Here is a 53829-nt window from a genome sequence, read left to right as displayed (position 1 = left end):
ACATGGATGGCAAGCAAATATGAAACTGAAAAGCGGCGTTACAGCCTGTTTACTGCTGCTGACCGGCTGTCAGGCTGGCGGGCCCGTAACCCCGGAAGATACCGGCGCAATGCCTTACGGAAAATGGGGCTTTGCCTTTTTTACTCCCAGAGCATTGCCTGCTGATGTGAGCTATGTCGCGATGATTGATGCAAAACAGGTGCTCTATACCTGGCACACGCTGGACAGTGTGCAGGAAAACCCTGAAAGCGTAAATGTCTGGAGTAAACGAGTAGGAAGATATACGCAGTTCAATAAAGCGCGCCATCCGCCGGTAGAAATCCTGTTCTGCTGGGATTCGATAATCGATATGAAAACCTATGAAACGCATATCGTGTTCCCGGAAGCGATGCGTCAGAAGATGCTGACGCCCGCCGGTACTGACAGGTTCGGCAACACAGCCTGGTACGATACGGTGTTGTTTGGTCTGGCACCACAGGGGAAGGTACGTATCTGGCTACAGAACAATGCGGGTGACAACCTGCCGGTTGAGCCAGAGAAGATCACCACACTGTCCGGCGAAGCGCTGGATGTCTGCAAAGGCATCTCTGCGCATAAGCAAGGATATAAATATACCCAAACTACCGAAGAATTTATCAAAGGCAAAGCCTACCCCTATGGCACCTGGTAAGCCCGGCACGGTTGTTACAGAAGATAAGCAGGGAAAGACGTCACTGCACTACATGGATGGCAAGCAAATATGAAACTGAAAAGCGGCGTTACAGCCTGTTTACTGCTGCTGACCGGCTGTCAGGCTGGCGGGCCCGTAACCCCGGAAGATACCGGCGCAATGCCTTACGGAAAATGGGGCTTTGCCTTTTTTACTCCCAGAGCATTGCCTGCTGATGTGACCTATGTCGCGATGATTGATGCGAAACAGGTGCTCTATACCTGGCACACGCTGGACAGCGTGCAGGAAAACCCTGAAAGCGTAAATGTCTGGAGTAAACGAGTAGGAAGATATACGCAGTTCAACAAAGCGCGCCATCCGCCGGAAGAAATTCTGTTCTGCTGGGATTCGACGATTGATAGAAAAACTTACGAAACGCATATCATTTTCCCGGAAGCGATGCGTCAGAAGATGCTGACGCCCGCCGGTACTGACAGGTTCGGCAATACAACCTGGTACGATACGGTGCTGTTTGGCCTGGCACCACAGGGGAAGGTACGTATCTGGCTACAGAACAATGCGGGTGACAACCTGCCGGTTGAGCCAGAGAAGATCACGACGCTGTCCGGCGAAGCGCTGGATGTCTGCAAAAGTATCCCTGCGCGCATTGATTTTTCCTACAGCATTCCGGACGGATATGACGCTTTTATCAAAGAATTCATCAAAGGCAAAACCTACCCCTATGGCGACTGGTAAGCCCGGCGCGATATTTTAGCCAGCGATAAAGCAGAGGTAACGGCGGAAGGCGATATTTATTTATCCGGATGCTGCCCGCAGCGAAAACAGACAGCATCCGGTAGCCTGGAGGGAACGTACAGGCCAGATATCACATCCGGCCTGTTACGTGTTACTCCATGCCTAACTCTTTCAGCTTGCGTGTCAGGGTATTGCGTCCCCAGCCCAGCAGCCTGGCCGCTTCCTGCTTGTGCCCCTGGGTATGACGCAGGGCGGTTGTCAACAGCGTGCGTTCCATTTCCGGCTGCGCTTCTGAAAGCAAATTTTGATGACCGGAACGCAGCGCCCGATCGGCCCATTGCGCCAGCAGAGTCGCCCAGCTATCGGGCAGTGACTGCGTGGGGCTTTCCGGCGTACCGGATTCAAACAGCTCAGCCGGAAGATCCTGAATCAGCACTTCCTGACCGGCAGCCATCACCGTCAGCCAGCGACAGGTGTTTTCCAGCTGACGCACATTGCCGGACCAGTGCAGACGTGTCAGCGCCGCTTCGGTTTCCGGGTGCAAAATTTTCGCTTCGACGCCCAGTTCACGGGCCGCAACCTGCAGGAAGTAACGCGCCAGACGCGGAATATCTTCGCGTCGTTCCCGGAGCGGAGGAAGATGAACACGTATCACATTCAGACGATGGAACAGGTCCTCACGAAATTTCCCTTCCTGCACCCGCATTTCCAGGTTCTGGTGCGTTGCGGCGATAATACGCACGTCTACTTTCACCGGCGCATAACCGCCGACGCGATAGAATTGTCCATCAGCAAGCACACGCAGCAGGCGCGTTTGCACATCCAGCGGCATATCACCGATTTCGTCAAGGAACAGGGTGCCGCCATCGGCTTGCTCAAAGCGCCCCTGACGAATCTGATTGGCACCGGTAAATGCCCCTTTCTCATGGCCAAACAGCTCAGACTCGATCAGGTCTTTCGGGATCGCCGCCATATTCAGGGCAATAAAGGGCGCTTTTGCCCGCGGACTGTGGCGATGCAACGCATGAGCCACCAGCTCTTTCCCGGTCCCTGACTCGCCGTTAATCAGCACGCTGATGGAGGAGCGCGACAAACGGCCAATGATACGGAAGACATCCTGCATCGCTGGCGCTTCACCGATGATGTCGGTGGTGGGGCCGCTGACCGGCTGATTACGCGGCTGCTGCTGTTCCTGATAATGGCTGATGGCGCGTTCTACCAGCGCCACCGCTTCATCGATATCAAATGGCTTCGGCAGATAATCAAACGCGCCTTGCTGATAAGCGCTGACCGCCGCATCCAGATCGGAGTGTGCGGTCATGATAATCACCGGTAACATGGGATGGCGTTGCTTAATCTGCTTTAACAGCGCGAGGCCATCCATGCCCGGCATACGAATATCTGACAATAATACGTCCGGGGTTTTGGTGGCCAGCGCATCCAGCACCTCGTTACCGCTGTCAAAGGTGGCGCAGCTTAAACCGGCTCCAGTGAGCGCACGTTCAAGCACCCAGCGGATGGAGCTATCGTCATCGACGATCCAGACTATCCCTCGTTGCATAGAAACCTCACTGGCGAATAGGAAGATAAACCGAGAATTCGGTATGGCCAGGCCAACTGTTAAACTCTATTTTTCCTGAATGCTGATCGATCAAACTGCGGGCAATCGACAAACCGAGGCCGGTACCGCCTTCGCGCCCGCTAACCATGGGATAGAACAGCGTATCCTGTAACTGCGCCGGAATACCGGGACCATCATCTTCAATATCGATGCGTGCCACCAGGCGGTAGCGCACGCCGTGCAGCGTTAACTGAAAGGCCGTACGGGTGCGTAAAATAATGGTGCCGCCTTCTTCGCCCAGCGCCTGTAGCGCATTGCGCACCACGTTCAGCAACACCTGCTCAATTTGATCCGGGTCATGGGGCAGTTCCGGCAGGCTGGGATCGTAATCCCGTACCAGCGACACATTGTCCGGCAACTCCATCGACACCAGATTTACCACCCGTTCAGCCACCTGATGAATGCTTTGTGTCACATGCATTCCCGGCTGCTGGGGGCCGAGCAAGCGGTCGACCAGGTTTCGCAACCGGTCCGCCTGCTCAATAATCACTTTGGTATATTCATTCAGGGACGGGTCAGGCAAGGCGCGGGAAAGCAGCTGCGCCGCGCCGCGTAAACCGCCGAGCGGATTTTTGATTTCATGTGCCAGACCGCGTACCAAATCACGTGCGGCAACCTGCTGCGCGTGCTGAATCTGTTCCTGACTGAGGCGACGCTGATTATCCATCGGTGCCATCTCCAGCAGAATTAAGCCATCGGGCAGACGCTGTGCCGTGGTCGACATAATATGCGCCCGGCCATCCACCACCAGGGTTACTTCGCTGTCGGTAAAGCCCTGGCCAGCCGCAAGACTCTCGCGCATTACCTCAATATTCAGCGAAAAGTAGCCGATGAGCTCAGGCAGCGGCGAGCCGAATAATTTACGTGAACTTTGCGCCAGTAATTGCTGTGCGGCCGGATTAGCGTAATGAATCACCAGCTCGTCATCGACCAGCAAAATACTGTTAATCAGAGAATTGAGAATCTGCCCAGCATCGGGCAGTGTGCCAGTTGCCATACAGCGTTCCTCTGCACCAATTTGGTGCATTATAGTCTTTGAGCCTGCGGCTCGTCATATGACCGGTGAATTCGTGGAGAAAAAAGCCCATCCGAAGATGGGCTGAAAGTTTCCACGGCAACAAAAAACGTCAAACCAGATTAAACGCTGTAATAAAGCTCAAACTCTACCGGGTGCGGCGTCATACGAACGCGGTCATTTTCAGACTTACGCAGTTCAATATAGGCGTCGATAGCATCGTCAGTGAACACACCGCCACGGGTCAGGAACTCGCGGTCTTCGTTCAGGGCGTTCAGTGCTTCTTCCAGTGAGCCTGCCACTTTTGGAATCTCAGCTTCTTCTTCCGGCGGCAGGTCATACAGGTTTTTGTCCATCGCATCGCCCGGGTGGATCTTGTTGATGATGCCATCCAGGCCAGCCATCAGCAGTGCGGTGAAGGCCAGGTACGGGTTAGCAGCCGGATCCGGGAAGCGCGCTTCGATACGACGTGCTTTCGGGCTGGCAACTACCGGGATACGGATAGAGGCGGAACGGTTACGGGCAGAGTAAGCCAGCATAACCGGTGCTTCATAACCCGGAACCAGACGTTTGTAAGAGTTAGTTGTCGGGTTCGCCAGGGCGTTGATTGCTTTAGCGTGCTTGATGACACCGCCAATGTAGAACAGGGCAGTTTCAGACAGGCCGCCGTATTTGTCGCCAGCGAACAGGTTAGTGCCGCCTTTTGACAGTGACATGTGGCAGTGCATACCGGAACCGTTATCGCCAAACATTGGCTTCGGCATGAAGGTCGCAGTTTTGCCGTAGGCGTGCGCAACGTTGTGCACGACATATTTGTAAATCTGAATTTCGTCCGCTTTTTTGGTCATGGTGTTGAAGCGGGTAGCCACTTCGTTCTGACCTGCGGTCGCAACTTCATGGTGGTGAGCTTCAACTACCAGGCCCATCTGCTCCATGGTCAGACACATGGCAGAACGGATGTCCTGTGAAGAGTCAACCGGCGGTACCGGGAAGTAACCCCCTTTCAGACCCGGACGGTGACCTTTGTTGCCACCTTCGTACTCTTTACCGGTGTTCCAGGCCGCTTCGATATCATCGATAGCGACGTGAGAACCGGACGTTGAAGAGCCAAAACGGATGTCATCGAACAGGAAGAATTCCGGCTCAGGTCCAAACAGAACGGTGTCCGCGATGCCGGAAGCGCGCAGGAAATCTTCTGCACGTTTAGCGATGGAACGCGGATCGCGATCGTAGCCCTGCATGGTGCCCGGCTCGAGGATGTCACAGCGGATGATCAGGGTCGGATCTTCGAAGAAGGGATCCATTACTGCGGTAGTCGCATCCGGCATCAGCACCATGTCTGACTCGTTAATGCCTTTCCAGCCGCCGATGGAAGAGCCATCGAACATTTTGCCTTCTTCGAAGAAGTCAGCGTTAACCTGGTGCGCAGGAATAGTAACGTGCTGTTCTTTACCTTTGGTATCGGTAAAACGCAGGTCAACAAACTTAACTTCATGCTCGTTCATCATCGAGAGAACGTGTTCAGCAGACATACTCAACTCTCCTGGATATATCATTGTTGTCGTGGTTAGAGAACTTAGTTAGCTGGAATGCGTAACGAGGCGCATACACTTTCTGAACAAAGATCTCGACAAGCTGTTTCAACCGTTGTGTAACTGTCGTTTTCGCTTGTGATGAATAAAGCGAATTCTGTGCCAACTTTTTCAGAGCGGCTAAAATGGCGCTTTCAGACGTGCTGGCGTCCTGCAACAGCTGCACCACCATGGATACAGTGCACTAAAATGGTGCCAATGGCGAACTGTTGAGCACTTTTTTGGTGCAAATTTATCCTGCTGTGCACTTTTTGCACTATAAAGGAGGCTAAAAAGGTGAGATGCGATAAACTTTCAGTGAAAACTGTGATCGTGTTCAGTCTTTCGCTTAATCCGTGTACAATAGCGCGCTATTTCTAATGCCTGAGGCAAAGCTGTGATCGAAAATTTGCGTAACATCGCCATTATCGCGCACGTTGACCATGGTAAGACCACCCTGGTTGACAAACTGCTGCAACAATCTGGTACCTTCGGCGAACGCGCCGAAGCGACCGAGCGCGTAATGGACTCCAACGATTTGGAGAAAGAGCGTGGAATTACCATCCTCGCAAAAAATACCGCCATCAAATGGAACGACTACCGTATCAACATCGTAGATACCCCGGGACATGCTGACTTCGGTGGTGAGGTTGAGCGTGTAATGTCCATGGTGGATTCGGTTCTGCTGGTTGTCGATGCGATGGACGGCCCGATGCCGCAAACGCGTTTCGTGACCAAGAAAGCTTTCGCCCATGGCCTGAAGCCCATTGTGGTAATCAACAAGGTTGACCGTCCGGGCGCGCGTCCTGACTGGGTTGTCGATCAGGTGTTTGACCTGTTTGTTAACCTCGACGCTACCGATGAGCAGCTCGACTTTCCGATTATCTATGCGTCTGCGCTGCAGGGTATCGCGGGTAATGACCATTCAGATATGGCCGAAGACATGACGCCGCTGTATGAAGCGATCGTTAAGCACGTGCCGGCTCCGAACGTTGACCTGGATGGCCCGCTGCAGATGCAGATCTCTCAGCTGGACTACAACAACTATCTGGGTGTAATCGGCATTGGCCGCATCAAGCGCGGCAAAATCAAGCCGAACCAGCAGGTGACCATCGTCGACAGCGAAGGGAAAACCCGTAACGGTAAAGTCGGTAAAGTGCTGGGCCATCTGGGCCTGGAGCGTATCGATACTGAGCTGGCAGAAGCGGGCGACATCGTCGCGATTACCGGTCTGGGCGAACTGAACATCTCCGATACCATTTGCGATACGCAAAATGTTGAAGCGCTGCCTGCGCTGAGCGTGGATGAGCCGACTGTAACCATGTTCTTTAACGTCAACACCTCACCGTTCTGCGGTAAAGAAGGTAAGTACGTAACTTCACGTCAGATCCTTGAGCGTCTGCGTAAAGAGCTGGTGCACAACGTGGCGCTGCGCGTTGAAGAGACCGAAGACGCGGATGCGTTCCGTGTGTCAGGCCGTGGTGAACTGCACTTGTCTGTGCTGATCGAAAACATGCGTCGTGAAGGTTTCGAGCTGGCCGTGTCCCGTCCGAAAGTTATCTTCCGTGAAGTGGATGGCCGTAAACAAGAGCCGTTTGAAAACGTGACGCTGGATATCGAAGAACAGCATCAGGGCGCGGTCATGCAGGCGATGGGCGAACGTAAAGCCGACATGAAAAACATGGATCCGGATGGTAAAGGCCGCGTACGTCTCGACTACGTGATCCCAAGCCGTGGTCTGATCGGCTTCCGTAACGAGTTCATGACCATGACCTCTGGTACGGGTCTGCTTTATTCCACCTTCAGCCACTACGACGACGTGCGTCCGGGCGAAGTGGGCCAGCGTCAGAACGGCGTACTGATCTCTAACGGTCAGGGTAAAGCGGTAGCCTTTGCGCTGTTTGGTCTGCAGGATCGCGGTAAGCTGTTCCTGGGTCATGGTGCGGAAGTGTATGAAGGCCAGATCATCGGTATTCACAGCCGTTCTAACGACCTGACGGTTAACTGTCTGACCGGTAAAAAACTCACCAACATGCGTGCTTCCGGTACTGACGAAGCCACCACCCTGGTTCCGCCGATCAAGATGACCCTTGAGCAGGCGATTGAGTTTATTGATGATGATGAACTGGTTGAAGTTACGCCGACTTCCGTGCGTATCCGTAAACGTCATCTGACCGAGAACGATCGTAAGCGTGCTTCACGCGGCAGCAAAGAAGCTTAATTCTTCTGTTTCCGTGATGCAAAAGCCCCGCTCTGGCGGGGCTTTTTTATGCCTGTCACTTTCCCGCTGAGCAGCGGATCACTCTCCATTATCCCCGTTGCGCTGACTGACACTGGCTGTGCCGTTTCTCCTTAACGTCACAATTCTGCTGCATATTCCAGTTTCCATTTTTCTCCCCCGACCCGCCTGTTCAGCGTCTTGTTTTGCCGCTAGAGTGAATGATCCAGGGAACAGAAGGAGTAGGTCATGCTGTATATTTTTGATTTAGGCAATGTCATTGTTGATATCGATTTTAACCGCGTGTTGGGAGTCTGGAGCGACCTGAGCCGCATGCCGCTGGCGCAGTTGAAAAGCCGGTTCCGGATGGATGAGGCCTTTGAACAACATGAGCGTGGCGAGATCAGTGATGAAGAGTTTGCCGCCTTGCTCTGTGGGCAGCTGGATGTGGCGCTGAGCTATGAACAGTTTACGGCGGGCTGGCAGGCGCTCTTTGTCGGGGTGCGCAACGATACGCTGTCCCTGATAAAACAACTGCGCGCGCAGGGACATCGGGTGGTGATTCTCTCCAATACCAACCAACTCCACTGCACCTTCTGGCCCACGCAATACCCGGAAATCCAGCAGGCGGTTGATAAAATCTATCTCTCGCAGGAACTGGGCATGCGCAAGCCGGAGGCGCGTATCTATCAGCACGTACTGCAGGAGGAGGGGTTCAGTGCCGATCAGGCTGTGTTCTTCGATGATAATCAGGCCAATGTCGAAGCCGCGCGAGCGCTGGGAATTGAAAGCGTCCTGGTAACTGACAACAAAACGGTTCCGGGCTGGTTTGCCGGTCACCTCTGATTTATGCGCTTACGACACCTGCGCCACTCAGCACATGCCTTCTTGCGCTGGCTCAGACTGCTGTGGCATCGCATTAATGACGATGGTATGACGACGCAGGCGGGCAATCTCGCCTTTGTGTCGTTACTGGCGCTGGTGCCGTTGGTGGCAGTGGTTTTCTCGTTATTTGCCGCCTTCCCGGTCTTTTCTGAAATCAGCGTACAGCTGAAAAACTTTATTTTTAATAACTTCATGCCCGCGGCCGGCAATATCCTGCAGCGCTATCTCGAACAGTTTGTCGCCAACGTCAATAAAATGACGGCGGTCGGCGCGGTAGGGTTAATCGTAACGGCGCTGCTGCTGATGCACAGCGTGGATACGGCACTGAATGAAATCTGGCGTAGCCATAAAAAGCGGCCGCTGGTTTACTCTTTTGCCGTCTACTGGATGATTTTGACCCTCGGGCCGCTGCTGGCCGGGGCGAGCCTGGCGATCAGTTCTTATCTGCTCTCGCTGCGCTGGGTGAACGAATCGGGTGTGACCAGCCTGATCGACCAGGTCCTGCGTGTTTTTCCGTTGCTGCTGTCATGGCTGGCGTTCTGGTTGCTTTACAGCATTGTTCCCACGCGCCGCGTGCCGCCACGAGATGCCCTGGTGGGGGCGCTGGTGGCCGGACTGCTGTTTGAAGCAGGAAAAAAAGCGTTCGCGCTCTATGTTACGATGTTTCCCTCTTATCAGTTAATTTACGGCGTGCTGGCAGTCATCCCGATTCTGTTTCTGTGGGTCTACTGGACCTGGTGTATCGTCTTGTTGGGCGCCGAAATCACTGTAACCCTGGATGACTATCGTCAGTTAAAACAGCAGGAACAAGAAAAAGAACGAGAGGAAACATGATTGCTTTGATTCAACGCGTGTTGAACGCCAGCGTTACTGTCGACAATAGCGTAACGGGCGAAATTGGGGCCGGTCTGCTGATTCTGTTGGGGGTCGAGCGGGGCGATGACGAAAAACGTGCCGAACGGCTGGCAGAACGGGTGCTGGGATACCGCATCTTCAGCGATGAAAATGGCAAGATGAATCTCAACGTCCAGCAGGCGGGCGGCAGTGTACTGGTGGTTTCGCAATTTACCCTGGCCGCCGATACGCAGAAAGGGATGCGCCCGTCCTTTTCAGGCGGCGCCGAGCCCGCAGAGGCGGAGCGCCTTTATCACTATTTCAGTGACTGCTGCCGTAAGCAGGGTATTATCACGGCAAATGGCCGTTTCGCCGCCGATATGAAAGTGGCGCTGGTCAATGATGGTCCGGTCACCTTTTGGTTGCAGGTGTGAGGTTATCAGCCGAGCGGCAAGGGATCAGCCACGCAAGCTCCGAACGGGAGAAACACTATATGTATCACCTTCGTGTACCGCAAACGGCAGAGGAGCTGGAGATTTACTACCAGTTTCGCTGGGAGATGTTACGCAAACCGCTGCGTCAGCCGCCGGGTTCTGAACGTGACGCCTGGGATGCGCTGGCGCACCATCAGATGGTGGTGGACGAACAGGGCAATCCGGTTGCCATCGGGCGCCTGTATATCAATGCTGACAACGAGGCGGCAATTCGTTTCCTTGCCGTGCACCCTTCTGTACAGGGCAAAGGTCTGGGCACGCTGGTGGCGATGACGCTGGAGTCCGTGGCCCGCCAGGAAGGGGCCAAACGAGTAACCTGCAGCGCACGTGAGGATGCGGTGGAGTTCTTTGCCAAACTGGGGTACGTCAATCAGGGCGAAATTACTGCGCCGCAATCTGCACCGGTACGCCATTATCTGATGATCAAACCGGTGGTGACGCTGGATGATATATTGCATCGTGCTGACTGGTGCGGACAGTTGCAGCAAGCCTGGTATGATCATATCCCCCTGAGCGAAAAAATGGGGGTGCGCATTCTGCAATATACCGGGCAGAAATTTATTACCACGATGCCGGAAACCGGTAATCAGAACCCTCACCATACCCTTTTTGCCGGTAGCCTGTTCTCGCTGGCCACGCTTACCGGCTGGGGTCTGATCTGGCTGCTGCTGCGGGAGCGCCATCTGGGTGGTACTATTATTCTGGCAGATGCCCATATTCGTTACAGTAAACCGATCAGCGGACGGCCCGGCGCTATTGCCGATCTCGGTTCGCTGAGTGGCGATCTTGATCGTCTGGCGCGCGGTCGTAAGGCGCGCGTGCAGCTGAAAGTGGAGCTGTACGGGAATGAAGAGTGCGGTGCGGTGTTTGATGGCGTATACATCGTGTTGCCCGCCGACCCTGACGAGCCGCTGGAAGAGGGCGGCTCAGGCGCCAGAATCGACTGAGCCACGCAGGGGAGAGGCTGACAAGCGTCAGCCTCTTGTTACTCTACCTCTCCGGCGCGCAGGCGTTGCTGCAACGACTGCGTCTCGGTGATGACCTCAAGGGTCGCGTTCACGGTCGGGCGCAGCGGTGAGGCCGCAGAGAGCGCGCCCTGCAATTGCAGTTGCAAATTGCTGTCACCGCTCAGCGGTAATGTCGGCCATCCCCAGTTATGCAGGATATTCACCGGCACGGCCTGGCCCTTGAGATTAAGCGTGAGCGGACGCTCAGGCTGCTGACCCACAGTTGCGGAGCCTTCCAGCAGCCCCTGAGCGCTGAAAGCGCTCAGTTCGGTCACGTGAATTTGCTGCTCGTCTGCGTTCAGCGCCAGCGACGGATGACGCAAATCGGTGCGGTTAAAGGTGGCGGCGGCAGCGTTAAAACTCGCCTGCCCGGCCCAGATGCCCCACTGATGCTGGCGGGCCAGCAACAGGTTTCTGCCGTTGCCATCCAGCGCCGTCATCTGGAACGGGAAAGCCGGGTTGATATCAATAATCAGGTTGCGATTGGCGCTCAGCTTCTTCACCAGCACGCTATCCAGCCAGTCGGGTAGTGGCGCCAGCCAGCGATCGCGCCAGGTCTGCGGCAGCGTATACTCCAGCCCGGCGACAGCCAGATCGTCCAGTGTCAGACGTTTATCGGCGCGCGTCCAGCTGCCGGAAGCACGCAGTACCCCCTCCGCCCAGCGTGAACTGAACTGCTGTAAATCAACGCCTTGTGGCGAGAAGCTGGCGTTGAGAATAGGATCGATCAGTTCAAAGCTGCCGTTAATAAAGTTGCTGGCATTCATCGCCAGGGTGCCATCTTCACTCTGCCAGTCATTGGCGCGCCAGGTAATATTTTTCAGCGTCAGATCGAGGTCAGTCACCGCCCAGTCGGGCCCCTGCAGACGGGCATTGGTCATATCCAGCCGCGAAATTTCAATCGAAGGCAGATCGCGCAGCGGTTGTAAAAACGCGCCCAGGCTCTGAGCTGTCTGCAGCCGGATATCATTCAGGCGCAGATTGCTGATTTTCCAGTTGCCGCCCGCATCGCGCTCACCGTTACCGGTCAGAGATCCGCGTGCCAGGTCGGCACCCACATTGGAGAGCACCAGGCGGTTATGATCCACGCTGCCCTGAATCAGCACATTGGTGCCGGGTACGCCATTCAGGGTCAGGCGGCTGGCGCTCATCTGGAACTGGCTGTTGCTGCCCAGCATATCGTTCATTACCGGCTTCCATGGCATCAGGCCGCCATACACCTGCTCCGCCTGTAACGGCAGACGGCTGCGCGGACTATCGATACGTACATTGCTGAGCTGCAGGCGATTCGCCTGCAGCGGCAAGCCCTTATCTGCCTTCAGGTTAGCAAGACTCACCATGCCGTCACGCAGCTCAATGCTGCCAAAATGCAGCGGATCGCTGAACTGTCTCAGCGTCAGGCCGAGATCGAGACGCTTAGCCAGCGCCACGGCGGGCTGACCATCGTAACCAAAGCTGAAATCGCTGAGCAGTACGTGGGAGGGAGAGGAGAAGTTATGCTCAATCTTACTGACAGAGAGATGCCATGCGGTTTTATCGCTCACCCAGCGGCTGAGCCAGCCTGCACCCCATTGGGTTTGCAACAGCACATAGATAACCACCAGGCAGAGCAGTATCAGTAGCAGTAAGGTAAGGAGAACTCTTCCAATAAATTTCATCTCATCCATCCCGATTAAGCCGGTCTGAGGTTGTTATGCCTGAATTACCGTTATAGCTCAACAGCCTGGATGTAAAGTCGGATAAATAGAGGGCAGGAAGGCAAGGCAGGCCGGAGCCTGCCGGTAAAATCATTTTTCCTGAGGGAAAATCAGATTCAGGAGGATAGCGGTAATACCACCTGCGGCAATGCCGGAGGAAAGCAGTGTTTTCAGCCACTCCGGCGCAAACTGCAGGATCAGCGGTTGCTGCGAAACCCCCAGTCCGACCGCCAGCGACAGGGCGATAATCATGATGGCGCGGCGGTTCAGGGCTTCCCGTGACACAATGCGTACGCCCGAGGCGGCAATGGTGCCGAACATTACAATGGTCGCGCCGCCCAGCACCGGTTCCGGAATATGCTGCACAAAACCGCTCACCGCCGGGAACAGTCCCAGCAGGATCAGCAACAGGGCAACCACAAAACCGACATAACGACTGGCCACGCCGGTAAGTTGAATCACGCCATTATTTTGTCCGAAGCAGGAGTTAGGAAAGGTATTAAACAGGGCGGATACAAAGGAGTTGAGCCCGTTGGCCAGCACGCCTCCTTTCAGGCGCTTCATATAAAGCGGCCCGCGTACGGGTTGCTCAGACACATCGGAGGTTGCTGTAATATCGCCAATGGTTTCCAGTGAGGTCACCATAAAAACCAGCATCAACGGGATAAGCAGATTCCAGTCGAAGCCGAGTCCGTAATAGAGCGGCGTAGGGATCGCCACCAGCGGCGCGCTCTCTGTGGCGCTGCTTTCAGGCAGCATGTCGAGCAGCCAGGCCAGCAGATAGCCAGCGGCCATGGCGATAACCAGCGATGCAACGCGCAACCAGGGATTGCGCTGGCGGTTCAGCAGGATAATTACCGCCAGTACCATACCGGCCAGCAGTAAATTTTTCGGGGCGCCGAAGCTGTGATCGTTGAGCGCGGCAAAGCCGCCGCCGATAGAGGTCAATCCCACCTGAATCAGCGACAGGCCAATAATCATCACCACGATGCCGGAGACCAGCGGCGTAATAATGCGGCGGGCAAGATGCAGCACGCGTGACAGCACCATTTCGGTACAGGAGGCGACCATCAGCGTACCGAACAGCGCTGCCATCATGGCAGGCACATCCGCGCCGCCATTCTTCAGCGCCAGCCCGCCCATAATCAGCGGCGTCACAAAGTTAAAGCTGGTGCCCTGAATCGAGAGCAGCCCTGAACCCACCGGTCCCCAGGTTTTGATTTGTAACAGCGAGGCGACGCCGGAAGCGAACAGCGACATGCTGATAATATGCTGCGTATCCCGGGCGGGCAGACCCAGCGCCTGACAGATCAGCAGGGCCGGGGTAATCACCGCCACGAACATCGCCAGCAGATGCTGGCAGGCGGCAAACAGGGTCTGCGGTAGCGGTGGGCGATCGTCAAGGCGATAAATCAGTTCACTTTTCGTCTGGGCGGGGGTGCCGGAGGCAGCGACATGCTGGGGATTGACGGACATTTTCTCTGTTCCCGAAAAACAAAGTGGCGATTTTAATCATCTGCCGGGCAAAAGCAAACGTTTGCTAAGCCAGGCGTAAAAGAAGTCATCAGACGTTGGTGTAGCGCTCGGTTTCCGGCAGCCAGCGCTCAATCAGCGCTTCAGCCTGTTCCGGATAGTGCTGATGAATATGGCGGGCTACGCGCTGCACTTCAGGAACCATGGCCTGATCGCGCAACAGGTCAGCCACCTTAAACTCCGCATTGCCGGTCTGACGCGTACCCAGCAGCTCGCCGGGGCCGCGGATTTCTAAATCGTGCTGGGCGATAACGAAGCCATCATTGCTGTCGCGTAGCACCTGCAGACGTCTCTGCGCTGTTTTGCTGAGCGGCGCTTTGTAGAGCAGTACACAATGCGATGCAACCGCGCCGCGGCCAACGCGGCCACGCAGCTGATGCAGCTGCGCCAGCCCCAGTCGCTCCGGATTCTCAATAATCATCAGGCTGGCGTTGGGCACGTCAACGCCGACTTCAATCACAGTGGTCGCCACCAGCAGCTGCAACTGATTCAGCTTGAAGGCCTGCATCACTTGCTGTTTCTCGGCGGGCTTCATGCGCCCATGTACCAGACCGATATTCAGGTCGGGCAGCAGATTCTTCAACTCCTCCCAGGTCGCTTCCGCAGCCTGGGCTTCCAGCAGCTCCGACTCCTCAATCAGCGTACAGACCCAGTAAGCCTGACGTCCTTCCTGACAGGCATGCTGAACGCGGGTGATAATCTCGCTGCGGCGGCTGTCGGGAATGGCCACGGTAGTGACTGGCGTACGGCCTGGCGGCAGTTCATCAATGGTTGAGGTGTCGAGATCGGCATAGGCGGTCATGGCCAGTGTACGCGGGATGGGGGTCGCCGTCATGATCAGCTGGTGAGGATGAAATCCCTGTTCTTCCCCTTTCTCCCACAGGGCCAGGCGCTGATGCACGCCAAAACGGTGCTGCTCATCAATAATCACCAGGGCGAGGCCGTTAAACTGCACCTGCTCCTGAAACAGCGCATGGGTGCCGACAACCATAGCGACCTGACCGCTGGCGATCGCCTCCTGTTGCGCCTGACGCGCTTTCCCTTTCTGCTTGCCTGCCAGCCAGCCCACCTCAAGCCCCAGCGGCGCAAACCACTGGCGGAAGTTATTCGCGTGCTGCTCTGCCAGCAGTTCAGTCGGGGCCATCAGCGCGACCTGTTTGCCATAAGCAATGACGTTCAGGGCTGCCAGCGCCGCCACCAGCGTTTTGCCTGAGCCAACGTCGCCCTGTACCAGACGCATCATGGGGAAGTCATTCGCCAGGTCGCGTTCGATTTCTGCCACGACGCGGCGCTGCGCATTAGTGGGAGAAAAGGGCAGCGCCGCCAGCAGTTTATCGCTCAGCGTATGGCAGGAGGGCATGGACAAGGCATGATAGCGCTGCGCGCCAGCGCGGACCGCCAGCATGCTGAGGTTATGCGCCAGCAGCTCCTCCAGAATCAGACGTCGCTGGGCCGGATGCTGCCCACTCTCCAGTTCGCTGAGTTTCAGGTCCGGCGGTGGTCGGTGCAGAATACGTAACGCCTCCGGCAGACTGATTAGCCCACGGCTCAGCTCAGGCGGCAGCAACTCGGCGATCGGACAGTTTTCCAGCAGGGTCAGCGCCTGGTCAGTGAGGTTGCGCAGCGTAGCCTGACGTATCCCTTCCGTGGTGGGGTAGACCGGCGTCAGCGTCTCCTGCAGCTCAACGCCGCCATGCTCGCCCTGCAAGCGATATTCCGGATGGATCATCTCTGCCCCGCGCTGGCCGCGTTTGATTTCACCGTAAGCGGTGACGCGTCGGCCTGGCGCCAGGCTGTTTTTCATACCGGCGTTAAAGTTGAAAAAGCGCATGGTGAGCAGGCCGCTGCCATCGCTAATCTGACAAACCATCATACGGCGACGGCCAAAAGTCACGTCGGTATGCAGCACCTCGCCTTCGACGGTGGCCCAGATGCCCGGCAGCAGATCGTTAATCGCATAAAGGTGGGTGCGGTCTTCGTAGCGCAGCGGCAGATGCAGCAGCAGATCCTGGAGGGTATACAGGCCAAGTTTGGCGAGCCTGGCGGCCTGACTGGCGCCGACGCCGGTCAGAGTGCTGAGCGGAATGGCATCCAGCAGGCGGCCTTTCATTTTTTGCCCGTTGCTTGCATGGTCGCCCACCAGCTGGGGTCGGCTTCAACTTCCCCCTGCGCATTGATATGCGGATAGGGAAGACCTTTCTGCCGCGCTACGCGCGCCAGTACCGGATAGCCGCCTTCAAACAGCAAACGCTGCTGTTCATTCTCATCCAGCAGGCTGTGATCGCGCTGATACATACCAGCATTTTGCCGCTGGCGTTGCGCTTCATACAGAATGAGCGCCGATGCCACCGAGACGTTCAGTGACTGCACCATGCCCACCATAGGAATAATAATATCTTGATCGGCCAGCGCCAGCGCCTCTTCGGTGATACCGGTTTTCTCTTGTCCCATCAGGATACAGGTAGGCTGGGTATAGTCGATTTCGCGGAAATCAACGGCCTTCGCGGAGAGATGAGTCGCCAGTACCTGCATCTTTTGTCCCTTGAGATGGCCAACGGCCTCGCCAATGGTGCGATGGGTGGTAACTTTGACCCAGCTATTACTGCCTGCGGAAGAGGAAACCACGGTGCGCATGCGCTGGCTGGGCCAGACGGCATGCACCTCATGAATACCCACGGCATCGGCGGTACGAATCACGGCAGAGACGTTGTGCGGCTTATGCACCTGTTCCATGCACACCGTGAGATCGTGCTGGCGCAGGGCCAGCATCTCGCGTATACGAGCAAAACGTTGAGCGTTCATGCACTAATTACGGTTTCGGTGAACTTTAATCACATCCGGCATTACACGTATTTTGCGCATAATGTTCGCCAGATGGACGCGATCGTGAGCGGTTAAGCGGATAAAAGCGCTGTATACGCGGCCATCACGCTCTTCCGTATTAAGGCTCTGAATATTGGAGCCGGCAGTATTGATCGCTGCGGTCAGGTTAGCCAGTGCGCCCTGGTGGTTAAACATATCCACTTTGATTTCGGCGACAAATTCCTGATCGGTCACTTTATCCCATTCAACCGGCATAAATTTCTCCGGCTCTTTCTGGTAACCACGAATATTACGACAGGATTCGTGATGCACCACCAGGCCTTTGCCCGGACTGACATGCGCCACGATCGGGTCACCAGGAATAGGACGGCAGCACTTGGCAAAAGTAATGAGTACGCCATCTGCGCCCTTGATCGGCAGCTTGCTGCGTTTGTTGCTGGTCAGCTTCGCGGTACCCGACTGGAGCAGATTTTTAGCGATTACCACGCTCATGGCGTTGCCAAGCCCGATCTCCGCCAGCAGATCATCCAGGCTGGCGAGCTTCATACGCTCCAGCTCCTGCTGAATGTTCTCCGGCGGAATTTCTGCCAGTTTGCGACTGCCGCCCAGTGCATGGCTGAGCAGGCGGCGACCCAGGTTAACCGAATCTTCCCGCTTCAGGTTTTTCAGCAGCTGACGAATCTTGGCGCGCGCTTTTGAGCTGACCACAAAGTTGAGCCAGGCGGCATTAGGACGGGCGCCTGGCGCAGTAATAATTTCCACCGTCTGACCGCTGGCCAGCGGTTGCGAAAGCGGGTAGGGCTGACGATCGACGCGCGCGCCCACGCAGGCATGCCCAATGTCGGTATGCACGGCATAAGCGAAGTCAACGGGCGTCGCACCGGCGGGCAGTTCAACAATACGGCCTTCCGGAGTGAAAACGTAAATCTCATCAGGGAAAAGATCGGATTTTACGCTCTCGATAAATTCAAAGGAGTTGCCTGCGCTCTGCTGCAGCTCCAGCAGGCTCTGCAGCCAGCGTTGAGCACGGATCTGGGCGGTGGTGCCGCTTTCACCGGCCTGTTTATAGGCCCAGTGCGCCGCAACCCCCATTTCAGCCATCTGATCCATATCTTCGGTACGGATCTGTACTTCTACCGGCACGCCGTGCGGGCCGATCATCGAAGTATGCAGCGACTGATAGCCGTTGGCCTTCGGGATAGCGATATAATCTTTGACGCGTCCGGGACGCGGCTTATACAGGCTGTGCATCTGACCGAGCACGCGATAACAGGTATCCACATCCTTCACAATCACGCGAAAGGCATAAATGTCCATGATCGAGTGAAATCGCTGCTCTTTCAGCGTCATTTTACGGTAGATAGAGTAGAGATGTTTCTCACGTCCACTGACGCGACAGCCGATGCCCGCTTCCTGCAGCCGGCCATCGATTTCCGCAAGGATCTTCTGAATCATCTCCTTACGGTTGCCGCGTGCCGCCTTCACCACCTCTTTGATGACACGATAGCGATTCGGATACAGCGCTTCGAAACCCAGCTCTTCCAGCTCAGTTTTCAGGTGATGAATACCCAGGCGATGAGCCAGCGGGCTATAAATTTCCAGGGTTTCCAGCGCAATGCGGCGACGCTTGTCCGGGCGCAGGGCGCCCAGCGTGCGCATATTATGGGTGCGGTCCGCCAGCTTGATCAGAATGACGCGGATATCCTGCACCATCGCCATGATCATCTTGCGGAAGTTTTCGGCCTGCGCCTCTTTCTTGTCGCGGAATTTCAGCTTGTCGAGCTTGGAAACGCCTTCCACCAGTTCGGCAACGCTTTTGCCGAACAGCTGTTCCATATCCTGGTAGGTTGCAGCGGTGTCTTCAATGACGTCGTGCAGCAGCGCGGCCATGAGGGTTTCATGATCCAGCTTCATCTCCGCCAGAATGCAGGCGACTGCAACCGGATGGGTGATATAAGGCTCGCCGCTGGAGCGTGTCTGTCCCTCGTGAGCATCACGCGCGACAAGGTAAGCTTGCTTGAGGCGCTTAATCTGGTCCTCAGGCAAGTATTTTTCAATCAGCTGATTGAGACTTTCGAACAGATACAAGGTTAACCTGCAAGGTACGATTAACGACGACCTTCAGCGATAGCGGTGACAGCTTGTAATTCAGCGGCTTCCTGCTCTTGCTGCTCCTGACGATCACGCACATCCAGAATCTGATTAGTGATCAAACCTTCTTCGATTTCGCGCAGGGCGATAACGGTAGGCTTGTCGTTCTCTTCCGGTACCAGCGGATCTTTACCGCCAACCTGCATCTGACGTGCACGACGTGCAGCGACCAACACCAGGTCAAAACGGTTACCAATTTTTTCTACTGCGTCCTGAACGGTTACGCGGGCCATAGGTGTGCTACTCCACAGATGAAGAAATGACTGGGCATCATACTGAAACTGAATTCAGACTGCCAATAGTTTGCTGATTAAAGCATCATGTCGGGCTTTCTGGCGGTCCATCCGCAAACGTTCCGCACGAATGATGGTTTTCAGATCCGACAGCGCCAGGTCGAAATCATCATTCACAATTAAATAATCATACTCGGCGTAGTGACTCATTTCCGCAACAGCCTGCGCCATCCGGCGGGCAATCACCTCTTCGCTGTCCTGACCGCGGCCACGCAGGCGACGATCCAGTTCATCTTTCGAGGGCGGCAGCACAAAGATGCTGCGAGCTGCGGGCATTCTGGCGCGAATCTGCTGCGCGCCTTGCCAGTCGATATCCAGGAAAACGTCTACGCCTGTAGAGAGTATCTGCTCAATCGCTTTGCGTGACGTCCCGTAATAGTTGCCGAAGACTTCCGCATGTTCCAGGAAAGCGTCCTCAGCGATCATCGACTCAAACTCCGCTTTTGACACGAAAAAGTAATGTTCGCCATGGACTTCACCAGGGCGTATGCCGCGGGTGGTGTGAGAAACAGACACCTGCGTATCGTACAGCGGCTGTGTCTTTAACAGTGCCTGAATCAGGCTGGATTTACCCGCGCCGCTGGGGGCGGAAACAATATAAAGCGTGCCTTGAACCATGATTATCTTGAATTGAATAAAGAGCGGAGTCGATTTCCTGCACATTATACACGGCTTATCCCCGCCACGCAGCGCCGCTGCGTCATTTCTTTTCAGAGTCGTTTTCCAGACTGAAACAGAAACCTGCAATTTGCACGTTCTTCCTGCGCATTAGCTTCCATTTTGTCGCGCTTGCCCTGGCGGTGAAACCTGTGGCGTTTTTCAATAACCACAAACCAGCAGGGAGCGAAACAATGAAGGGATGGCAAAGCGTGCTGATGGCGGCGGGCATAATTTTTCTTTGCGATGTCACGGCAGCCTGCCCCGCATGGACACCGGCGCGAGCCGGGAAAGAGATCGCGCTGCTGAAACAGCAGTTGCGTCACTGGGATGACGCTTACTACAGCCAGGGGAAAAGTCTGGTCACTGACGCCGATTACGACAGCCTGCAGCAACGGCTTATCGGGTGGCAGCGCTGCTTCCAGCCGGATGTGCGCGACTACAGCGCCCGTCTGCCTGATCAGGGCGATCGTCTGCATCCGGTTGCGCATACCGGGGTAAAAAAGCTGGCGGATAAGCTGGCTGTGGCTTACTGGATGCAGGGCAAGACCTCGCTTTGGGTACAGCCAAAAGTTGACGGTCTGGCCGTGACGCTGGTTTATCGTCACGGCCGGCTGGTGTCGCTGATCAGCCGGGGCGATGGCCTACGGGGTGAGGAATGGATTGAGAAAGCGCATGCGATCCCGGCGATTCCGCCCCGCATCGACACCGAACTACCCGACGTGGTTTTACAGGGTGAGCTTTTTCTGTTGATGAACGATCATCAACAGGCGGCGCAGGGCGGTAAAAATGCCCGGGCGCAGGTGGCGGGGGCCATGATGAGTAAAGGCAACAGCCCGCTATTGTCCCGGCTGGGGATTTTTATCTGGGCCTGGCCTGACGGACCGCAAGCCATGACTGACCGGCTGGAGCAACTGGGGCGCTGGGGTTTTACGCTGGCGAAACAATGGAGCCGGGAATGCAGGATGAAGAGGATGTCGCCCGCTGGCGCGACCACTGGTTTCATACGGCTCTGCCTTTTACTACCGACGGTGTGGTGATTCATCAGGCTCAGCGTCCTGCGGGAAAAAACTGGTTGCCCGGTCAGGGAGAATGGGCGGCCGCCTGGAAATACCAGCCGCTGGTGGTCAGCAGTGAAGTAGTATCAGTAGATTTTGCGGTTGGACGCACCGGGAAAATATCTGTGGTGCTTAATCTGCTGCCGGTTCAACTGGACGATAAAACGGTAAAACGTGTCAGCATCGGTTCGGTTCGTCGCTGGCAGCAGCTGGATATTTTACCCGGCGATCAGGTCGCCCTCAGCCTGGCCGGGCAGGGGATTCCGCGGCTGGAACGGGTGATCTGGCGGGTCGCTGAACGTCACTATCCGCACCCACCAGATGGCAAAAGCCGGCATGCGTTAAGTTGCCTTTTCGCGACCCCTGAATGTCGTGAGCAATTTCTTGCGCGCCTGAGCTGGCTGAGCCAGAAAAATGTGCTGGATATTGCTGGCGTACAACGCAGCACCTGGCAACGGCTGCTTGCTACCGGTGAGCTTACCCATCTGTTTTCATGGCTGACGCTGCGTCCGGAGCAGATCGCCGCGGCGTCAGGCATCTCTGCGGCACGCGCCCGGCAACTCTGGCACAGATTCAATCTGACGCGCCAGCAGCCGCTACGTCGCTGGCTCAGTGCGCTGGGGCTGCCGCTGCCGCAAGCGGCACTTAACGCGCTGGCAGACGATCGCTGGGAGAGCTTATTGTCGCGCCAGGCGGCCGACTGGCAGCAACTGCCCGGGGTCGGCACCGTCCTGGCGGGAAAAATTGTCAGCTATCTGCATGACGCGCAGATACAGCAACTGATCGCTTTTCTGCAGCAACAGGGAATTCCACACATGCCGTCACTGCTCGGGGTGGGGGTAGTTGAAAACCGGCAGGCCGAGGCGGAAGCGCAGCGCAATCAGACGCGCAAGAAAACCGAACAGCAGTGTCACAATGATGACAAGGCCCGGGGACATAGACGTTTTCAGCAACAGGATATACATCCATCCTGAGGCGAAAGCGATGCCTGCATAAAGTTCTTTTTGAAACACCAGCGGAATACGATTACAGAACATATCGCGTAATACGCCGCCAAAAACGCCGGTAATCACCGCGCTGATGGCGGCAATAACGGCAGCATGTCCGCTATCCAGCGCCACCTGGGCTCCGATAATAGAAAACACCACCAGCCCCAGCGCATCAAGCACCAGAAACACCTTGCGCAGATGTGTCATCAGCGGCGCCAGAAAGGTGGTGATAACCGCGGCGGCGGCCACGATCATGATGTATTCAGGGTGCTTTACCCAGCCGAGTGGGTAGTGGCCGAGCAAAATATCGCGTACCGAACCACCACCGATCGCGGTGACCGAGGCGATAATAATCACCCCAAATAGATCCATTTTGCGTCGTCCGGCCGCCAGCGCGCCGGTCATGGCTTCCGCCGTGATGCCAATAATATAGAGAACGGTTAATAACATAGGTAACTCCACAACGTTGGCGGCAAGGCTAAAGATTAACGCCCGCTGCCGCTATTAAGTTTTTCTAAGCCAGGCGATCTGACACAAGAAAAACTAATCCGTTGCCGTGCGCGAGGCGTGGCGACTGCGCTTATGATGACGTGATGTCGCAAGCAATGCATAAATTATTTCAATATCGTGTCCGGACGGTGGTGGGTTTAACGGCTGGTCAGAAGATGAGTTGAGGGAGAGAAGAAGGACAGCGCGGCCTAAAACGGGAGGGGGAGAGACAGCGACAACAGGCTGAATAAATTCGGGGCTGTGTCAGCAGCGTGCCTGCAGGCAAAACGCTAAAAAGAAAAAAGCGTGCTGTTTTGCAGCACGCGAACGCATCCTTTCAGATGCCCAGAGCCCACCATACAGACTTGTTATATTTATCCGTTCCTGGCATGAATTTGAGTCATGCTCTTTATGCTGAAGCGATATTCGGGCTGAAACCACGGACGCCCGTAATAGCAGTAGATTAACATTCTGATCGAAATCATCGCCAGATAACCCCAGAGCGCACATAAAACCGATGGCGTCAGCCAGACGGTAAACAGCGTTACGCCGAGGCCGGTCACTACGGATATAATCTCAGTAAAGGCGATTTTTGTATATTCTTTTTCGCGCTGCAATATTGCGCGGTAGTGCTGGCCTTGCGGGATAATAATAAAGATCACCGACAGCATTTCCAGCATGATAGCCAGTTCCGGCTGGTTCATCAGGTGGCTAAAAATATCGCTGCCGATAAAAATAACCGAGAAAATAACCAGGCCGATAAAAACATTACCCCAGTAAAGTACAGAAAGCTCTCTGTCAGAAAGTTTTCCGCTACGAATAAGGCTGTTAGAAAATCCGCGGTCGGACAGCGTATCGATCACCAACAACAGGACGATGGCGATCGCCAGTAAATGTAACTCTTTAGCTTCAAGTATTTGAGCCAGAAGGGATAATTGTAAAACGCCTATTCCAACGATTTTAATGGACGATAATGCTGACCACTTCGCGGCGGTAAAACTCTTATCTCGTATCGCCATAGTATGCTCGTTATGGTACGTGTACCAGTGCAAAAAGTAAGGGTACATGAAGCAAGCAAACACTCGCACTCATGCAGAAAGTCATTAATGCAACTTTTCCTGCCTTAACCCTGAAATACCGGGCCAGGACTGCCAGGTTATTATGCTTTCAATTAAATGATGCTCAGCAAGAAAATAAATATCCCTGGAGTAACGGTTGGCATTTATCTTATCGGTATCACCTGCAGTCAGGAGGAAACCCACAAGATCGTCCATGAATCCTGTGGTAGTGATATATTTTCCAGTCAATATACGTCTGGCAATCTCAACAAACTGTTTTTCAGAAAGCAATGGATAAGCTGAACGTTCCAATTTCATCTTTCCCGCTGGCATTGTTATAGACATTGCTGTGTCAGTCAGGTTATACCCTGTTTTTTTTAAATAAACACCATGAGAAAACTCCGATAATTTTTTATCATAAAGAAATGGTTTCAGAATTTTCATGCTTATACGTCAGTGCGGGTTTAATGATTTCTTAATTAGTTAATTATTATCAAACATTGTTCTCCGGCCTGGCGCGCAGGAAAATAAACAACCGCCTGATCGATCAAGCGCTACGCGGACCTGGTGCGTTTTCTGAGCCAGGAGTTTCCTGAGCGCTATGCTTTAGCAACGCTGTCGGCTAAACCAGCCTGGGCAGAAGATGAGAAAAAAACAGATTAGTTGTGCTGAGCAAAAAAATAATCTGTCTTGCTGCCGAAGCCAGCAATAAATAGAGTCAGCGTCCGGCCAGCGCGTGATTTTACCGTGTTAACAGGCGACAGAGGTTATTGAGATCACGTTTTACCCAGGCAATGTCCCGTTCAAATTTCTCATCAGACATCAACGACTGGCGATAAACCGTTATCATTACTTCCGCCCCTTGTTCATTGGCGATAACGCGCATCGGCACGTAAATATCTTTGCCAGTGCCAGTATTAACCCAGTGATCCATGACGCCATAGGGGTTGTGTGGTGTAAAACGGATCTTCACCGTGCCGGTGGGTCCTTTCGCTTTCCAGTAATTGCCTTCCGGCTCCAGCGGTCCGTGACTTAAACCGGAGGCCCATTTTGGAAAATACTCCGGCTTCCAGATAGTTTCATACAGATCCAGCCAGTTGCGGGGAATGGTCAGGCTGAGGGTGCGGGATGACAACATGTAACCTCCTGAGACGAAAAGATGATTAAAACATGCCAGTTCTGGACGGCAAACTGCCTGTGCCCGGAAGTGTGTAACAAGTGGCGTTTACCTGTATTGTGTTGCAGCACATCCGGGCCGGAGCGTCAGAGAAACTGTCCCCGTCCCTCAATGGGCCATCTTTCTCCGCTGCCATCTTCCCGTCGCAGTACAAAGGTGTCGGATTGCGCCATCACCGCACAGCTGTGATTGGGGAAGATGCGTAACAGGCTGCCTGGCTGCGGTGCAGCATGTGGCGGGTAAGCAATAAAGCCATGCTCCTCAGACAACTTACTCACTTCGTAACATTGCCCTTGTTCGTCCACTGCGATACCAAAACCGTTGGCACTGGTGCCGTGCGGCCCTTTGTCTGAACTGAGCATTTTCGAGCCAGCATCAATAATCGCGTAATGTGTATTAACCGCCACTACCCGGGTCATCACCGTAAGGGCCAGGTTATCCGCTGCGCTCAGGCCGAGCCGACAGGCCGTCAGGTCTAACAGCGCATAGTTTCCCGGGCGGATCTCAGTAATGCTGCTGGCAATGGGCGCTGCAAGCACGGTAGGTGTTGCGCCAACGGAAAGCGGGCAGGGCGTAAACCCGGCCGCAATCAGACGCGCCTGCAGGCTTTTCATTAAATGCGCTTCTTCTGCGGCAATGACGCTGATGGCCTCTGGATGACCTGCGCCATAAGCGTGACCGGCATGGGCAAGCAAACCGGCAAAATGTAGCCCATGGTCGGTTATCTCCTGTGCCAGCTGAATCGCCGCATCAGAATAGGGATCAACACCAATACGATGCAGCCCAACGTCCACTTTAATCGCGACAGCAATATTTGTTTCCGGCCGGGTGCGTGCTGCTTCCGCAATGGCCTCGACGCCCGCATGGCTGTCTGCAATCAGTGTAAGGCGGGCCTGATGCGTAGCAGCGACCTGCAACAGGTCAGACAGGGTTTCCGCTTTGATCACCGGATAAGCCAGTAACAGATCGCGCTCGCCGCCCCGAATAAAAGCGATAGCTTCGCTGGGTTTGGATACGGTAATCCCCCGTGCGCCCAGCTCACGCTGCTGTCGGGCAATCATCACGCTTTTATGGGTTTTCACGTGTGGGCGCAGAGTGACGTTAGCTGCCTGCGCTTTGTGCTGCATCTGTATCAGATTACGTCTCAGCCGCAGCGCATCAATTTCAATATAAGGCGTTAAACGATCATCATAAAACGGGCGCTGCAACCCGGCGGCAAAGCTCTGTTCCATCTTATTACTCACTGTCGACGGCAGGAAAACATGTGTTTTCATCTTAATCGAAAGTGAGGGCAGTTATCTGATGTGGCGTCAGAATAAGGAAAAGTCAGAGGCAATCAGGGGAGGGTCGTTACGGTGCGCCTGTACGACTAACGCTGGTCAATGGGTGCGATCAGCAAAAAAAAGCAGGCCGCGGGGCCTGCTCAGGAATTCAGACGTAAAGGGAGGTTTCACCCGGCGGACGGGTTTTAAAGCGGCGATGCAGCCAGAGATATTGCTCCGGCGCACGCAGAATTTCGGTTTCGATCACCTTGTTCATATAGGCTGCCGCAGCGGACTCATCGTCATAGGGATAACCTTCCAGTTCCGGCTCGATAATCAACTGGTAGCCATCTTTGTTACGGTTACGAATCAGCACAATGGTTAGCATGGCGGGCTTAGCCAGTCTCGACAGCACATAGGTGCCATTGGTGGTAGCAGCCTTATCAACGGCAAACAGCGGGGCGAAGATACTGCCTTTTGGGCCGTAATCCTGATCCGGGGCGAACCAGACCGCTTCGCCCTGCTTCAGAGCATGAACCATACCGCGCAGGTCTTTGCGGTCGATCATCGCTTTATTGGAGCGCATACGCCCTTTGGTTTGCGCCCATTCCATGGCGCGATTGTTGTGGGGACGATACATCGCCATCATCGGCTGACACAGGCCGGTGATACGACCGCCCAGCTCCAGCGACATAAAGTGCACGCCAATCACCATCACGCCACGTTTATGATCTTGCGCGTGCTGAAGATTCGCAATGCCTTTAACCTGAAACAGGCGTTTTACCCGGCGATCTGACCAGAACCAGGCGATACCGGTTTCCGCCAGCGCCATACCCAGCGAGGCGAAGTTTTCGGCAACAATGCGTTCTTTCTCCGTTTCGCTGAGATGGGGAAAGCAGAGGTCCATGTTGCGGCGAGTAATTTTTTCACGTCGCTTCAGGAAGTGACGCGAGAGCTTGCCAGCCGAAGCGCCAAGGCGAATCAATACCGGATAAGGGAGCTGCACCAGCAGCCAGAGTATAATCAGACCAAACCAGGTAAACCAGTAGCGAGGATGGAGCAGGGAGGGACTAAATTTTCCCGTCTTTTTCATAAATGCCTTTATGTGATTAATGGATGTATCGCATAAAGAAGCATTCTCTGATGTTCCCAGGCGTTACAGCGTACTAACTCAGACCGGCACCGTAGCAGAAAGTGCCCTTAAAGAAAGGTAAAGGTTACTCTCTTCAGGAAAGAAACTCTTGCGGTTTCGGTAGTGATTCTGAATAAGCTTTATCGGACAGGGAGTTATAAAACTTTACTGCAATAAAATAAAAAGCAGAAATCGTGTTTTAAAAGACGAAAAATACTCCGATGCAGGGAAAATTGCACAAATCAGGTCAGCTTAAATTTGAATTATAAACGGGCTAATTGTAAATTTTATTCATTAGTTTCCTGACGCAATGTTTCAGGTGAAATTATCAGTAAGGGAAAGGAATCAAAGGCCATATTTATAATGACAGTTTTATTTAAGATTAAAGAAACAATCACCGAAGACATTTTTCTGTATGTTCTTACTGTTTCCCAACCGTTGAGGTTATTCATACACGCTGGGGATATGTGAAATCATAATCTTCTCTATTTGTTAAAAACATATTTTCCAGTTATAAAATTTTATTTATACTCTGGAATTAACTTATCCATTTGAAGCCTGGCAGGATAGTTTATGTGATATTTAGCTACGCCGTTTTTCAGACGCAGGTCGGGAAGGATAGGGTTTCATTACTGTCTCTATGCAAGAGTGGTAATACTAATCGGATTTGATCTGTATTATCCTTCCGTCATTATTTATGCGATACGTTTCTGTCGCCAATACAAAATAATTTCCTGTGTTTTTACTATACCTCACCATAAGGAGAGCGTCTTTTTCTATACAATTCAACGGTGGCTGCATATCACTGAAACAGAGGTTGTCATACCCATCTGTTTCTTTATAACCTTTACCAAAATCCCAAAATATAATTACGAAAGATCCATCTGAAGCAGGGGAAGGGATTTTATATTTATCTGCCAGTACATCCTTGTTTTTCAGCCACCAGTTGATTTTCCCTTTGTCTGTGAAGGGGAAATTCTTCACCAGGACATAACTGTGGCTATCGTTTTTATGAACGGCAATAACTTCTACCGGGCGCAGCAACAGCCAGAAAACAGAGATTGTTAGCAGGCAGGCGGAAATCGATAGCTTGAAAATAGCTTTCTTTTTTTTAATTTCCATCCCGGATTCCATTAATTTCAATGGTGGCTTCCATGTTAGTCATAAAAGGTTCAAAGCCGAATTTTTTATATCTCTGGAGTACAAACCAGATGCGAAAAAGATTAAAAACACGGAATTTTCCTTTAAAAATATCTTCATCATCCAGGCCAAAATGATCCTGGATTTTGTAATGCACGATTGCCTGAAAGTGTCGATTATCAATTTGCAGAGATTCTACAATGACATGGCTTGCCCACGTATCGTGTATGGTAATGCCCATTCCATTAACAGTATCCTGGAGCCTGTCAAACTTAGGTAATCTACCCTCAGAGATGGCTGCGCGAAGTCCATCTTTTTGAGCGACAGGATAACATTTTTTTTCCCAGTCTATTTTTTCTTTAAATGTTCTCGCTAACAGAATACGAGTACTGTTATCCTGCGAACTGTCATTGACAATATGCTTCTTCAACGCCATATCCAGTGCTATATCCCGAAAAGGTGTACCGTTACCGTTCTGCATATGGGTTATCATCTTTTCGATCAGATGCCGATACGGCCCATATAGTGCGAACTCACGCGATAACTGACGGAATTCGTCGAAAAGAATAGCGATACACTGCTGGTGAGTCATTTTCTCACCTGCCGGACGCATATTGCAGCAGAACTTAGATCGTGGATTATCGAAGGCAGAACGCCGGTTCAGTGTCCAGGGGTCGACCTGGTCAGAAATATAATCTAGCCCGTAGTGCGTTTTTAACTGTGCTTCTGATAAGTCACCGCAACGCATATCTTTAGCGTTGTAGTCATCCATCCGGTTTTGCGTTTGAAAAATAATGCAGGGAAATTCTAATGCGGCCATCTTGATACATTCCTTGTATAATAGTCCGTTGAAATCCTCACCTGCATAATACATAGTGGCTGGCGAGAATGTAAACTGCGTACAGGCTGGATTTGTATTTTTTTACAATTCGGAGCAAGGAATACAGGAGAAGTCTTACGCTCTTAGCCTATCAACATAACACTATGTGGTTTATTTCAGATTTCCGGAAATCTTCTGTGCTTTGCCTGCGCATTGCCAGGCTGTATCTGAATATCAATATTTTCGAGCCGTACGTCTGTAGGCTGAGAAACCTGTCGGGATATTTGCTGAGAGTATTGCCGGTAATTAAGGCAATCGGATAAGCACGTCCACAGGACGTGATAGTAAATCAGGCATAACAAAGCCTGCTAATTAGCAGGCTATAAGAGTTTGTGCATATTACATGTCACAATCGCGTCGTTACTCAATATTCTGAATCTGCTCACGCATCTGCTCGATCAGCACCTTCAGCTCTATCGCGGAAGCGGTAATATCGGCATTAATCGATTTCGAGCCCAGCGTATTCGACTCGCGGTTAAACTCCTGCATCATAAAGTCGAGGCGGCGGCCAACGGCTTCTTTCTTCTTCAGGATGTTATATGTCTCTTTTACGTGGGCCTCGAGTCGATCCAGCTCTTCAGCCACATCGATACGCTGCGCCATCATCACCAGTTCCTGCTCCAGACGACCATTCTCCAGCTGAACTTCAGCCTCTTCCAGTCTGGCGACCAGCCGCTCACGCTGCCATTTCAGCACCTCGGGCATTTGCGCGCGCACTTTACTCACTTCTGCGCTGACGCCAGCCAGACGCTGCTCAATCATCGTCTTCAGCGCTGCGCCTTCGCTTTCACGGGCGGTGATAAATTCGTTCAGCGCCGTATCCAGGGCTTTTAACAGCTCGGCATTGATGGCGTCCAGATCCTGCTCCTGCGCAGACATCACGCCAGGCCAGCGCAAAATATCCAGCGGATTAATCGCGCCTTCATCGCTCTGCATTTTTACCCAGTTTGCTGCCTGTACCAGCTGCTTCGCCAGTGACTCGTTAAGCATCAGCTCGCCCTGGGCATCGGGACTGGCATCGAAACGCAGGCTGCACTCCACCTTACCGCGCGTCAGGCGATTACGGATACGCTCACGAATCACCGGCTCCAGGCCGCGGAACTGCTCTGGCAGGCGGATATAGGTTTCCAGATAGCGTTGGTTGACAGAGCGCAGCTCCCAGGCGGCGCTACCCCACTCACCTTTTACTTCGCTGCGGGCGTAAGCGGTCATACTGCGGATCATAAGCGATACTCATTTTCAGAAAGATTGTGTGAATTATAGCGAGGCAGTCTGCGCCATAACAGGAGTAAGCCGCGTTAACGGAGAATAGGTGAAAAAATTCGCCTTTTTATGACAGAGTTTTATCATTCCAGAGAGATAAATATTAGGTTAACCGGGTCTGATGAAAAGCTTAACATGGGGTTCTGTCATGCTGCTGATGTTGCTGACAGGCTGTAAAGCGCCGCCTGTCTCCACCAAATTGCACCCCGTTTGCGCTGGCGGCGAGGTCATGATGCAGACCACGCTTTGGTTTGGCCTGAACCGGCCGCAGGGAGGAGAGATCAGCGCCAGCGACTGGCAACATTTTGTTGATGCCGACGTCACGCCGCGCTTTAAACAGGGGCTGTCTGTTTACGAGGCAAAAGGGCAGTGGCTGGAGAAAGCGGGTGGGCTGACGCGCGAAAACAGCAAAGCGCTGATGTTAATCTATGAACCTGACGAGGAGAGTTTCGCGCGTATCGAAGCGCTGCGCGACATCTACAAAAAGCGCTTCGCCCAGGCGTCGGTGATGCGTGTTGATACGCCTGCATGCATCAGTTTTTAACACGGCGGCTTCTCTGCCGCCCGCTTCAGATTAAATAAACAGACCGGCAAAGGCGGCGGAGAGCAGGCTGACCAGGGTAGCGCCATAAACCAGTTTCCAGCCGAAGCGGGAAACCACATTTCCCTGTTTCTCGTTTAACCCTTTTATCGCGCCCGCAACAATGCCGATGGAAGCAAAGTTGGCAAAAGAGACCAGGAAAACCGACAAAATGCCCAGCCCGCGCGGTGACAGTTCAGCGGCAATCTTCTTCATCTCGATCATCGCCACGAATTCATTGGCCACCAGCTTGGTCGCCATAATGCTGCCCGCGCGCAGCGCATCCGCTGCCGGAATACCCACCAGCCAGGCAAAAGGCCAGAAGAAGTAACCGAGAAGCTGCTGGAAGCTGTAGCCCGTCACCGCTGTAAACAGTGCGTTAATAGCGGCAATCAGGGCGATAAAGCCGATCAGCATCGCCAGAATAATCATCGCTACCTTAAAGCCTGCCAGAATATATTCCCCCAGCATCTCAAAAAAGCTCTGTTCTTCATGCAGCTTCCCGAGCTGAATCGGCTCATCATGCTGCCTGGCTGCGGGATTGATAATCGAGAGGATAATGAAAGTGCTGAACATATTGAGCAGCAGCGCAGCGACTACATATTTCGCATCAATCATGGTCATATAGGCGCCCACAATTGAAAGCGACACGGTAGACATGGCGGTGGCGGCCATGGTGTAGAGGCGCGCAGGCGGGATATCACCAAGAATCCCTTTATAGGCGATAAAGTTTTCTGACTGGCCGAGGATCAGTGTGCTGATGGCGTTAAAAGATTCCAGCTTACCCATGCCGTTGACTTTTGACAGCAGCGTACCCACCAGGCGAATCAGCAACGGCAGAATACGCCAGTGCTGCAAAATGCCGATCAGCGCCGAAATAAAGACAATCGGGCACAGCACGCCGAGAAAAATAAAGCCCAGGCCCTGTTTACTCATGCCGCCGAAAACAAATTCCGTACCCTGCGCCGCAAATTGCAGTAGCGTTTCGAAAAAGCCGCCAACAACAGTAATCACCACCAGGCCGCTGGCGGAGTGAAGAAAGAACCAGCCCAGTGCCGCCTCGACAGCAATTAACTGAACAATAAAGCGAATACGAATTTTTTTGCGGTCATGACTGACCAGTAGCGCGAGGGCAAAGATTACCGCCAGTGCCAGAAGAAAATGAAGAACAGCAGCCATAATGTTATTCAGTGAAGTAAAAGAAGGGCGCATTTAGCCACAGCTAAGCGGGAATTTCATCTCTGGTTGTGCCGCTGCGCGGTGCCGGTGCAGCAAGACAGCGTCCCCGGAAGTCCGTATAATGCGCAGCCAATCATTAGCAAGCCGGAGAGATACCATGCGTCCAGCAGGCCGTAGCGCACAGCAGGTGCGTCCCGTCACACTGACTCGTCATTACACCAAACATGCCGAGGGTTCCGTACTGGTTGAATTTGGCGAAACCAAGGTACTTTGCACCGCCACCGTTGAAGAGGGGGTGCCGCGCTTTCTGAAAGGCCAGGGTCAGGGCTGGGTTACTGCCGAATATGGCATGCTGCCCCGCTCAACGCACAGTCGTATGGCGCGCGAAGCGGCGCGCGGCAAACAGGGTGGCCGTACGCTGGAGATTCAGCGTCTGATCGCCCGTTCACTGCGTGCGGCGGTTGATCTGAAAGCGCTGGGCGAATACACCATCACTCTCGACTGCGATGTCATTCAGGCTGATGGCGGCACGCGTACCGCCTCCATTACCGGGGCCTGTGTAGCGTTGGCCGATGCGCTTAACGCGCTGGTCGCCAGCGGCAAACTAAAGGCCAACCCGATGAAGGGCATGGTGGCCGCTATTTCGGTGGGCATTGTGGAGGGAGAAGCACGCTGCGATCTGGAATATGTGGAAGACTCCGCTGCGGAAACGGACATGAACGTCGTAATGATGGAAGATGGCCGCATGATCGAAGTGCAGGGCACCGCAGAGGGCGAGCCGTTCAGCCATGAAGAGCTGCTTGAACTGCTGGCGCTGGCGCGGGGCGGAATTGAAAGTTTAATTTTGGCGCAAAAAGCAGCGCTGGAAAATTGAAGTAGCAGGCGACCTCAGGGTCGCCTTTTCTTTACTGGAGGAGTGAGAAATGAAAGCCTGGCAGCGTCAGTTTATTGAATTCGCCCTGAATAAGCAGGTTCTGAAATTTGGTGAGTTTACCCTGAAGTCCGGGCGAAAAAGCCCCTATTTCTTTAATGCCGGTTTGTTTAACAGCGGTCGCGATTTAGCGCTGTTAGGACGTTTTTATGCCCAGGCCCTGGTGGACGCTAACGTGCCTTTTGACCTGCTGTTTGGCCCGGCCTATAAAGGCATTCCTATCGCCACCACCACAGCCGTAGCCCTGGCGGACCATCACGATCGCGATGTGCCTTACTGCTTTAATCGCAAAGAGGCGAAGGATCACGGTGAAGGCGGTACGCTGGTAGGTAGTCCGCTGCAGGGACGCGTAATGCTGGTGGATGATGTGATTACCGCCGGGACAGCCATTCGCGAGTCGATGGAAATTATCAGCGCTAACGGCGCAACTTTAGCCGGTGTGTTAATTTCGCTTGATCGTCAGGAACGTGGCCGTGGTGATATTTCCGCGATTCAGGAAGTGGAGCGTGACTATCAGTGTCATGTTACCGCCATTATTACGCTGGCTGACCTGATTGCTTATCTGGAAGAGAAACCGGAGTTGGCCGATCATCTGGCATCCGTGCGTGCTTACCAGAAAGAGTACGGCATTTAACGATGATAAGAGGCGGGCCTGGCCCGCCAGATTATATCAGCTGCGCGGCCAGCAAGGGCCAGCGGGCATCAAAATCCGCCGTCGGACTGTAGCGAAATTCAGAACGAACATAGCGCGACAGCACCCCTTCGCAAAAGGCCAGCAGCTGACTGGCGAGCACACCTTCATCAATCTGAAAGCCTTCACCTTCACGCATTCTGCGTTCGCGCATCACCTGACGCAGCTGAACTTCAATACGCTCAAACAGTTGATTAATGCGACCCTGCAACCGGTCCTGTTCAAACATTAAAGCATGGCCGGTCAGGATACGCGTCAGCCCCGGATTACGCTCACCAAATCCCAGAATCAATTGCACAATCAGACGCAACCGCGTCATGGTTTCTTTTTCATCTTTCAGGATCAGATTGATGCGCGTAATCAGGCTGTCTTCAATAAATTCAATCAGGCTGTCAAACATGCGCGTTTTGCTGGGGAAGTGACGATAAAGCGCCGCTTCTGATACGCCCACATTGGCCGCCAGTTTTGCGGTAGTAATACGCTGACTGCCATCGCTGGACTCCAGCATCTGCGCCAGTGACTGCAAAATTTCTTCCCGACGATTCCGTTTCGCGCTTATTTTTTCTGCCATGACCTTAAAAACCCCTGAGATTCACCAAAAGCAGGCAATATCAACGCCTCGGCCATGAGGCAGCGTCTCATGGCGAGGAAGCGTAAATATCAACAGATGCGTAAAAGGATATGCTGCGTTTACTGGCGACCGGAATGGCCAAAGCCACCTTCACCACGAACGCTGGTGTCAAACTCTTCTACCAGGTTGAATTCAGCCTGAACAACAGGCACGAACACCAGCTGAGCAATACGGTCACCGGGCTGGATGGTAAAAGCGGTCTCTGCGCGGTTCCAGACAGACACCATCAGCTGGCCCTGATAGTCAGAATCAATCAGGCCCACCAGATTACCCAGTACAATACCATGCTTATGGCCCAGGCCGGAGCGTGGCAGGATAACAGCCGCAAGGCTGGGATCGGCAATATGAATCGCCAGACCGGTAGGAATTAAGGTCGTGGCACCAGGTGCCAGTTCCAGCGCCTCATCCAGGCAGGCGCGCAGGTCCAGACCGGCAGATCCCGAAGTGGCATAGGCCGGCAGCGGAAACGCTTTGCCGACACGCGCGTCAAGAATCTTAACGTCGATTTTTTTCATCATAACGGCTGACAATCTCGTCTAATAATTGTTGGCCAAGGAGAGCTTTTTCACTGAGTGGTAAAAGTTTCTCTCCCTCCTGCCAGAAAAGGTGAAGAGCATTGGTGTCACTGTTAAAGCCCTGTCCAGCTTTTGACACGTCATTGGCGCAGATAAGGTCCAGATTTTTTCGCACCCTTTTTTGTCGGGCGTATTCTTCCACATTCTGGGTTTCTGCTGCAAATCCAACCACAAAGGGCCGACCTGCGGTTAAGGCTGCGACACCCGCGACAATGTCAGGGTTTTTGACCAGCTGCAGGGTAACGCTCTCATCGCCGTCCTGTTTTTTGATTTTTTCTGCGGCAACTTCTGCCGCCCGGTAGTCTGCCACGGCGGCGCTGGCAATGAAAATATGTTGTTTGCTGATCTCACTCATTACCGTCTGTTCCATTTCCAGCGCGGTGGTAACGTCAATACGCTTTACCCAGGCTGGCGTCGGTAAGGTGACCGGGCCTGCAACTAACGTCACGTTTGCGCCCCGCTTCGCGGCGGCGCTGGCAATCGCAAAGCCCATTTTGCCCGAGCTGTGGTTCGTGATGTAACGCACCGGATCCAGCGCTTCACGGGTAGGACCGGCGGTAATCATAATATTGAGATGTTGCAGATCGTTGACCGGCGTTGCCCATGTTACCGCGTGCTCCACAATCGCCAGCGGATCAAGCATGCGGCCAGGGCCGACATCGCCGCACGCCTGACTACCGCTGTCCGGTCCCCAAATCATAATGCCACGGGCGGCAAGGCGCTGAAGATTCTCCTGCGTCACTGGCGCGCGGTACATCTGCTGGTTCATGGCGGGCACCACGGCAACGGGCGCTGCAGTCGCCAGGCAGGTGGTGGTGACCAAATCGTTAGCCATGCCCGCCGTGACGCGCGCAATCAAATCAGCGGTGGCTGGCGCCAGAATCACCAGGTCGGCCCATTTCGCCAGTTCGATATGGCCCATGGCCGCTTCGGCCGCCGGATCGAGCAGATCACCATAAACCGGATAACCTGACACGGCCTGCAGACTCAGCGGCGTAATAAAGGCTTTGGCGGCTTCGGTCATCATCACTCTGACATCCGCGCCACGATCGCGCAGTCGGCGTACCAGCTCAGGGGTTTTATAGGCAGCAATGCCGCCGCTGATGCCAAGAAGTACTTTTTTACCGGCTAATCCCATCATGTTGTTCGCCTCACTTATTCAGTTAGCCGCGCAGGGCGCGTCGCAATAGGGGGATTTTACCACAGAGCCCGCTGTACGCCTTTCCACTCCCTGCGGCTTTGCGAGACGTCTCGAAAAAGTGCGCAGACAGCGTGGCGCACCGGCTGGCTGCAGGGCAAAATAACGCGGTTTTCAGGGAGAAGAAGGCAATGGACAATCTGGCACCGCGAGAAAAGTTACAGCAGCAGGGCGCCGTGGCCCTCAGTGACGACGAACTGCTGGCGATTTTTTTACGCACCGGGGTAGCGGGCGTGAATGTTCTGATGCTGGCACGACAGATGCTGAACCAGTTTGGCTCGTTATACCGCATTATGACCGCCAGTCAGCAAGAGCTGGCAGAGATAAAGGGCATAGGCGCAGCCAAACTGGCCCAGCTGCACGCCATTGCTGAACTGGGAAAGCGTTTTTTTGCGGCGCAGCTGGCGCAGGAAAACGTTATGGAAAATCCGCAGGTCACCCGGCACTACCTGCAGAGCGTGCTGGCTCATCAGGAACGCGAACTCTTTATGGTGCTGTTTCTGGATAATCAGCATCGCGTGCTGCGGGCGCAGCAAATGTTTGCCGGTTCTATTAACAGTGTTGAGGTACATCCGCGTGAAATCGTTCGCGAAGCGCTGAAATGCAATGCGGCTGCGCTGATTCTGGCCCATAACCACCCTTCCGGTCTTGCGGAACCGAGCCAGGCTGATCGGGAAATCACCTGTAAAGTGAGTCAGGCCTGCCTGCTGCTTAATATCCGCGTACTGGACCATCTGGTGATTGGACATGGCGAATATGTATCCTTTGCGGAGCGGGGCTGGCTGTAGCGCGCGTCGCTGCGCCGACGTAAATGCGGCGTTTTTACCCGATCCAGCGGGATCTTTTTTGTTCGGGACTTGAGCACTGACGCGGACCGGCGTATACTACGCCACCTTTGAGAATCTCGGGTTTGGCGTTTAGGCCTGCTCAGCGGGTTCACATGGAACTCGCCTGGCTGGGCTATAAGCCTGACGAGGCGGCCAAAACCTAATTTTTAAAGCTCGAGCTGATTTGATTTTTGGAGAATAGACATGTCACGAGTCTGCCAGGTAACTGGAAAGCGTCCGGTGACCGGTAACAACCGTTCCCACGCAATGAACGCGACGAAACGCCGTTTCCTGCCGAACCTGCACTCACACCGTTTCTGGGTTGAGAGCGAGAAGCGCTTCGTTACTCTGCGTGTATCTGCTAAAGGTATGCGTGTTATTGACAAGAAGGGCATCGATACGGTTCTGGCCGATATGCGCGCCCGTGGTGAGAAGTACTAAGGAACTGAATCATGGCTAAAGGTATTCGTGAGAAGATCAAGCTGGTTTCCTCTGCTGGTACAGGTCACTTCTATACCACCACGAAGAACAAACGTACTAAACCTGAGAAACTGGAACTGAAAAAGTTCGATCCGGTTGTACGTCAGCACGTGATCTACAAAGAAGCCAAAATTAAATAATTTTGTTTTCTTGCGAAAAACCCGGCTCCGGCCGGGTTTTTTGTTTCTGTCAGCGACGTTTTAAGGAGATGACATGCCTGAATTACCTGAGGTGGAAACCAGTCGTCGGGGCATTGAACCGCATCTGGTGGGCGAAACCATCCTGCATGCGGTGGTGCGCAATTCACGTCTGCGCTGGCCCGTATCTGAAGAAATCCATGCCCTGAGCGATCAGCCGGTGCTCAGCGTGCAGCGCCGCGCCAAATATCTGCTGCTGGAACTGCCGACAGGCTGGATCATCATTCATCTCGGCATGTCAGGTAGCCTGCGCATTCTGCCGGAAGCGTTGCCGGCAGCCAAACATGACCATGTGGATCTGGTGATGAGCAACGGCAAAGTGCTGCGCTATACCGATCCGCGCCGCTTTGGCGCCTGGCTCTGGAGCAATGATTTGCAGGGCAGCAATGTGCTCGCCCATCTGGGACCGGAACCGCTCAGCGAGGAATTTAACGGCGAGTACCTGTTTGCAAAATCGCGTGGCAAACGTACCGCGATTAAGCCCTGGCTGATGGATAACAAAGTGGTGGTGGGTGTGGGCAATATTTACGCCAGCGAATCGCTGTTTACGGCCGGGATCCTGCCCGATCGCCCTGCGATGAGCCTGAGCGAAGCGCAGGCAGGCCTGCTGGCGACCACCATCAAAGCGGTGTTGCTGCGCTCGATTGAGCAGGGAGGCACAACGCTACGCGACTTTCTGCAAAGCGATGGCAAGCCAGGCTATTTTGCCCAGCAGTTGCAGGTGTATGGGCGCGCCGGGGAACCCTGTCGTGTCTGTGGCTCTCCTGTCGTCAGCGGTAAGCACGGACAGCGCAGCACCTACTGGTGCCCGCACTGCCAGCAATAGCCGCGCCAGTCGCCACCTGGCAGGCATGCGCTCAGGCGGGTGACAGTTTTGCCATGAGCGCCTGATGAACCGGTGCCGGCAGGAAAGCCGTTACATCACCGCCATGGCGCGCCACTTCTTTCACCAGCGATGAAGAGACGAAAGAGTAGCCTTCAGACGGCATCAGGAAAACGCTCTCCAGCGTCGGCAACAGATGGCGATTCATATGCGCCAGCTGCAGCTCATATTCAAAATCGGCGACGGCACGTATCCCACGAACCAGCACATTGGCCTTTTGCGCCTGGGCAAAATTCGCCATCAGATCGCTGAAACCCATCACCTCAACATTATCCAGATGTGCCGTGACCTGACGCGCCAGTTCGACGCGTTCTTCCAGGGTGAACATCGGCTTTTTACTCGGGCTGGCGGCGATCGCCAGGATGATGTGATCAAACATGCTTGCGGCACGGGACACAATATCCAGATGACCCAGCGTAATGGGATCAAAGGTGCCGGGATAAATCGCTTTGGTGCTCATACGCGGCCTTTCGTTGTGGAGTGGCTCAGCGCCCAGAGCGCTGAATATTTATTGAAGGTATATTGCGCGTTCACCACCGCCAGAATCCACCCCTGTTTGCCATCAAGGAAACCGGCACGCAGCAGCAGCGTTTTCACAAAGGCACCCAGCGTATGGCTGAATATCGAGAACAGACCGCAGCTTTTGCCGCGCTGATAGCGTTCACGCGCCCAGGCATCGGCATAGGCCAGCTGTTTGCGCTGAAAGCTGATCAGATCGCGGCAGGTCAGGTGCTGTAAATCCCCCTGCAGAGCCACTACTGGCGCACCGGCGGTTTCCAGCGATTCATGTACCAGATTATCGTTGTAGCTTAATATGCAGGGATAGAGTCGTATTACCCGATCAGGATACCAGCCGCTGTGGCGCATAAAACGCCCCAGGAACAGGTTGCTGCGGCTGATGCTGTAGACCGTAGCGGAGGGGGGCTGCGTCAGCACCTGCTCGATGGCATTACGTAGCGCGGGCGTAACGCGCTCATCCGCATCGATCATCAGAATCATTTCGCTGCTGGCATAGCTTTGCGCGAGCTGGCGCTGTTTCCCGTAACCTGCCCATGCTGCGGAGTGAAAGACTTTTGCGCCCTGGCGACGGGCAATTTCGACTGTCGCGTCTTCACTGTCGGCATCAAGCACAATGATCTCATCAGCCCAGTTGACCGATGCCAGGCAGTCCGGCAGCAGTTCCGCTTCGTTTTTAGCAATAATCACCACCGAAAGAGACTGGCGCTGGTTCATTAGTGAGCTCGTGGCGGTAAATGAGGTTCCAGCAACTGCAGCAACCGCTGCAGCGCTCCCTGATTCTGATGTAGCACTTCCACTGCGTGACGGCCATAGTAGCGGCGATAATCATCATCCTGCAGTAAATTAGTGATTTCGTTAGCCAGCGAAACCGCATCGGTCACCGTAATCAGCCCTTCAGCCTGTTGCAACTTGCCGCAGATATCTTTGAAGTTCCAGGTGTGCGGGCCCATCAGGACCGGGATAGCATGAGCGGCAGGCTCCAGCGGGTTATGACCGCCACGCTCTACCAGGCTGCCACCGACAAACGCCAGGTCGGCGATGCCGTACAGCAGCATCAGTTCGCCCATGGTATCGCCAATCACTACCTGGGTGCCGCCGGAAGGAATTTCGCCGCTGCTGCGCAGGGTAAAACTCAGTCTGCGCTTTTGCGTCAGCAGACGCGCATCGTCGAAGCGCTCGGGATGGCGCGGCACCAGAATCAGCAACAGATCGGGAAACTGCTGCAGCAGACGCTGATGCGCATCAAGGACGATCGCCTCTTCGCCTTCATGAGTACTGGTCGCGATCCACACTGGCCGACGTGGTGCCCACTGACGACGCAGCGTAACGGCCCGGGCCGCCAGTTCTGGCGTCACAGAAATATCGAATTTCAGGCTGCCGGTCACGGCCAGGTGCGAACGTTTGAGGCCCAGTTCGAGGAAACGGTCACCATCCTCGGCGTTCTGCGCCGCAATCAGGGTGATTTGTTGCAACAGCTGGCGCATAAATCTCCCCAGCTTTTTATAGCCTTTGGCCGAACGTGCAGAGAGACGCGCATTGGCAATCACCAGCGGGATATTGCGCTGATGCAGGATGCGAATGATGTTGGGCCACAGCTCGGTTTCCATAATGATCACCAGGCGCGGACTGGCGGTATCCAGAAAGCGGTTAATGGCGCCCGGCAGATCGTAAGGCAGATAAACATGATGCACATCTTTACCGAAAGCGGACTGCGCGCGCTCTGAACCGGTGGGGGTCATGGTAGTGACAGTAATAGGCAGGCTGGGGTAGCGGTGACGTAAGGCACGCACCAGCGGAATAGCGGCCAGGGTTTCGCCCACCGAGACGGAGTGCAGGACAATACCGTCAGGCTTAACTTTGCCTTCACAAAAACCGTAGCGCTCTGACCAGCGTTTGCGATAAGCAGGCGCTTTGCGACCGCGCAGCCACAGGCGTAGCCAAATCAGCGGTTGAATCAGATAGAGCAGGGCTGTGTAAATTGTCGTCATAGTTACCGTTACGACACGTTCGCGTCAAACATCATCAAAAAATCGAGATTAGGCATGTTAGCAGAATCCCTGCGTCTCCTCATCTCACTTTGTCAGCCTTGCTGTAATACCTGTTGATAGAGCAAGTTAAGCGACCGGGCCAGATGCTGTGGGCTATAAGGCTCAATTCTGCGGCGTGCGGCCTCTCCCATCGCTGAGTTTTGCGAAAGTGGGGAAATAGCAGTAACCGCCTCATTTAATGCTTTGATATCTAATGCGTCGCAGACAAAGCCCTGCTGGCCCTGCGCAATAAATTCTGCGCCACCGCAGCCAGTACTGGTAATCACCGCCAGGCCACAAGCCATCGCCTCCAGCACAACATTGGGGAAGGGATCGTAGAGCGTGGGCAGCAGCAAGGCATCCGCCGCATGATAAAAGGGTTGCACATCCTGCTGCACCCCGACAAAGCGTAGACGATCCAGGCAGTTTAGCTGGTTCGCCAGCTGTTGGTAGCGTTTCAGCTGTTTATCCTGACCCACCACAATCAGGTAGCGATCACTGTGCGCTATTGCTTCAATGGCCGCTTTCAGCCCTTTGCGTTCGAAGCCCGAACCCACATAAATCAGCACCGTGGCGTGCTGCGGCAGGTTTAGCTGCTGCCGTGTTGCGTGGCGGCTGGCTTCGCTGGCGGGCTGAAAGCGGGTGGCGTCAATGGCGTTATAGATAACGTGGATCTTGTCAGCATCGAGCTGAAAATGACGAATGATATCCTGTTTCACCATCTGCGAATTACAGATGACCGCTTTCAGCGCAGGCGAGTGAAACATCTCCGCTTCGGCTTGTAAAACGTAGCGATGATAGGGGCTTAATGCTGCGCTCAGCCGCTGTAGCGGAGAGACGATGCGCGCGCGCTGCTCAAGCCAGACGCGATGGACGCCATCCCCGGCACGGAAGATATCGCATCCGGCAATACGCTCATGGCTCTGGACAATATCGAAGTCTTCCCGCTCCCAGCAGGCACGGGCGGCCTGAGCGAAACCGCGTTCTCGCGATACCCGGCCAAATTTGGCCGGATTGCAGATATGCAGATGCCAGCCCGGATTCGGCGTACCCTGCCAGCTACGGGTAATAATATTGAGATCCAGCTGCTCGCTGCCGAGCGCTTCCAGCGCGCGCGAGATAAAACGTTCTGCCCCGCCATCAGGACGGTATTTCTGCCGGACAATCGCCAGACGTAATTTAGTCATGCAGGAAATCCTTCGCCGCCCTGACGACGTCATCAACCGGGATGGCCGACAGGAAACGCTGTCCGGTACGGGTATCAATAGAGTCGGGTGCCGGAAGCGGGCCATAATCACCCGCCCAGATAACCTGGTTGTTTTCACCCCAGGGGCGCCAGTGCTGTAATTTGGTCGGGCCGAAGAGCGCGATACAGGGAGTATTCAGCGCCGCAGCCATATGCATTGGCGCGGAATCAACGCCGATAAACAGCTGCGCATGATCGATTAACGCGGCCAGCTGCGGCAGTGACAGTTTTCCTGCCACTGAAACCACCTCTGCAGAGCGACACAGCGACTGAATGTGTTCAATCATCGCCAGCTCGTTTTTATCGGGCGCCGCGGTCAGCAGCACTTTGCGGCCAGACTGCGCCAGACTGTCGATAGTTGTCGCGAATTTTTCATCTTCCCAGCATTTAAATACCCAACGCGACGTAGGCTGCACCACAATCCAGGGGGTGGAGACGTTGTGTTGTGCAAGAACCTGTTGCACCTGCTGCCAGTCTGACGGTGCGTAATGCATCGATACCTGCGCGCCTTCTGCGCTGATACCCAGTGGTGCCAGAGCCGCCATATTCTGCTCCACAGTATGCAAACGACTGTGGTTATCGGTAGGCACCAGAACATTGTGGCACGCGCGCCAGAAGACGCTGTCGCGCTTTTTATAGGCGAAGCCAATGCGCACCGGTGCGCCGGAGAGGCGAGTGATAAGGGCGCTGCGCCACTGATCCGCCAGATTCACCACCAGATCGTAATGACTGGTGCGTATGGCTGCGATCAGATCGCGTTCATGACGCATCTGCTGCCAGTTTCCGGCCTTTTTCCACTTACGATCGATAACATGCAGATGTCGTACCGCCGGATGGGCCTCCAGCATGGGGCGGGTTTCCTGATACAGCAAAACATCAATCTTTGCATCGGGATAACGCTGATGGAGGGCATTGATAGCAGGTGTGGTGAGCAACATGTCGCCATGATGGCGGAGTTTGATAAGCAGAATATTTTGAGGTGAAAAAGTCGCGGTAATCGGGCTTGCCATACTCATGTGCTCTCAGAATTCAGTGAGCCGATTGTAGGGCAAACCCAACAGGCGTGAAAGCCAACAATCGCTTATTTGTTGCGCCAGCGGTAAATCCGGCTCAACCATAACAGCAGCTGATACCACTGCCGGATACCGCGTGCATTACGCAGCATCCGGCGATGCGTTTGCGTGGCAAAAATGTCAGCGATGATGGCGCGCCGTGCTGCGGCATCGGGTTCACGCCGTACGCTGTGGCAGACGCTGAGCGCTTCATGGGTTACCTGATAATGCAGCGCGCGCGGAATCCTGACCCGGTCGCGATAGCGATCATTGAGTTCTTCCAGCATGCGGGCGATTTTCAGGTAATGGCGCTGATACTCCACGTTGCGCTGACCGGTGCGCTTACGGTTACTGATGGACGCGTCATGCATGTAATAGCGATAGAGAATGTTATCGGTATAGCGTACGCGTTGCGCATTCAGCATAAACTCCGTAGTCCACGGGATATCCTGATGATGCAGCCCCGGCTCAAACCACAGCTGGTGTCTGTCGATAAGCTCGCGCCGATAAATACCCAGCCAGACCACATGCAGATAGCGACGGGTTTCCAGCGCAGTGCTTAACCAGTCCGGCCCGCTCAACACGCCGGTGCTGCGCAAACGATCGTAAGGAATCAGCGGTTTCACGCGCTGATTGCGCTGAAAATACCATTCCGCGTTGCACTGGGCGGCGTCCAGGTTATCCGCTTCCGCCATCTCTACCAGCGTCTGGTACATCTCAGGTTTGAGGGTGTCATCGGCATCGGGAAAGGTCACATATTTCCCTTTCGCGACGGCCAGTCCGGCATTACGTGCGCGTGAGACTCCGCCATTGGCCTGATGAATGACCCGGATATGAGGGTGCTGCTGCGCCCGGGCATCGGCGCGTTCTCCTGAGCCATCGGTGGAACCATCATCCACAATGATGATCTCCAGCGAGGTCAGGGTCTGCGCCAGCAGCGAATCGATAAAAGCATCAAACATGCTGCCGGCGTTATACATAGGGGTAATCACGCTCAGCAGGGGAGCGTCAGGCAAAGTTGTCTTCATGAAAATGGCTGGTTTTTCTTGAGCAGGCGAGTAGGCATACGCGACTGAATAAACGTGTTGATCGCTTTCAGCTGACGTGGGTTTAAAGCAAACAGTTGTTCTGGAGGATGATCAAACTCATAGCGCGCGGCAAAAACCCAGGAGGAGGGCGCAATATTGTCAGGACCGGCCAGCAGAACATCCCCTAACGGGCGCTGCTCTTTAACCTCACAGGGGCCATAAATCAAAATCACCGGCACATTGAGCGCATCGGCAATATAAACATTGCCGGTGTCGGAAGCGATATAAAAATCGAGCAAACTGATGGCATGAGGCACTGCATCCAGCGTCAGCTCACCAATCAGCGAGATGATGTTGTCGCGCTTGCCGGTTACCGCATAGAGATCATCGAGACGCCCGATCTCCTCCGGCGTACCGAACACATAAAACCGGCAGGGCAAATGCTGCAGACTGTCGAAAAGGGTAGCCCAGACAGTGGCAGGGATGGTCTTTGCCGTATTACCCGCTGAGATGCTGATGCCAATTTTAATGAATTCCTCATCAAATAACGCAGGCTCCGATAAGGGCGCACGATAAAACGGCTGCGTGACATGCTTGGGGTAGCTCTCGCAGGTCAGACTACGGTCAGCCAGTTTCAGATAACTTTCAACCGTCAGGGACGTTTTGCTGTGTTCAACAACGCCGCTGGCGGTGTAATAGAATGGCGCCTGATAGCCTTTACGGCGATAGTTTGAGAGGAACTGCTTGTTCACGCCATTACAGAAGGCGGCGTAAAACAGGTTAAGGTTGTTTGGGTGCAACAGATAGATATTGTCGTAGCGATTCAGCAACTGAAAGGCCAGGCGCAGCCTGCTGAACAGACTGGCACGGTAATCTTCGACATACCAGATCTGCTCCAGGGTCTCGTCACGTGCCGCCAGTGGCGCGATGGTACGGCTTAACAACGCATCGCTGCGCTTAAGGTGGGTCAGCAAAGGCGTAATATTGATAAAGTCGCCAATCTTAGCGGTCTGGATGACCAGGTTACGTCCTGTCTTTTTGTGGAATAATTTCATTATTCCTTTAACCGGCAGCAACAGGATAAAAAACAAAACGTAATTCACGCTGTAACCTCGGTTTCCCACTGAAATGAACCCAACATAACCTCTTTTCGCTCTAATGTTTATTCCATTTTTACCGTCTCGTGCGTGGTATCAATCAGAGACAGGTAGCGCTGGCAAATGGTGTGAACATCATAGGATGAAAGGTCAATATTTTCGAGGTCGGGTGGGTGATGATAGATTTCGACCAGGCGGGCGGCGAGCGCTGACGGGTCTAATTCAGACAAGCAGCGGGCCAAATCGCCCTGTAAAATCTCTTCCGGACCACCCGGACAACGAGTACTGACCACTGGTGTCTGACAAATCAATGCCTCCACCAACACATTGCCAAAACCTTCACTATCTGAACTTGCCACCAGCATAGCGGCATGTTTAATCCAGGCATAAGGGTTATGCGTAAAGCCTTTAAAAATGACCCGCTCACGAATATGCAGGCTTTCCGCCAGCACCTCTAATTCTTTGATTTTTTCAGGATTACCCTGACCGATAAGCACCAGCGGCAAGGTCAAATCGCTTTGTGCATAGGCTTGCAGCAAGCGGTCATGGCGCTTCGTCTGATGAAAACGACCAATATGCAACAGATAGCTGCGATCCGCCATCTCTACCGGTTCCTGAGCCATCTGTCTGATATGCGCAATATCAAAGGGGTTGTGAATCACTATCTCGCGGGAGGGTTGAATATTATAGGCTTTTTTCAAATCTTCCAGGACATAACGGGAGACGCCAACGATATTACGCTGCTGATAAGTCCGACGCGTTTTAAGAATTTTCAGCCAGCGCGAGAGGCCTGTGCGCCGTGACAGATAAGAGGCCGAAAAGACGCCGTGGATACAGTACCAGGTACGCTGCGGATCCAGATTTTTGCAGCGGCTGACGATACGATCAGTTTTGTGCAGATGGGAAATAATCAGATCGAACTTACCCGCGCTTTGCTCCGCCTGATGTACCGCCGCATCCAGCAGGCGAGCGCGACGGTTCAATTCCGTCAGTTTACGCCAGGGCTTTTTACAGCGGTCCAGCACAACCTGATAGTCAATACCGGGGGGAAGGGTGTAGTCACATACATTGCGTAGTGAGAAAAGAGAAACCTGATGGCCGCAAGCAATAAATCCCCGGGCGAGGGTGAGGACAACTTTTTCAGCCCCACCGCCAGGTAAACCATCAATAATTAATAAGATACGACTGGTCAATTTTTTAACCTTTTTTATACGGAACGACATTGCTGTAAACAGAAACGGTCAGACAGATAGCCTGTTTAATTGTTACATTATTGATTTTGTTAATACCATTAACATTAGCCCGGTGCACGTATTTCAATACGTTTTTTCTGAAGCTGGTGCGTCCTTCCTTGTCGTTGCATTGTAGATGAGGAGACCCTGGAGTGCTATCAACGGCAGCTATATCACACTGTCTGTCAAATAAAATAACGTTGCGTATTAAAGCGCGCTGCGTACCATAATGCGTAAAACTAAGGCGTTGCGGAAAAATTCATGGATAAGGCAGCATTTCTCATCACGATTGACACCGAAGGCGACAACCTCTGGCGTAACCATCGTTCCATTACCACGCACAACACGCGTTATCTGCCGCGCTTTCAGTCACTGTGCGAGAAATATGGCTTTAAGCCCACCTGGCTGACCAATTATGAAATGGCCAGCGATCCCGCTTACGTTGAATTTGCGCGCGACGTGATTGCCCGTGGTCAGGGAGAGGTAGGCATGCATCTGCACGCCTGGAACAGCCCGCCGGAAAAACCCTTAACGGATGATGACTGGCGCTGGCAGCCCTATCTGATTGAATACCCGGATGAGGTGTTGCGGGAAAAAGTAAGGTTTATGACCGACCTGCTGGAAGAGCGCTTTCAGACCAAAATGCTGAGCCATCGGGCCGGACGCTGGGCGTTTGATGAACGCTATGCGGAGATTCTGGTAGAGCTGGGCTACCAGGTTGATTGCTCGGTCACGCCGAAAGTTAACTGGCAATATAATCGCGGCGCGCCTCAGGGGCAGGGCGGCACAAATTACATGGATTTCCCCGATTCTGCTTATTTCCTTGATCTGAAAGATATTTCCCGCGCAGGTCACTCTCCGCTGCTGGAAGTGCCGATGAGTATTCAGTTTAAATACTCGCCACTGATGCGCCAGGTTAAACAGATCGTCTACCGGCTGCGCGGCAAACAGCGCAGCCCGGCGGTGCACTGGTTACGTCCCTCCGGCGGGAATCTGACGGCGATGAAGCGGGTGGTAGAGATGTCTCAGCAGGCGGGTCACCCCTACGTGGAGTTCATGCTGCACTCTTCAGAGTTTATGCCGGACGGCAGCCCTACCTTTAAAAATGAGAGCGATATAGAGCGCCTTTATGAGGATCTGGAGCAGCTGTTTTCCTGGCTGGCGCCGCGTTTTAAAGGACAAACGCTGGCAGAGTTTTACCGGGACTTCCCGCGGCACAGCGCGTAAACCGGCGACAGCCCGGTTATCAACCGGGCTTACCGTCTGACTTTTAACATCTTTCTTTTATAGCTCAGCCGAATCTGGCTGTTGAGCAGAAACGGCAACAGACCGATCTGCCGGATACGCGCTTTCACCTTCTCCTGCTCCCCCAGCTTCGCCAGCGCCGCATGATGACGATTCAGGACATCGATCCAGTGACAGGTGATCAGCGCCTGAAATTTGTCGGGAAGCACCTGGTCCATCTGGCGTGTTGCTGCCAGCAGGCAGATAATTTTCTCGTCGCTCATGACAGTAGAAAGGCTGTTCTGATGCTTACGGTACAGATAGAAGCCTGCCGGTGAATAGAGCGTGTTCTGGCTCAGCGTCAGCAGCTGCGGAAAAAGCCAGGCATCTTCATAACAGATAAAGGGCGGGAAAGGGTGATCCAGCAACAGCTGGCGGCGGAAATACTGGCCGATAAAGTGCGCCTGAAAGTCGCGATGCACCAGGAAACGGCGGATCGCCTCATCGCGTGACAGCGCTTGCGGCGGCTGAAACTGCCAGTCCGGGGGGGTATCCTGCGCGCGCTGCTCAATGATTTTGTTGAGAAGGATATCGGGCGCCTGTTCCGAAAGAATGCGAAAGTGCTGTGCAACCGCCTGCGGCAACAGCCGATCGTCACCATCCAGCATTAACACATACTCGCCCTGCGCCTGCGCGACCGCATAGTTACGCACCTGACCAATATTGCGCAGTTCGGTGGTAAAAAAACGCGCGTAAGCACGCTGTTGGCAGTAACCAGTAATGATGTCACCGGAGCCATCACTGGAGGCATCGTTGATGATCACCACTTCACAGTGCGCGCTGATCGGCTGTAGCGCAAGGTCTACGCTGCGCAACGTCTCTTCCAGCCAGGGCGCACAATTGTGGACGGTGATAAGCACACTCAGGGTACAGCTTGCTGCCATGTTAATTTTTCCCGATTAAGGGCAACAGTGCGGCGGTAACCGCGCTGGCCGTAATCGCCGACATCTCATTACCCTCGGCAGGGCGTAAGACAAACTGATTCTTGCCATAGCCGCCAATCAATCCCGGATCGGTGGGGCCATAGAGCGTAATGTTGGGGCGGTTGAGCGCGGCGGTTAAATGGCTCAGGCCGGTGTCAACGGACACTACGGCGCTGGCACCCGCCAGCTGGCGCGCCACCTCTTCCAGCGTCAGTTTCGGCAACACTTCTACGTTATCAAAGCCTTGCGCCAGACGCAGCGCGCGCTGATGCTCGTGCTCAGCGCCCCAGGGCAGTTTGATATGCACGCCCTCAGGCTGCAACAACCTGATCAGTTCTCGCCAGTGCGCTTCCGGCCAGTGTTTATTGTCTCGAGTAGTGGCATGGAGAAACACCAGATAACGGGGAACGTCCACCGGCAGCGAAGTGAGAAAATGCGCTGCGATAGCATAATCGCCCGGCGACTCCGGTTTTGGGTAGCCCAGGCTTTTGGCAAACAACTCACGCGTGCGTTCTACCGCGTGCTGCTGTTTGCTGATTTCATGACGTTTATCGTACCACCAGCTGGCGAAGGGTTCGCGCGCACTGCGGCTGTCCTGCCCATGTTTGATCCCTTTGGCCAGACGGGTAACCAGCGCGGCGCTTTTTATCAGCCCCTGAGCATCAATCACCAGATCATAGGTACGGGCCTGCAGCACTCGCTTAAACTGCACGCGCTCTTCGCGCTGCTGGCTGCCAAACCAGTGTTTACGCCAGCGGCGAATCGCTACCGGTAGCACCTGATCAACCGCAGGATGCCAGCCCGGAATCTGGGCAAAATTTTCTTCCACCACCCAGTCAAAGCGGATACCCGGTATCGCCTGCATCGCATCGGTTAAGGCTGGCAGCGTATGGAGCACGTCGCCCATGGAGGACGTTTTCACAATCAGGACGTGCATGCCTTCTCCTGTGCCAGAGGTAACAGCGTATTGAGTTCTTCCAGCACGCGGGCGGGCTGGATATCGATCAGGCTTTGATGATAGCCCTGTTCAGCATCGCCCTTGCGAACTTTGTGATAGCCGGTAATCAGGCGGATAACGCGCGCCTGTTTTGACAGCGGCGGGGTGAAATCGGGGCTGCTGGGTCCGTAGAGCGCCACCAGCGGGCGGTTCAGGGCAGCGGCGATATGCATCAGACCCGAGTCGTTGGTGACCACGGCGCGACAGGCGGCCAGCAGAATCACCGCCTGCTCCAGCTGGGTTTCCCCGGCGAGGTTACGGCAGTGGGCGCGAGCGTTGTCATCCAGGCTGCGGAGAATCTCCTCGCCGGTTTCACGGTCTTTGGTCGAGCCAAACAGCACAATCTGGTAGCCAGCGTTAATCAGCTGTTGGGCGAGTGCCGCGTAGTGGTAATGAGGCCAGCGTTTCGCCGGGCCAAATTCTGCACCCGGACAGAAGCCAATCAGCGGGCGCTCCGCTGAGAGGGCAAACAGCGCGGCGGTCTCCAGTTTCTCCTGATCGCTGACCTGCAGTTGCGGCCACAGCAGCGGCTGAGGCAGATCGCGCGCAGAGGTAATGCGCGTTTTGTCATACGCCAGCGCCACATAGCGTTCGACCATTAACGGAAAGGCGGGCTTGTCCAGCACACGAATATCGTTCAGCAGCCCATAACGCATCTCACCGCGCCAGCCAACGCGACGTTTAATCGCGGCAAAGAAGGGCACCAGCGCGGACTTAAAGGAGTTGGGCAGCACATAGGCGCGGTCATAGCCGCTGGCTTGCAATGACTTACCGATACGGCGACGCTCCGCCAGCGCCAGCGCGCCATGTCCCAGCGGCATCGCCAGCGCCTGATTGACTTCCGGCATACGCGACAGAAGGGGACGGCACCACGCCGGTGCCATCACATCAATCACGGCATCAGGATGCTCAGCCTTCAGGGTGCGATAGAGACTTTGCGACATCATCATATCGCCGACCCACGACGGGCCAATAACCAGAATTTTCATCGCCGGACGTGCCATCCTTTATGCGTTGCGGTTCAACCAGGCCATATACTCAGCGACGCCCTGCGCCACGGTTTTAAACGGCTTATCGTAGCCAGCCGCGCGTAATTTGCTGAGATCTGCCTGGGTAAAGGCCTGATAGCGCCCTTTCAGCTTGTCGGGAAAAGGGATGTACTCGATCTGGCCTTTCTGATGGAATTTCAGCACCGCATCGGCCACTTCCTGGAAAGATTCCGCCCGTCCGGTGCCGCAGTTATAGATACCTGAAACGTTGTTTTCCCAGCACCACAGATTTACGGCGACCACGTCATCGACATGGATAAAGTCGCGCTTGAAGCCATCGCTGCCCTGGAACAGTTTGGGGTTTTCGCCGTTGCTGATCTGAGTGTTGAGGTGAAATGCCACGCTGGCCATGCTGCCTTTGTGTCCTTCGCGCGGTCCATAGACATTGAAGTAGCGGAAGCCGCATACGGGTGAATTCGCTTCAGGCAGGATCTGACGCACATAGTGATCAAACAGCATTTTTGAATAGCCATAGACGTTCAGCGGCTGCTCATAGGGGCGCTCTTCGATAAAGTTATCGTTGCGACCGCCATAGGTAGCGGCAGACGAGGCGTAGAGAAAAGGAATTTCGCGCTCAAGGCAGAAGTGCAGCAATTCCTTCGAGTACTGATAGTTGTTATCCATCATGTACTTGCCATCCCATTCGGTGGTGGCCGAACAGGCCCCTTCATGGAAAATGGCTTCTATCGGACCCAGATCGTCACCGGCCATCAGGCTGACCAGAAACTCTTCTTTATCCATATAATCGCTGATATCCAGATCCGCCAGATTTACGAATTTGGTGCCATCTTTCAGATTATCCACCACCAGAATATCGGTGTGTCCGCGTTCGTTCAGCGCTTTGACGATATTGCTGCCAATCATTCCTGCGCCGCCAGTTACGATAATCATGTGCTTAACCTTAAAGTAGTGGGGTGAAACAGGAGGTTTCACACGCTAATACCTCTCATCATAACATTTCATGAGGGAGCAGGCAGCATGCTGACGTCGTAACTACGGGCCTACATGCGCCAGAGGCGTGAACTCTGCTGCAAAATTAATATTCTGTTGCGCGATTAGTCGAGTATATGGCTGTTGATCAGTAAGATGTGCCAATTTTCTGCCGTCAGAGGAGTGGAAACATGTCTGCACCATTTTATCAACAGGTTCAACAGCAGCTTGACGCGGCCCGCCGCGAAGGCTTGTTCAAAGAGGAGCGCGTAATTACGACCGCGCAACAGGCTGACATCGTGGTCAACCACGAAGATCAGGTGATTAACTTCTGTGCCAACAACTACCTTGGGCTGGCCAACCATCCGGCGCTGATCCAGGCGGCAAAAGACGGGATGGATTCACACGGTTTTGGTATGGCCTCCGTGCGCTTTATTTGCGGTACCCAGGATACGCATAAACAGCTGGAGCAGCAGCTGGCTGCCTTCCTTGGCATGGAAGACGCCATTCTTTACTCCTCCTGCTTCGATGCCAACGGCGGACTGTTTGAAACCCTGCTGGGGCCGGAAGATGCGATTATTTCCGATGCCCTCAACCATGCTTCCATTATTGATGGCATACGCCTGTGTAAAGCACAGCGCTATCGCTACGCCAATAACGATATGGCCGAACTGCGCACCCGGCTGGTTGAAGCGCGCGACAAGGGAGCGCGTCATATTCTGATCGCCACCGATGGCGTCTTCTCCATGGATGGGGTGATTGCGGACCTCAAAAGCATTTGCGATCTGGCAGATGAGTTCGACGCGCTGGTGATGGTGGATGATTCCCATGCGGTGGGTTTTGTCGGCGCTAACGGACGTGGCACGCATGAATACTGCGACGTCATGGATCGCATCGATATCATTACCGGCACGCTGGGTAAAGCGCTGGGCGGCGCGTCAGGCGGCTACACCGCCGCGAAAAAAGAGGTGGTGGAGTGGCTGCGTCAGCGCTCGCGTCCCTATCTCTTCTCCAACTCCCTGGCGCCGGCAATTGTTGCCGCTTCGCTGCGCGTGCTGGAACTGCTGCACGAAGGTGATGGGCTGCGTCAACGCCTGTGGGAGAACGTGCGTTACTTCCGTGAGGCGATGAGCAAGGCAGGCTTTACGCTGGCCGGTGCCGATCACGCCATTATTCCCGTGATGCTCGGCGATGCGAACGTAGCGCAGGAATTTGCCCGTCGATTACAGCAGGAAGGCATTTATGTCACCGGCTTTTTCTATCCCGTAGTGCCGAAAGGGGCAGCACGTATTCGTACGCAGATCTCTGCAGGACATACCCAGGCGCAACTGGAACGTGCAGTAGAAGCATTTACCCGTATTGGTCAACAGCTGGGCGTCATCGCCTGAGGGAAGAGCATGAAAGCATTAGCCAAACTGAAAGCGGAAGAGGGCATCTGGATGGTACAGGACGCGCCCATTCCTGAACCAGGACATAACGATTTGCTGATTAAAATCCGTAAAACGGCTATCTGCGGCACTGACGTGCATATTTACAACTGGGATGACTGGTCGAGCAAAACCATTCCGGTACCGATGATCGTGGGACATGAATATGTCGGTGAAGTGATAGCGGTCGGTCA

52 protein-coding genes and 1 pseudogene (1 of these 53 cut by a window edge) are annotated in these 53829 nt (G+C 54.2%); 18 read left to right on the top strand and 35 right to left on the bottom strand.

The window, feature by feature from the left end:
• The first annotated feature begins 19 nt into the window (after positions 1-19).
• Entirely contained in the window at positions 20-670 is a 651-nt protein-coding gene (locus tag E0E17_RS06905) for a DUF2931 family protein (RefSeq protein WP_130832805.1), read from the top strand.
• Between the two features lie 69 nt (positions 671-739).
• Positions 740-1405, top strand: coding sequence for a DUF2931 family protein (locus E0E17_RS06900; RefSeq protein WP_130832803.1), 666 nt, complete (start codon positions 740-742; stop codon positions 1403-1405).
• A 151-nt stretch (positions 1406-1556) separates the two neighbouring features.
• Here the strand turns inward: E0E17_RS06900 and glnG are convergent, their stop codons facing one another.
• The 3 genes from glnG to glnA form a co-directional block, all read right to left on the bottom strand.
• The gene (glnG, locus tag E0E17_RS06895; protein ID WP_130832801.1) at positions 1557-2966 is read right to left on the bottom strand and encodes a nitrogen regulation protein NR(I); all 1410 of its coding nucleotides are present in this window, start codon (positions 2964-2966) and stop codon (positions 1557-1559) included.
• Positions 2967-2973: 7 nt separating this feature from the next.
• Positions 2974-4023 (bottom strand): nitrogen regulation protein NR(II), encoded by a 1050-nt coding sequence (glnL, locus tag E0E17_RS06890; RefSeq protein ID WP_130832799.1) that lies wholly within the window; start codon positions 4021-4023, stop codon positions 2974-2976.
• Positions 4024-4163: 140 nt separating this feature from the next.
• Positions 4164-5573 carry a glutamate--ammonia ligase gene (gene glnA / locus E0E17_RS06885; RefSeq protein WP_130832797.1) on the bottom strand — a complete coding sequence of 470 codons (1410 nt, stop codon included), beginning with the start codon at positions 5571-5573 and terminating at the stop codon, positions 4164-4166.
• A gap of 436 nt (positions 5574-6009) precedes the next feature.
• Here glnA and typA point away from each other — a divergent pair, with 436 nt between their 5' ends.
• From typA to fabY, 5 genes are all read left to right on the top strand, one after another.
• Entirely contained in the window at positions 6010-7833 is a 1824-nt protein-coding gene (typA, locus tag E0E17_RS06880; protein ID WP_130832795.1) for a ribosome-dependent GTPase TypA, read from the top strand.
• A 246-nt stretch (positions 7834-8079) separates the two neighbouring features.
• On the top strand, positions 8080-8676 hold the full coding sequence (yihX, locus tag E0E17_RS06875) for a glucose-1-phosphatase (protein ID WP_130832793.1): 597 nt from the start codon (positions 8080-8082) through the stop codon (positions 8674-8676).
• A gap of 3 nt (positions 8677-8679) precedes the next feature.
• A complete protein-coding gene (locus E0E17_RS06870) occupies positions 8680-9549 on the top strand; it encodes a virulence factor BrkB family protein (RefSeq protein ID WP_130832791.1) in 870 nt (289 codons plus the stop codon).
• Positions 9546-9983, top strand: a complete 438-nt coding sequence (gene dtd / locus E0E17_RS06865; protein WP_130832789.1) for a D-aminoacyl-tRNA deacylase — start codon at positions 9546-9548, stop codon at positions 9981-9983. Before E0E17_RS06870 ends, dtd begins: the two co-directional genes overlap by 4 nt.
• A 59-nt stretch (positions 9984-10042) precedes the next feature.
• The gene (fabY, locus tag E0E17_RS06860; protein WP_130832787.1) at positions 10043-10990 is read left to right on the top strand and encodes a fatty acid biosynthesis protein FabY; all 948 of its coding nucleotides are present in this window, start codon (positions 10043-10045) and stop codon (positions 10988-10990) included.
• A gap of 38 nt (positions 10991-11028) precedes the next feature.
• On the opposite strand, the gene E0E17_RS06855 is transcribed toward fabY, so the two are convergent.
• The 7 genes from E0E17_RS06855 to gmk all read right to left on the bottom strand — a co-directional run bounded on the left by E0E17_RS06855 (position 11029) and on the right by gmk (position 20165).
• Positions 11029-12708, bottom strand: coding sequence for an AsmA family protein (locus E0E17_RS06855; protein WP_130832784.1), 1680 nt, complete (start codon positions 12706-12708; stop codon positions 11029-11031).
• A 129-nt stretch (positions 12709-12837) separates the two neighbouring features.
• Positions 12838-14223, bottom strand: a complete 1386-nt coding sequence (locus E0E17_RS06850) for a nucleobase:cation symporter-2 family protein (protein ID WP_130832782.1) — start codon at positions 14221-14223, stop codon at positions 12838-12840.
• 88 nt (positions 14224-14311) lie between these two features.
• A complete protein-coding gene (recG, locus tag E0E17_RS06845; protein WP_130832780.1) occupies positions 14312-16390 on the bottom strand; it encodes an ATP-dependent DNA helicase RecG in 2079 nt (692 codons plus the stop codon).
• Positions 16387-17082 carry a tRNA (guanosine(18)-2'-O)-methyltransferase TrmH gene (trmH, locus tag E0E17_RS06840; RefSeq protein WP_130832778.1) on the bottom strand — a complete coding sequence of 232 codons (696 nt, stop codon included), beginning with the start codon at positions 17080-17082 and terminating at the stop codon, positions 16387-16389. Before trmH ends, recG begins: the two co-directional genes overlap by 4 nt.
• A gap of 3 nt (positions 17083-17085) precedes the next feature.
• Positions 17086-19191 carry a bifunctional GTP diphosphokinase/guanosine-3',5'-bis pyrophosphate 3'-pyrophosphohydrolase gene (gene spoT / locus E0E17_RS06835; RefSeq protein ID WP_130832776.1) on the bottom strand — a complete coding sequence of 702 codons (2106 nt, stop codon included), beginning with the start codon at positions 19189-19191 and terminating at the stop codon, positions 17086-17088.
• Positions 19192-19211: 20 nt separating this feature from the next.
• Positions 19212-19487 (bottom strand): DNA-directed RNA polymerase subunit omega, encoded by a 276-nt coding sequence (gene rpoZ / locus E0E17_RS06830; protein WP_017348872.1) that lies wholly within the window; start codon positions 19485-19487, stop codon positions 19212-19214.
• Positions 19488-19541: 54 nt separating this feature from the next.
• A complete protein-coding gene (gmk, locus tag E0E17_RS06825; RefSeq protein WP_207302045.1) occupies positions 19542-20165 on the bottom strand; it encodes a guanylate kinase in 624 nt (207 codons plus the stop codon).
• Positions 20166-20398: 233 nt separating this feature from the next.
• Between gmk and ligB the strand changes: the two are divergent.
• Positions 20399-22071, top strand: a pseudogene (gene ligB, locus E0E17_RS06820) (NAD-dependent DNA ligase LigB); the annotation flags it as partial.
• A gap of 12 nt (positions 22072-22083) precedes the next feature.
• Here ligB and E0E17_RS06815 read toward each other — a convergent pair.
• The 9 genes from E0E17_RS06815 to E0E17_RS06775 all read right to left on the bottom strand — a co-directional run bounded on the left by E0E17_RS06815 (position 22084) and on the right by E0E17_RS06775 (position 30613).
• Positions 22084-22701, bottom strand: coding sequence for a trimeric intracellular cation channel family protein (locus E0E17_RS06815; RefSeq protein WP_130832772.1), 618 nt, complete (start codon positions 22699-22701; stop codon positions 22084-22086).
• 413 nt (positions 22702-23114) lie between these two features.
• Positions 23115-23759, bottom strand: a complete 645-nt coding sequence (locus tag E0E17_RS06810) for an oligosaccharide flippase family protein (RefSeq protein WP_130832770.1) — start codon at positions 23757-23759, stop codon at positions 23115-23117.
• 84 nt (positions 23760-23843) lie between these two features.
• Positions 23844-24242, bottom strand: a complete 399-nt coding sequence (locus E0E17_RS06805) for a hypothetical protein (RefSeq protein WP_237680767.1) — start codon at positions 24240-24242, stop codon at positions 23844-23846.
• Between the two features lie 298 nt (positions 24243-24540).
• A complete protein-coding gene (locus tag E0E17_RS06800; protein ID WP_130832768.1) occupies positions 24541-24936 on the bottom strand; it encodes a polyketide cyclase in 396 nt (131 codons plus the stop codon).
• A gap of 125 nt (positions 24937-25061) precedes the next feature.
• A complete protein-coding gene (locus tag E0E17_RS06795; protein WP_130832766.1) occupies positions 25062-26207 on the bottom strand; it encodes an alanine racemase in 1146 nt (381 codons plus the stop codon).
• Positions 26208-26406: 199 nt separating this feature from the next.
• Positions 26407-27330 (bottom strand): kdo(2)-lipid IV(A) palmitoleoyltransferase, encoded by a 924-nt coding sequence (gene lpxP / locus E0E17_RS06790; RefSeq protein ID WP_130832764.1) that lies wholly within the window; start codon positions 27328-27330, stop codon positions 26407-26409.
• Between the two features lie 696 nt (positions 27331-28026).
• The gene (locus E0E17_RS06785) at positions 28027-28491 is read right to left on the bottom strand and encodes a DUF943 family protein (protein ID WP_130832762.1); all 465 of its coding nucleotides are present in this window, start codon (positions 28489-28491) and stop codon (positions 28027-28029) included.
• Positions 28481-29329 carry a YPO3983 family protein gene (locus E0E17_RS06780; RefSeq protein ID WP_130832760.1) on the bottom strand — a complete coding sequence of 283 codons (849 nt, stop codon included), beginning with the start codon at positions 29327-29329 and terminating at the stop codon, positions 28481-28483. The genes E0E17_RS06785 and E0E17_RS06780 overlap by 11 nt, the downstream gene beginning before the upstream one ends.
• A gap of 420 nt (positions 29330-29749) precedes the next feature.
• Entirely contained in the window at positions 29750-30613 is an 864-nt protein-coding gene (locus tag E0E17_RS06775; RefSeq protein ID WP_130832758.1) for a YicC/YloC family endoribonuclease, read from the bottom strand.
• A gap of 160 nt (positions 30614-30773) precedes the next feature.
• On the opposite strand from E0E17_RS06775, the gene E0E17_RS06770 reads away from it, so the two are divergent.
• On the top strand, positions 30774-31196 hold the full coding sequence (locus E0E17_RS06770) for a DUF3574 domain-containing protein (protein WP_130832756.1): 423 nt from the start codon (positions 30774-30776) through the stop codon (positions 31194-31196).
• Positions 31197-31226: 30 nt separating this feature from the next.
• On the opposite strand, the gene E0E17_RS06765 is transcribed toward E0E17_RS06770, so the two are convergent.
• On the bottom strand, positions 31227-32411 hold the full coding sequence (locus tag E0E17_RS06765; protein WP_130832754.1) for a NupC/NupG family nucleoside CNT transporter: 1185 nt from the start codon (positions 32409-32411) through the stop codon (positions 31227-31229).
• A gap of 157 nt (positions 32412-32568) precedes the next feature.
• Between E0E17_RS06765 and rph the strand changes: the two genes are divergently transcribed.
• Entirely contained in the window at positions 32569-33285 is a 717-nt protein-coding gene (gene rph, locus E0E17_RS06760) for a ribonuclease PH (protein ID WP_130832752.1), read from the top strand.
• A 49-nt stretch (positions 33286-33334) separates the two neighbouring features.
• Entirely contained in the window at positions 33335-33976 is a 642-nt protein-coding gene (gene pyrE / locus E0E17_RS06755) for an orotate phosphoribosyltransferase (protein WP_130832750.1), read from the top strand.
• A 31-nt stretch (positions 33977-34007) separates the two neighbouring features.
• Here pyrE and slmA read toward each other — a convergent pair whose 3' ends face one another.
• The 3 genes from slmA to coaBC all read right to left on the bottom strand — a co-directional run bounded on the left by slmA (position 34008) and on the right by coaBC (position 36380).
• Positions 34008-34604: a nucleoid occlusion factor SlmA gene (slmA, locus tag E0E17_RS06750; RefSeq protein ID WP_130832748.1), complete on the bottom strand. Its 597-nt coding sequence runs from the start codon at positions 34602-34604 to the stop codon at positions 34008-34010.
• 119 nt (positions 34605-34723) lie between these two features.
• On the bottom strand, positions 34724-35182 hold the full coding sequence (gene dut, locus E0E17_RS06745) for a dUTP diphosphatase (protein WP_130832746.1): 459 nt from the start codon (positions 35180-35182) through the stop codon (positions 34724-34726).
• Entirely contained in the window at positions 35160-36380 is a 1221-nt protein-coding gene (gene coaBC, locus E0E17_RS06740; RefSeq protein WP_130832744.1) for a bifunctional phosphopantothenoylcysteine decarboxylase/phosphopantothenate--cysteine ligase CoaBC, read from the bottom strand. Before coaBC ends, dut begins: the two co-directional genes overlap by 23 nt.
• Positions 36381-36568: 188 nt before the next feature.
• Here coaBC and radC point away from each other — a divergent pair, with 188 nt between their 5' ends.
• The 4 genes from radC to mutM all read left to right on the top strand — a co-directional run bounded on the left by radC (position 36569) and on the right by mutM (position 38767).
• Positions 36569-37225 carry a RadC family protein gene (radC, locus tag E0E17_RS06735; RefSeq protein WP_130832742.1) on the top strand — a complete coding sequence of 219 codons (657 nt, stop codon included), beginning with the start codon at positions 36569-36571 and terminating at the stop codon, positions 37223-37225.
• Positions 37226-37468: 243 nt separating this feature from the next.
• Positions 37469-37705 (top strand): 50S ribosomal protein L28, encoded by a 237-nt coding sequence (gene rpmB, locus E0E17_RS06730; RefSeq protein ID WP_130832740.1) that lies wholly within the window; start codon positions 37469-37471, stop codon positions 37703-37705.
• Positions 37706-37716: 11 nt separating this feature from the next.
• Positions 37717-37884: a 50S ribosomal protein L33 gene (gene rpmG, locus E0E17_RS06725; RefSeq protein ID WP_001051798.1), complete on the top strand. Its 168-nt coding sequence runs from the start codon at positions 37717-37719 to the stop codon at positions 37882-37884.
• 73 nt (positions 37885-37957) lie between these two features.
• Entirely contained in the window at positions 37958-38767 is an 810-nt protein-coding gene (gene mutM, locus E0E17_RS06720) for a bifunctional DNA-formamidopyrimidine glycosylase/DNA-(apurinic or apyrimidinic site) lyase (RefSeq protein ID WP_130832738.1), read from the top strand.
• A 31-nt stretch (positions 38768-38798) separates the two neighbouring features.
• On the opposite strand, the gene coaD is transcribed toward mutM, so the two are convergent.
• From coaD to E0E17_RS06680, 8 genes are all read right to left on the bottom strand, one after another.
• Positions 38799-39284: a pantetheine-phosphate adenylyltransferase gene (coaD, locus tag E0E17_RS06715; RefSeq protein WP_130832736.1), complete on the bottom strand. Its 486-nt coding sequence runs from the start codon at positions 39282-39284 to the stop codon at positions 38799-38801.
• Positions 39281-40057 (bottom strand): glycosyltransferase family 2 protein, encoded by a 777-nt coding sequence (locus E0E17_RS06710; RefSeq protein WP_130832734.1) that lies wholly within the window; start codon positions 40055-40057, stop codon positions 39281-39283. The genes coaD and E0E17_RS06710 overlap by 4 nt, the downstream gene beginning before the upstream one ends.
• Positions 40057-41331 (bottom strand): lipid IV(A) 3-deoxy-D-manno-octulosonic acid transferase, encoded by a 1275-nt coding sequence (gene waaA, locus E0E17_RS06705; protein ID WP_130832732.1) that lies wholly within the window; start codon positions 41329-41331, stop codon positions 40057-40059. The genes E0E17_RS06710 and waaA overlap by 1 nt, the downstream gene beginning before the upstream one ends.
• A 92-nt stretch (positions 41332-41423) precedes the next feature.
• Positions 41424-42557, bottom strand: coding sequence for a glycosyltransferase family 4 protein (locus tag E0E17_RS06700; RefSeq protein ID WP_130832730.1), 1134 nt, complete (start codon positions 42555-42557; stop codon positions 41424-41426).
• Positions 42550-43626, bottom strand: coding sequence for a putative lipopolysaccharide heptosyltransferase III (gene rfaQ, locus E0E17_RS06695; RefSeq protein ID WP_130835476.1), 1077 nt, complete (start codon positions 43624-43626; stop codon positions 42550-42552). The genes E0E17_RS06700 and rfaQ overlap by 8 nt, the downstream gene beginning before the upstream one ends.
• Positions 43627-43697: 71 nt before the next feature.
• Entirely contained in the window at positions 43698-44696 is a 999-nt protein-coding gene (locus E0E17_RS06690) for a glycosyltransferase (protein WP_130832728.1), read from the bottom strand.
• Positions 44693-45799 (bottom strand): glycosyltransferase family 9 protein, encoded by a 1107-nt coding sequence (locus tag E0E17_RS06685; RefSeq protein ID WP_130832724.1) that lies wholly within the window; start codon positions 45797-45799, stop codon positions 44693-44695. The genes E0E17_RS06690 and E0E17_RS06685 overlap by 4 nt, the downstream gene beginning before the upstream one ends.
• A gap of 59 nt (positions 45800-45858) precedes the next feature.
• The gene (locus tag E0E17_RS06680; RefSeq protein ID WP_237680766.1) at positions 45859-46986 is read right to left on the bottom strand and encodes a glycosyltransferase; all 1128 of its coding nucleotides are present in this window, start codon (positions 46984-46986) and stop codon (positions 45859-45861) included.
• Positions 46987-47286: 300 nt separating this feature from the next.
• Between E0E17_RS06680 and E0E17_RS06675 the strand changes: the two genes are divergently transcribed.
• Positions 47287-48252 carry a polysaccharide deacetylase family protein gene (locus tag E0E17_RS06675; RefSeq protein ID WP_130832720.1) on the top strand — a complete coding sequence of 322 codons (966 nt, stop codon included), beginning with the start codon at positions 47287-47289 and terminating at the stop codon, positions 48250-48252.
• 29 nt (positions 48253-48281) lie between these two features.
• On the opposite strand, the gene E0E17_RS06670 is transcribed toward E0E17_RS06675, so the two are convergent.
• Genes E0E17_RS06670 through rfaD form a run of 4 tightly spaced genes read right to left on the bottom strand, consistent with a single transcriptional unit; the run spans position 48282 to position 52169 of the window.
• Positions 48282-49193, bottom strand: coding sequence for a glycosyltransferase family 2 protein (locus tag E0E17_RS06670; protein ID WP_130832718.1), 912 nt, complete (start codon positions 49191-49193; stop codon positions 48282-48284).
• A gap of 1 nt (position 49194) precedes the next feature.
• Positions 49195-50169, bottom strand: coding sequence for a lipopolysaccharide heptosyltransferase RfaC (gene rfaC / locus E0E17_RS06665; protein ID WP_130832713.1), 975 nt, complete (start codon positions 50167-50169; stop codon positions 49195-49197).
• On the bottom strand, positions 50157-51218 hold the full coding sequence (rfaF, locus tag E0E17_RS06660; protein ID WP_130832711.1) for an ADP-heptose--LPS heptosyltransferase RfaF: 1062 nt from the start codon (positions 51216-51218) through the stop codon (positions 50157-50159). Before rfaF ends, rfaC begins: the two co-directional genes overlap by 13 nt.
• An 18-nt stretch (positions 51219-51236) precedes the next feature.
• Positions 51237-52169, bottom strand: coding sequence for an ADP-glyceromanno-heptose 6-epimerase (gene rfaD / locus E0E17_RS06655; RefSeq protein WP_130832709.1), 933 nt, complete (start codon positions 52167-52169; stop codon positions 51237-51239).
• Positions 52170-52399: 230 nt separating this feature from the next.
• Here rfaD and kbl point away from each other — a divergent pair, with 230 nt between their 5' ends.
• On the top strand, positions 52400-53596 hold the full coding sequence (gene kbl / locus E0E17_RS06650; protein ID WP_130832707.1) for a glycine C-acetyltransferase: 1197 nt from the start codon (positions 52400-52402) through the stop codon (positions 53594-53596).
• A gap of 9 nt (positions 53597-53605) precedes the next feature.
• On the top strand, positions 53606-53829 hold the 5' end (the start) of the coding sequence (gene tdh, locus E0E17_RS06645) for an L-threonine 3-dehydrogenase (RefSeq protein ID WP_130832704.1). It continues 805 nt past the right edge of the window; 224 of the gene's 1029 nt are visible here — the first part of the coding sequence; it begins with the start codon at positions 53606-53608; its stop codon lies beyond the right edge, outside the window.

Origin of the sequence: [Erwinia] mediterraneensis (genome assembly GCF_900604315.1) — a bacterium.
GTDB classification, from domain to species: Bacteria; Pseudomonadota; Gammaproteobacteria; order Enterobacterales; family Enterobacteriaceae; genus Pantoea; species Pantoea mediterraneensis_A.
The sequence above is the reverse complement of the archived record's forward strand: the minus strand, read 5'-3'. Positions and strand labels throughout refer to the sequence as shown.

Excerpts from the sequence above, each read along its gene's own strand:
- E0E17_RS06905 (WP_130832805.1), top strand. The coding sequence starts at position 20 with ATGAAACTGAAAAGCGGCGTTACAGCCTGTTTACTGCTGCTGACCGGC.
- E0E17_RS06900 (WP_130832803.1), top strand. The coding sequence starts at position 740 with ATGAAACTGAAAAGCGGCGTTACAGCCTGTTTACTGCTGCTGACCGGC.
- glnG (WP_130832801.1), bottom strand. The coding sequence starts at position 2,966 with ATGCAACGAGGGATAGTCTGGATCGTCGATGACGATAGCTCCATCCGC.
- glnL (WP_130832799.1), bottom strand. The coding sequence starts at position 4,023 with ATGGCAACTGGCACACTGCCCGATGCTGGGCAGATTCTCAATTCTCTG.
- glnA (WP_130832797.1), bottom strand. The coding sequence starts at position 5,573 with ATGTCTGCTGAACACGTTCTCTCGATGATGAACGAGCATGAAGTTAAG.
- yihX (WP_130832793.1), top strand. The coding sequence starts at position 8,080 with ATGCTGTATATTTTTGATTTAGGCAATGTCATTGTTGATATCGATTTT.
- E0E17_RS06870 (WP_130832791.1), top strand. The coding sequence starts at position 8,680 with ATGCGCTTACGACACCTGCGCCACTCAGCACATGCCTTCTTGCGCTGG.
- dtd (WP_130832789.1), top strand. The coding sequence starts at position 9,546 with ATGATTGCTTTGATTCAACGCGTGTTGAACGCCAGCGTTACTGTCGAC.
- fabY (WP_130832787.1), top strand. The coding sequence starts at position 10,043 with ATGTATCACCTTCGTGTACCGCAAACGGCAGAGGAGCTGGAGATTTAC.
- E0E17_RS06855 (WP_130832784.1), bottom strand. The coding sequence starts at position 12,708 with ATGAAATTTATTGGAAGAGTTCTCCTTACCTTACTGCTACTGATACTG.
- E0E17_RS06850 (WP_130832782.1), bottom strand. The coding sequence starts at position 14,223 with ATGTCCGTCAATCCCCAGCATGTCGCTGCCTCCGGCACCCCCGCCCAG.
- recG (WP_130832780.1), bottom strand. The coding sequence starts at position 16,390 with ATGAAAGGCCGCCTGCTGGATGCCATTCCGCTCAGCACTCTGACCGGC.
- trmH (WP_130832778.1), bottom strand. The coding sequence starts at position 17,082 with ATGAACGCTCAACGTTTTGCTCGTATACGCGAGATGCTGGCCCTGCGC.
- rpoZ (WP_017348872.1), bottom strand. The coding sequence starts at position 19,487 with ATGGCCCGCGTAACCGTTCAGGACGCAGTAGAAAAAATTGGTAACCGT.
- gmk (WP_207302045.1), bottom strand. The coding sequence starts at position 20,165 with ATGGTTCAAGGCACGCTTTATATTGTTTCCGCCCCCAGCGGCGCGGGT.
- E0E17_RS06815 (WP_130832772.1), bottom strand. The coding sequence starts at position 22,701 with ATGTTATTAACCGTTCTCTATATTATTGGCATCACGGCGGAAGCCATG.
- E0E17_RS06810 (WP_130832770.1), bottom strand. The coding sequence starts at position 23,759 with ATGGCGATACGAGATAAGAGTTTTACCGCCGCGAAGTGGTCAGCATTA.
- E0E17_RS06805 (WP_237680767.1), bottom strand. The coding sequence starts at position 24,242 with ATGAAAATTCTGAAACCATTTCTTTATGATAAAAAATTATCGGAGTTT.
- E0E17_RS06800 (WP_130832768.1), bottom strand. The coding sequence starts at position 24,936 with ATGTTGTCATCCCGCACCCTCAGCCTGACCATTCCCCGCAACTGGCTG.
- E0E17_RS06795 (WP_130832766.1), bottom strand. The coding sequence starts at position 26,207 with ATGGAACAGAGCTTTGCCGCCGGGTTGCAGCGCCCGTTTTATGATGAT.
- lpxP (WP_130832764.1), bottom strand. The coding sequence starts at position 27,330 with ATGAAAAAGACGGGAAAATTTAGTCCCTCCCTGCTCCATCCTCGCTAC.
- E0E17_RS06785 (WP_130832762.1), bottom strand. The coding sequence starts at position 28,491 with ATGGAAATTAAAAAAAAGAAAGCTATTTTCAAGCTATCGATTTCCGCC.
- E0E17_RS06780 (WP_130832760.1), bottom strand. The coding sequence starts at position 29,329 with ATGGCCGCATTAGAATTTCCCTGCATTATTTTTCAAACGCAAAACCGG.
- E0E17_RS06775 (WP_130832758.1), bottom strand. The coding sequence starts at position 30,613 with ATGATCCGCAGTATGACCGCTTACGCCCGCAGCGAAGTAAAAGGTGAG.
- E0E17_RS06770 (WP_130832756.1), top strand. The coding sequence starts at position 30,774 with ATGAAAAGCTTAACATGGGGTTCTGTCATGCTGCTGATGTTGCTGACA.
- E0E17_RS06765 (WP_130832754.1), bottom strand. The coding sequence starts at position 32,411 with ATGGCTGCTGTTCTTCATTTTCTTCTGGCACTGGCGGTAATCTTTGCC.
- rph (WP_130832752.1), top strand. The coding sequence starts at position 32,569 with ATGCGTCCAGCAGGCCGTAGCGCACAGCAGGTGCGTCCCGTCACACTG.
- pyrE (WP_130832750.1), top strand. The coding sequence starts at position 33,335 with ATGAAAGCCTGGCAGCGTCAGTTTATTGAATTCGCCCTGAATAAGCAG.
- slmA (WP_130832748.1), bottom strand. The coding sequence starts at position 34,604 with ATGGCAGAAAAAATAAGCGCGAAACGGAATCGTCGGGAAGAAATTTTG.
- dut (WP_130832746.1), bottom strand. The coding sequence starts at position 35,182 with ATGATGAAAAAAATCGACGTTAAGATTCTTGACGCGCGTGTCGGCAAA.
- coaBC (WP_130832744.1), bottom strand. The coding sequence starts at position 36,380 with ATGATGGGATTAGCCGGTAAAAAAGTACTTCTTGGCATCAGCGGCGGC.
- radC (WP_130832742.1), top strand. The coding sequence starts at position 36,569 with ATGGACAATCTGGCACCGCGAGAAAAGTTACAGCAGCAGGGCGCCGTG.
- rpmB (WP_130832740.1), top strand. The coding sequence starts at position 37,469 with ATGTCACGAGTCTGCCAGGTAACTGGAAAGCGTCCGGTGACCGGTAAC.
- rpmG (WP_001051798.1), top strand. The coding sequence starts at position 37,717 with ATGGCTAAAGGTATTCGTGAGAAGATCAAGCTGGTTTCCTCTGCTGGT.
- mutM (WP_130832738.1), top strand. The coding sequence starts at position 37,958 with ATGCCTGAATTACCTGAGGTGGAAACCAGTCGTCGGGGCATTGAACCG.
- coaD (WP_130832736.1), bottom strand. The coding sequence starts at position 39,284 with ATGAGCACCAAAGCGATTTATCCCGGCACCTTTGATCCCATTACGCTG.
- E0E17_RS06710 (WP_130832734.1), bottom strand. The coding sequence starts at position 40,057 with ATGAACCAGCGCCAGTCTCTTTCGGTGGTGATTATTGCTAAAAACGAA.
- waaA (WP_130832732.1), bottom strand. The coding sequence starts at position 41,331 with ATGACGACAATTTACACAGCCCTGCTCTATCTGATTCAACCGCTGATT.
- E0E17_RS06700 (WP_130832730.1), bottom strand. The coding sequence starts at position 42,557 with ATGACTAAATTACGTCTGGCGATTGTCCGGCAGAAATACCGTCCTGAT.
- rfaQ (WP_130835476.1), bottom strand. The coding sequence starts at position 43,626 with ATGGCAAGCCCGATTACCGCGACTTTTTCACCTCAAAATATTCTGCTT.
- E0E17_RS06690 (WP_130832728.1), bottom strand. The coding sequence starts at position 44,696 with ATGAAGACAACTTTGCCTGACGCTCCCCTGCTGAGCGTGATTACCCCT.
- E0E17_RS06675 (WP_130832720.1), top strand. The coding sequence starts at position 47,287 with ATGGATAAGGCAGCATTTCTCATCACGATTGACACCGAAGGCGACAAC.
- E0E17_RS06670 (WP_130832718.1), bottom strand. The coding sequence starts at position 49,193 with ATGGCAGCAAGCTGTACCCTGAGTGTGCTTATCACCGTCCACAATTGT.
- rfaC (WP_130832713.1), bottom strand. The coding sequence starts at position 50,169 with ATGCACGTCCTGATTGTGAAAACGTCCTCCATGGGCGACGTGCTCCAT.
- rfaF (WP_130832711.1), bottom strand. The coding sequence starts at position 51,218 with ATGAAAATTCTGGTTATTGGCCCGTCGTGGGTCGGCGATATGATGATG.
- rfaD (WP_130832709.1), bottom strand. The coding sequence starts at position 52,169 with ATGATTATCGTAACTGGCGGCGCAGGAATGATTGGCAGCAATATCGTC.
- kbl (WP_130832707.1), top strand. The coding sequence starts at position 52,400 with ATGTCTGCACCATTTTATCAACAGGTTCAACAGCAGCTTGACGCGGCC.